The following is a 57,671-nucleotide window of genomic DNA, read 5'->3' as shown; positions in this document are numbered from 1 at the left end:
TAGCGTGTCCGAAGGACTTATGCTTCCGAAATTACATTCTGAAAAGTCTCGGTAGTTTGTTATACTCAAGACTAGCCTCTCAAGGTTGGGAAAAATTTTAGCTAAAAACTCCTTTTTAACCTCTTGACTTTACGCTTCACCTAAGTTCTAAGCAGTGGCTTTCTTAGATTCAGAACTTTTTAAGACAGAGAAGGCAGAGAGAATAGTCACCTCTATTACAAAAAAGGAAAATGGAAAATAATATCTTTACAAAATTAGCTACTATAAGCGCTGGAGCCGCTTTGAGCTTGGCGTTGATTGGAGTTAAATCTGCTCAAGCAGTACCTTTGTATTCTATTACTGATTTAGGTTCTTTTGGTGGCTATCCTGGCTTATCCCCAAACAGAATTAATGATGTTGGTCAAGTGATTCTTAATAATGAGAAAAGTTTTTTATGGTCAAATGGTAATCTTACTGATTTAACAGCGTTCAATAGCATAAATGGTATTGTTCTTGATATTAATAATAGTGGTCAAATAGTAGGTACTTCTTCAGACTTAAATGGAGATCATCCTCTTTTAGGTAATCAAAATATTGTTACTGATCTAGGCTCTTTTAACGGCATTACTAATTTCAACAGGGCAGAAGCAATTAACGATTTAGGTCACGTAGTTGGTAGTGTATTGTTCACCAACTCAAAAGGTCAAGATCAATTTTTAGGCTGGTTGTGGAAAAACGGTATTAAAACAGGTTTAACTTCTTCTAATAATCCATCTTGCATTCCTACAGAAATTAATAATTTAGGTCAAATTGCTGGTATCTCTGTGCCTCTCAGAAAACCGCCTGTTTTTGGCTCTAGTGCTGTTGTATTAACTCAAGGTCAAGTAGTTGAATTACCTGCACTGGATGGGTCTTCGGAGAATAGTGCTTCCGATATTAATAACGTAGGACAGGTGGTTGGATCGTCAAATGGTGAAGCTGTATTGTGGTCTAATGGTGATGTATTTGGCTTAGGTATTCTTGGTTCTAATGAAAATACTTATAGTGTAGCTACAGGCATTAATGACTTGGGTCAGGTAATTGGGTACTCAAGTATTTCTGAAATTTCTCCTCTAACTGGACAACGCCATCCTTTCTTGTGGGATGGTCAACTACAGGATCTTAATAATTTAATTGTTGATAATTTGAATTGGGAACTAGAGGATGCAAGGGATATTAACAATAAAGGGCAAATTGTAGGTAGAGGTTTCTTAAATGGTCAATCTCATGCTTATCTTCTAACACCCCTAGTGGTTTCTGAATCAGTTCCAGAACCTAAATCAACCTTGGGTCTACTAAGCTTAGCTGCCATAAGTATTGGTTTAGGATTCAAGCGCAAAAGACAATAGAAAATAATTCCTTTTCCTTCATACGAAATTATTGCTAAAAATATAAACTTCAGAGCGTACAAATATACACCCCTAAAGGCAATTGATTTATTGCAAATATTTATGAAAATTATATTATAACTAGAGCTAAAATAATAAAAATTTATAAATAGTAGAGACGTTGCACTGCAACGTCTCTACTTCTGGATTTATTGCAATCATTAATTGAATCGGTCTAATTAGGCTGATTTAAAAAATCGGATAATTTCGCGGACATGATCGAGAAATTGTCCATCGGTGGAAAGTTCTGCGATCGCATTTCTTGCTTCCCGCGTCAGTCGTTCATGTTCAGTTTGGTTTGTCGCTCGTAATTGTTCTAAATTGGCAGCAATCTGAGCTAATTCTCTACGAGTTGTTTCGGCAAAGCGTTGTTGAGTGGCTGGCAATGAGTCAGGTTGTTCTGAATTAAGTTGGTCTTCTATTTGCCGAACTTTCTCTTCTAAAAAATTAAAGCGATCACGAAGTTCGACAATATCTTCACGGGGATACTTCCATTCTTGGCGAATCATCGCTAATCGTGCATATAAATATTCGTAAGCCCGAATTGCTGGACGCAAAATAGTTAGTAACAAAGCTGCACCAGAACTGACATATCCCACGGTACTAATACCAGTAGCAGCCAGAGTATAAAGACCAACAGTTGAGAACAAGTGTAAGGCGATCGCCACCCAAAGCGATCGCTTTGCCAACAAGTTAACGTACTTGACTTGTTTCTGATCAACTGGAATTCCTTTCTCCTGCGACTGTGCTGCTTCTGCTAAAACTTCTTTGGCTTGAAAATGCACATTCCACGGTACGGTAACAATTACTAACAGCCACCAAAAACTTGCACCACCAATCACCCAATCGAGAAAATTACCAGCAGGTATGTGCAACCATTGCAGTAAGCCAAAAGCTACCAGCACCGTAACCACAATTCCAACAATTGAACTAATGAAAAAATTAATATACATTTTGCCCTGTCTCCGATGAAACCATCACCTCGATCATGGCTATGAGTTCTCAGTTATACAAATATATTTGTGATGGTTCTTCTAGCTGCACATACATATATAAATAAAATGAACCACTACTTAGAAATAAATAAGAGAGAAATAATGGAATACTGCTTTGTAGAGTTTCAAGTAGATGATTTAAAAAGATTTAATACTCTTTGTCAAGTTTTCAACGAAATTAAGAAAGATAAAGACAACAATTCTTGGCGTAATGAAGAAGATTGGCTAATTTTTTTTGATCACAAAGCACTATCACATTTTTGGTGGCCAAGTGGAGAGGAAGAGACTGAATATTACCGCCGCTGGTTTGCAACACCTGTAGAACAGAGGTGGACAGATCTTAGTCTTGAAACTCCTTGGGACTTTGAGTCTATGTTTGATGCTTTTCAAAATTGTGAATATCAATTAATTGCTTGTAGTATGGTTTCTGCCGATAAAGCTAGACTTGAGTTTGAACCCTTTAGCTATCCCTATGGCGGAACTGGTGCAATACAGGCGTTAGTTGAATCCTTTGATTTTGTAATTCTTGCAGAAGATGACGGTACAGGATACACAGAATTTCACTAGGCTTCTCTATGCCTCTACGTGAAACAAAAAAATATTTATCCAATAAGTTTCTTATTACCCTTTTCTCAAAGTAACAACAGAAACACTTGTGATAGTTTTGATAGTTGCACATACTTGCTATTGAATTAAATAGCTACGCCAAATGCGTTGACTATCTTTGCTAGTCTTTTCTGGAAGTAGCAACCGCCAAGTTTTGCCTTCTTGCTGAATTTGTAAGTAAACTTCAAACGGTTTTTTGGGTTGCGTTAACTCTCTTTTTGGTAGCTTGGCAATCAAGTCATAAGTTCCTAGAACACGGAAAGCTGGTAAATTTTCAATTGTTATGGGTTGTTCTTGCTTAATAGATAAACGCTTGATTTCAAAGCTTCGGAAATCTAAATCTAGCTTTTGGTTGAGTTGCTGTTGAGTTTGCTTTAACTCAAGTGCGATCGCTTTCTGTACTAACTCGCTAGTCGGTAGCAGCCCAATACTGCCACAAGCTGTCAATAGCACCAGCAATATTGCTGTCAAAACTAACCGCACCATCTTACTTCAGATATACTACTCAGGGTTAGTATAGCTGTAGTTGCATAAATTCTCTCATTTACTATGTCAACACAAAGTATTGGTCTTGATAACCAACTTTACGACTACCTTTTAGCTACTTCTGTGCGAGAACCTGAAATTCTTTGGAAGTTGCGTCAAGAAACTGCCAGACATCCCAGAAGCGGAATGCAGATTTCACCAGAACAAGGTCAGTTCATGAGGCTTTTGGTGCAGTTGATTGGAGCGAAAAAAACCCTGGAAGTAGGCGTATTTACTGGTTACAGTTCACTTTCTGTCGCTTTGGCGCTACCTGCTGATGGTAAGATTATTGCTTGTGATGTCAGTGAGGAATTTACAGCGATCGCTCGGCGATATTGGCAGCAGGCAGGAGTTGCTGACAAAGTTGACTTGCGTTTGGCTCCAGCCTTGAAAACTTTAGATGCACTCTTAGCAGATGGGCAAGCCGAGACGTTTGATTTTGCTTTTATTGACGCGGATAAAGAAAATTATGATGGATATTACGAGCGATCGCTGCAATTAGTGCGTCCGGGTGGATTAATTGCTATTGATAATGTTTTGTGGTCTGGACAAGTTGCCGATCCCCAAATTCAAGATGAAAGTACCCAAGCTATCCGCGCCTTGAATGAGAAGTTACACGATGATGAACGGATAACATTGTCTCTTGTGCCAATTGGAGATGGACTTACCCTAGCACTCAAGCGGCATTCTAATTCGTAATGAAGAGAAACTCAATTTAAATAAAGTAGGGTAGCGTAACTCTGCTACCCTACCGTGTGTTACTTTTAGTGCAACTCAGCTATGGTTAGAAGTTGAAGCCAACTCCCAGTTGCAGCCCAAGATCAGTTTCATCCAGAAAAGCTGCACTTGCAGCACCGTTGAGTGTAAATCGAGAGCCTAAAGGAATATCTACACCACCAGTTAACAACAATCCCACCTGAGCGTCATCATTGGTTTTAATAGCTACGCCAGCACCTGCATAAGGAGATACGGGGAAAACTTGTCCAGTTGGGTTAACAGGCCGTGGAGCAAAATCCAAAGTTAGGGGAACCAAAACCACTGTACTGTCACCAAACACCGCCGATGGTCGCACCGAGATAATGCGTGTCAGACCAATTTTACTGATCACCGCAATGTTACCTTCGCTCAGAGATGAATCACCACCGGTCAAACCAATGTTACCAGCAACGCCGATATAGCTAGAGCCTCCACGAGTGCCTCTACCCGCATCAACAGTAGTATCAGGATTTGGTTGCGATGGCTGACTTAACTGACTGAGTTTAACGTCAGGTGGTACGAGAACTTGGTTAATCGCATGGATGACACCATTACTAGCTGGAACATCCGCTTGAATAACTCTCGCATTGTTCACTGCAACTTGATTGCTAGCGCGATCAACTTGAATATTTACAGGTTTGTCTTCAAATGTTTTCAGTTCTCCACTCGTGAGTTGACTAGCAGTTACTGAACCAGGAACCACATGGTATCTCAAAATCTTAACCAATGCTTCTCTGTTTTCAGGTTGCTGTAACTGCTGTAGAGTGGCAGCGGGTAAAGCAGCAAATGCTTCATCAGTGGGAGCGAAAACTGTATAAGGGCCGGGTTGTTGTAGAGTTTCAGCTAGACCAGCTGTTTTTATTAAAGAAGTCAGGGTTGTAAAGGAAGTACTAGATGCCGCCAGGGAAACAATGTCGTTACCAGCTTGAGTACCGCCTGTTCCACCAACAACATAACTAGCAGCTGGAAGATTGCTAGCAATGGGTTGTACACGTCCCTGCTTAGCTAAAGCTTGGTACAAAATAGCCGCAGCTTCGGCACGAGTTAGTGCCTGTTGCGGATTGAGTTGTCTAACATCTGGATAATTGACAACAATATTGCTTTGTGTTGCTGCTGCTACACTATTAACAGCGTAGTTTGGAATAGCTGAGGCGTCGGTGTAGTTGGTACTGAGAATTTCTGAGGCATTACCGCTGCTAGTAAAACCCAAACCATTTGCTATGGAAACGAGCGCCTGTACCTTGGGGATTTCTTGATTTGGTCTAAACACGTTACCTGGATAGCCTGCCAAAAATCCAGTTTCGTAGGCTCTCTGGATTGCAGCAGCGGCCCAATAGCCAGAAGGAACATCGCTAAATCCACCTGAGCTTTGCCGAACTGTGTTTTGGGTAGGAAAAGCTTTTTGCAGCAAGGCTGCAAATTCAGCACGAGTCACAGGTTGATTCGGTCTAAATGTGCCATCAGGAAACCCGGCGATTACGTTATTTGCAGCTAAAACTTGAATGAATGGACTTGCCCAATAATCCGAGGCAACATCAGACAAGTTAACTGTGGAAGTTGGCGCTGGTGCCGCACCTGGAGTATTAGACGGGGCAGCTGGTGTCGCGCCTGGAGTATCAGACGGAGTACCTGGTGTTGCACCTGGAGTATCAGAGGGAGTAGTGGGGACAGTCTCTTGAGATGAAGCTGGGGCAGAAATCACTATGGGACTTAATATAGCCGCCGTCATTCCCAGAGCTAATAAAGAAGTGCTTGCTGATGACCAACGAAATAAACTAGACATGAAAATATCCTCCAAAAAAATAAAACCCTTTCACAAATTCATTGATTGACAATGGGAAAACATTTAGATGCAAGGTTCAGTTGTGCAGATATTCGGAGGATTATTCGGTTTGTTTCATCATCGAAACTCCGAATGCAAACCCTTAACTCTGGAACATCAAAACATTTCTATTTACCATCACCTGCTGTCACATCTAAATAACATCTATCCGAATGTTTGCCACATCTCCCAGTCCTAATTCAGTTGTAAGCGTTTAGTGTTTAAATAACCATCGAATAACACTAAGGGTAAAAAGGTGAGCTGAATATATTGCAAAAATAAAGAGGCTTAGTACAAATCGGCTGCTTTATCCTTTCTAGAATCGCGGTTAAACAGCAGAATAATTGGCATTTATATAGCTGTCTTTCTCCTCTTTATAATCCCCTAGCAAGGCTAACACCGTCAAGCTTGATTCATCATGAACATTTACTAATATTTTAAGAGAGAAAAATTTCAACTCACTCTACAGCTAATATTTTTCATCTGTCACCTAAATTATACAACTAACTAATGGCTATACTTTAAAAGAAAAAATTTCAGTCTTTGGATAGTTGACTACGAGCGGAAATGGCGATTAATAGTCCATAAATCAGCGATCGCATGTCAAAAGTTAGAGTACCATTAATCCAAGTTTTTTACCAGTAGATTGACTTTGTTGGCAAAGTTATCTTAATATTTAAAATCAGCTTTTCTCACCAATCGCATTAGAAAAGTAGCTAGTTTTCACAAGTTACAACATTAAAAGCAGAACCAAAAAGTTTTATAAATGAAATAGGATTACTACATAACCATTTTCTACTGCAATGATATAGAGTCCTTTTGCCAGTGCTAAACAATGTTCGCCACTGCGTATTACCCAAATTAATTATTTGGTGATTAGGGCGGAGGGCGGAGTAGATTAAACATTCTATGAAAATTGGGTATTGGACATTGGGTATTGCAAGAGAGATTTTCGTCATTCGTTGTGAGCGCAGCTCATGGAGTCTCTTGCAAAAGTCATTGATTTTGTAGTTAGGAGACACAGAGAAGTCGGAGGAGCCTTGCCTCTTGACTCTTTACTTTTGACTCAGGACTCCTAATGCTCAATGCCTCAGTTCCCAGTACCTAGTCCCCAATACCCAATTCTTGCCAACTATGTCTGAATCATACAAACCTCAATCTTTACCGCCACTAGATCCCAACCTGGACGTTACTCAAAATCACTACTGGAGTTACCACAACATTGAGGCACTAGTCAGCTGCAAAAAGCCTTTAACTGCTTCTCAGGACGAAGATTTATTTATTACTGTGCATCAAACCTGCGAAATTGCTTTCCATCAAATGATTATTGATATGGAACGAGTTTTAGATGCTTTAGCTGAAGCGCTGCAAAATTCAACAGATTCGATTATTGGTAATACAGGGGAGGCGTGTTATTTCTTCCGGCGTATCCTACGCTTTTACGAAGTTGTAAATACAACCATGCCTATTCTCATGACAATGCGGGCGTTTGCTGAGTTCAGAACAAGTATCGGCCCCACTAGCGGTTTTCAGTCTTTTCAGTTTCGTCATCTGGAAATTATGAGTGGTGTTCGCAAATATTGGGATGGTGGCACTAAGAATGCACAGGGTGAATTACACATTGCGGAAGTTGAGTTTAATCGCCGTTATGGAGAAGACGTGGCGCAATGGTTTGAATTATACCATCAGCATAATCTTGTTCACTACTATGAACTTCTCATCAGCCGAGTTACTGGTAACCCTCAAGAAGAACGCATCGTCAATTTGCAAAATCATCCCCAAGCTAGTGCAATTTTGAAGTATTTACGTGCTTATGAAGAGTTGCAAAGACGGTTTCATCAATTGCATTTAGGGCTGGCAATTGGGCAGCTGAAAATAGTTGGTGCTGATATCGGTACTGGCGGTACAACCTTCCAGAATTATCTCGCTAAGTACGATCAAGAAGAAGCACCACTGTTTCCTGGCTTGAGTTAGCTTTACTTCAGGTAAAACAATAATCTCATTTGTGCTTTGTGCGATCGCTTTTTAATTTGCTTCTTCACCCTAATGAAGAAAATTAGAAACATCGGCAAGGTAGCAAGCATTTATAGAACTTCCACGCTTCAAGATAGTAAACAGAAGTAGAGCGATGTCCGACTAGAAGCCGCAAGCGTTTATCCATTTAATCAAATTTAGTCGCAGTAGCGGAACCCATTACCCCAAATGTCCATATATACTACAACCTACAAACAGGCAGTAGTTTAAGCCGCCACTTTGCCTTTCCCAACGATCTGCCAGATATTTAAAAAATTATTAAAAATAATGTTATGGCTTAATTAATAGTTGAAACTCTTTAATAACACATCAAAACAATTGAATAAATATTAGCACTCACCACTGGTAAGTGCTAATTATTGACTAAAGTTGAATACCTTAGACATAGACGAAAGTTCTACTTTTTCTAGATAAAATTTATAAAATTTTAAGACATTATTTTTATTGTAAAACTAGAACTTTTGTGCAAATAATGAATAAGGGGAGGATTGAAATGAAATATATTTTCGATATTGTAGGAGTATCTCCTGTATTGCAGTTCTTTAACCACCAACAGCAAGGTTTGCAGGAACCACTGCAAGAAGGAATAGAATACCTGGGAACACAGAGATGTACCTTAGATGCGTTCTTAGAATCTGTGGAATCAGTCCCGACAAAGCAAGATTGGAATCTGGATCAAGTAGTAGACACAGTAATTCAGTTTTGGTTGAATAATTCAGAGAGGGTAGGATATTGGAAAGCACGTTTAAGCGATGCTGGCACAGATAATTTACTAGTGGCAAGAGTTGCAGATATCAAGGCTTTACAAGCTCAATTTGAATTGCTATTAGGTAAAAATTGGTGATTTAAAATTAGTATGACATCTATTTTCTAGCTAAGACTAGAAAATCAAATGAGTTTGCATATAGCGTAAAACTGTAGCGATCGCCCAAAAAGAGCGCTGCACTTTGGGCGATAAGTATTATTGATGTACATCAATATAATTCATAGATTTTTGACTGGCATATGCTAGATATTTTGAATTGCCCGTAATCTAAGCAACATGGGAGATAAAAACTATGTTGCGAATTTTGTCTAGTTCGCCTAGAGTGAACACGATATCGACGCGCTAGATTTGATAACGGCATTCACACAAAGGCGATCGCTTTTAGCAGACAGCTCTATTTGCCAAATGGAGGCTAAAATCCTTATTTTTACAGGTATGTCATATCCTAATGACACTTTTATAGCGTTTTACTAAGATTTATTCCTACTGATTAACTGGCTGTATGAAACACCTACTTAATATTTTGCTTGGTACGCTTTTTGCATTGTAAGTACCCAAGTTTTTCATAATATTTTTGACAAGAAAGCCCTCAAAGATTATGATACTCTAGGCGACTGAGGGGTCATACCCCCTAATCGAGCCAATTACCAGGAAATTGCCTGCAAATCCTATACAAACACCTTAAATGAACAAAAATTTCAGATTTGGCTACGTGTGCCATAATCTCACGAGCTAAGATAAATTCCATACTTACAATGTATGAAAAAATCAGCGCTGCTAAAATATCTCAGAGATAGAAATTCGATAGCCTATCCTGGGGAACACTGTCAACAATCCTGAAATGTTTGGCGTATTTTTGCAATATGCAGATAAGGGTTACTTTTGAGCAAGCTAACTGGTTGTTGTACGCGCATCGCAGGTCTCAATATTCTTTTGAGGCAATTTGCTCTGGAACCCTTTGAGGAGAAGGATTATGTACTCCCACCAACTATTAAAGCCGGATGGCCGTCAACTAACTTTATACAGCCGATTTCCGATCACAGAAACGATCATCCCAACTAGCTCCAGCAATCCATCAATACAGGCAAATTACCATCTGCGCTGGCACGTATTGCGTGGAGAATGGGTAGCTTACGCGAGTTATCAGCAAGAGCAAACTTTTAGGCCACCCTTAGAGTATGAGCCGTTCGCACCACCCAACGACAAGCAATTTTCTAGCGAACTTCCCCCAGGGAAGTATGACGTAGCGGTGTTCGATAATCGGTTCCCCTTGATGACACCATCTGCATCCAAGCCGCCTAAGTCCATTGTTGAAACATTGCCAGGTAATGGCGTGTGTGAAACTGTTGTTTTTACTCAAAAACCGCGAGCTTCTCTGAGTTCCTTGGAACTAGATCACTTAGATTTACTCCTACAAGTATGGGGCGATCGCACCTGTGTACTTGGGGCAAATCAGGAAATTCAATATGTGCTGCCATTTGAAAATAGGCAGGCAGATATAGGTATTAATTTGCACCAATCCTATGGTCAAATATATGCATATCCTTTTATTCCACCTATTCCCGCACGGATGTTAGAAATGCAGCGGCGATTTTACCAAGAGCATCAACGGGGTTTATTGGCGGATTTAATTGAAAAAGAAATAGCGGAAAACAAGCGAATTATTTATGAAGATGAGTATGCGATCGCCTTTGTTCCAGTATGTGCGCGTTACCCTTATGAGGTTTGGATTGCGCCAAAAGAGCCAGTCGGTACTTTGTTTGAGCTTACCGCACAGCAGCGTCGGGGACTTGCTAAAGCCTTAAAAACTGTTACCCTCAAGTATGACGGTTTGTGGAATCGCCCATTTCCTTACATAATGGCTTGGTTTCAAGCGCCAACTGACGGTAAAGCACATCCAGAAGCGCATTTACACGTCGAGTTTTATCCAGCTGATCAGATAAACGAAAACCTGAAGTATTTGGCAGGAACTGAACTAGGAGCAGGGATGTTTGCCAATTACACCTTACCCGAGGAAAAGGCGAAGGAGTTACAGGCTATGGTTGTGAATATTGAACAAGCCACAGATCAACTCAAATTTAGTCTCAAGTTGGAAAAATAAAATTCAGAAGTCAGAATTCAGCATTAATTCTGTACGACTGGTGTTAGCGTAGCGGGGCGCTCTTAGCGCACAGCGATAGCAATTCATCTCCCGAAGCGAGACACCTGCCGTAGGATGCCCAAAGGGCTGTAGGCGAAAGAGCGTCAGCAGCGCTGCCTTCTCCCGGAGGGCAGATGAATAGAAGGGTTTAAGACCCCCACTGATTGCATTCTGACCGGAGGCGGAGCGTCTCCGGCTCCGCTCCTGAATTCTCTGTTGTTAAAATTGCCAATTTATTTGTAGCCCAACGACATCGACGCTGCCTTCAAATTTACCTGTTAGCGTACCATCTGTAGAATTTGACTGATTAATAAAATTATCAGCTACAAACACATGGGTATAGCCAAAATCTATATTGAGTGACTTTGAAGGTCGATAGCTAGCACCAAACCCGATTAAAGTCCGGTCTCCACCCGGTAATCTGGCGGTAGAAAATTCATTACTGAACGGGCTAGGATCGTAGGTAACACCAGTCCGCAGTGTTAAGCTATCGTTTAGTGCGTAGTTTAGCCCAACTCCAAAGCGGTAGGTATCATCCCAGTTTTCTGGCTGCACTTTATCTGCTTGAACTGGGTTGTCAAACTCAACTCGCAGTTCTTGGAAGCGGCTCCAGTTTGTCCAGGTAACATCACCGACAATTGCCAAGCGGGGGTTAAGTTGTTGGTACACAGCAAGTGATAATGTATCAGGCAAGTTCAAAACAGCCTTGGCTCCTGTGTCTGTAAATTGTCCCCTTGCAGTGAGTACTCTGGCACTTCCTGGTACAGTGAAGTCAGCATTTCCCCGGATGTCTTGGGTAATTGGAGAACGGTAGCTAAGACCAATGCGGGTAGTTTTAGTTGGTTCGTACATCACCCCCAGGTTATAGCCGACACTCCAATCGGAACCAGTGACTTTGACAAAACCATCTGCTTGCTGAGGTTGAGTAGGTAAACCAGCACTCCGCCCAATTAAACCAAAGTCGATCGCGTTCGAGAGTGTTGCCTCAGCATATTGTATATTCAGCCCCGCACCTACAGAAAAATTGTCAGTCAATTTAGCTGCAACGGTGGGATTAATATTAATCGTAGAGAGTTTAGACTCAACTGCTTGATAGCGCCCAACCCAGTCGCTGTTGTATTTAGTAGCTAGCCCAAAAGGGACGTTAATTCCAATACCCAGTTTTATGCGATCGGAAACGCTCCAAGCAGCGTAGAGGTTTGGCACTACAATATCAACACCTGCCTCTCCACCATTACCGCCTGATAATGGCGCACCTGTGACTATTCTAGAACCTTGGTTTTTAAAACTGACTGTAGGGAAAATGGCATAGGAAGCCCCAACTATAGAATTGTCTGTAAACCGGGTCAATCCTGCCGGATTATAGAAAATTGTGCTGGCATCATCAGCAGTAGCTGCACTTCCTGCGAAGGCATTTCCCATACTTTTGACACTCTGTTCATTGAGGGCAAATCCACCAGCAAATGTGATTTTTGCTGTACTAGTTACTGTTAGCGCTACTAGTATTGGCACTAGCGACCAGTTCACCCGTAATTGCTTCATCTTATGCCTTTAAATTGTATATGCTTGTTTGGGTTTTAAGTGGTTTTGAATTGTTTATTTATTGTTTGCCGCAGCAGGCGTAGACACGTGTGCTTTGCTCTCAGTGTCCTTGATAGGAGAAGAGAAGACACCGCATTAATTCCAGCTACATCTCGCAGCTAAAATAAGAGATTAATAGTATTTTTATGACTCATAATGTCCAGTTCAAAAATCTTGTTATCTGATTATTAGGCAATGGGGTAACGTTGCGGCTATTTTTTAACAACTTTTTGTGTATAAAATTTTCATTGACATGGTAGATAATATATGCATTTATTTCAATTTTGATGCAGTACAGACTAAGGGCGCACAGCTATACGCTCCTAATATAAAAGTCCCCTGCTTTATGTGTGAAAGCGGGGGGAAGGGTAAAAATATTAACTATTATTTTTACAACAATCACTTGTATTCTAAGCAAACATTTTGCGAAAATAAGAGTTAAAAAAATTATTAGAAAAATTAAAAAAATCCCAGATGATTGACCAGTAAATTATGATTATTCTGAGTAAATTATGTTTAATTACTCAGACAAATCCTGTGATTATTAAAATTTTTCATTAGTTAAATTGCCAATTTTTCCCGTACTAATCCCTCTTTATCTTTGAAGCCGACAAGCACCGCTGTTTCATCCTTAACAAAAAGCGGACGCTTGAGAAGCATTGCATTATTAGCGAATGCTTCAATCCACTGCTCATCTGTCCAAGTTTTCTTATCATCACTTAAGGCACGGTAAGCTTGACCAGAGGTATTTCGCATGGGTAAATAACCCAAAGATTTTACCCACTTTTCGATTTCTTCACGAATTGGGGGATTTTCTTTGGTATTAATAAACTCATATTCAACACCATTGTCTTGCAGCCACTTCAAAGCCTTTTTACAGGTTCCACAGTTCGGTATTCCGTAAACTTTAATGCTCACCGTCATTAGTCATTTGTCCTTTGTCCTTTATAAATAAAAATGACTAATGACAAAGGACAAATTTCACAAGTCAAGGTGCAAATTTATTTGCATAACAGCTTATAACATCAAGCCACAGAAGCAACCTCAGCTTTTATGGTCGAGTACGCCCAATCCAACCAGGGAAGTAGGGCTTCAATATCTGCGGTATCTACTGTTGCTCCTCCCCAAATCCGCAGCCCTGGTGGTGCAGCGCGATAGGATGCAATATCGTAAGCGACTTGTTGCTTTTCCAAAATTTTTGCCAGTTTTTTGGCAAATTTTGCCTGTTCTTCTAGAGTTAGGCTAGTAAACCAAGAATCGACAATCTGCAAGCAAATTGAGGTACAAGAGCGAGTCTCTGGCTGCTGTGCTAAGAAACCTGCCCAATTACTTTGCTCAACCCATTTAGCGATCGCACTTAAATTAGCTTCACTGCGACCAATTAAACCAGGAAGTCCGCCAATACTTTCTGCCCATATTAGCCCATCGAGGGCATCTTCCACGCACAACATTGATGGTGTGTTGATTGTATCTCCCTTAAAAATACCTTCAATCAACTTACCTTTTTGTACTAGTCGGAATAATTTAGGTAGAGGCCAAGCTGGTTGATAACTTTCGAGCCGTTCTACAGCGCGGGGTGAGAGTACAATGACGCCATGCTGTGCTTCTCCGCCTAATACTTTTTGCCAAGAGTAAGTCACCACATCTAACTTATCCCAGGCTACATCCATCGCAAAAACAGCAGATGTAGCATCGCAGATAGTTAATCCTTGGCGATCGTCTTTGATCCAATCTCCATTTGGAACTCTCACACCTGAAGTTGTGCCATTCCACAAAAACACCACATCATGACTAAAATCAACCTGATCTAAATCCGGTAAACTGCCATAGGGCGCTTTCATCAAGCGAACATCAGGTAACTTCAACTCATCTAAAACATCTTTTACCCATTCTTGCCCAAAACTTTCCCATGCCAAGATATCAACAGGGCGTTGTCCTAGCAGTGACCACAACGCCATCTCGACTGCACCAGTATCAGAAGCTGGAACAATGCCCAAACGATAATCAGCAGGAACGCCCAAGATTTTCTTAGAACGCTCAATCACTTCTGCCAATTTAGCTCTACCATCATCTGAACGGTGAGAACGACCTACAAAAGCTTGATGAAGATTAGAAACAGACCATCCTGGGCGTTTTGCACAAGGCCCAGAAGAGAAATAAGGATTGCGAGGCTTGGTTGTTGGAGGAGTAATATGCTCTGTCATTGATGTAGGAGGCGGCATTGAGTAGGTACTGATGGTATACATAGTACCGGAGATGCAGCACGTATTACTTTGCCTAATCTTTTGAAATATAGGGACTATCTTACCATTCTTAAATCAAGTAACCTACTTTAATCAGAATTCGTTTTGCGTCGACGAGTTCTCCTTGGAAGTACAATAACTGCTACCCTGTTGCTTTGGCTAAGTAAGTGGAGGTAACAAAACTGAAGATACTTTATGGCTCGTAGTTTGCGGTATCTTAAAAGTCAGCGTAAATTATAAACTTTAATTTATTCCTGTCTACCTACTTACCAAGAAATTACACGTTGAGATTGAGATAGAAATACGGGCAAGAGTTAAGCAGTCTTTACCAAAATTGCAGTTTATAGGTAAATGTTGCATGAGGCTTTGGAATATGTGTCTTGATTGTTATCCTGGAAAATGACTATGTTACATTCTCAGCTTCTTGATTTATCAGGAAAAATACATAGTAAATAAACAGGTTGACGCTTATATAATCATCTTTATTATTTTGACTGGTTTATCCGGATAAACTAGGAGACCAGAGAAAAACTTTCTAACTAAATTTAACTCTACTTCAAAAGAACACGATGAAATTACGTTGGTTATTACTTTCCCTTATCAGTATGTTAGCCTTGTCATCGTCAGCTAAGGCAGCAAGAGTAGAATTACAAAAATTTAATCCTACTTACAATCAGGCAGATTCAACATCGAATTTTAAGCTGCGACTGGCTCAATTAGACAATCAAGGAGCAGCACAAGAAATTTATGTTCCCAAGCTTAAACGACCAGATATTTTTATTAACACAAACGATAGTTCTCTATTTGCTGGTGTTGTGCCGTTAGGGAAAGAAATACCGGAATTACAATCTCAAGTTAAAGCATTAATGGCTCGTTATAGTTTTCTCAAACCTGGGATGTTTTTCTTAGATTTGGAAACAGGTAACTATTTAGATATTAATGGCGAAAAGGTATTTCCCGCAGCAAGTACTATTAAATATCCGATTCTAGTTGCCTTATTTGAAGAAGTAGACGCTGGCAGAATCAAGCTAGATGAAAAACTGGTGATGCGGCGCGGCTTAATTGCCAGCGGTTCCGGAGATTTACAGTATAAATCACCAGGAATCAAATTGAGCGTGCTAGCCACTATCAACAAGATGATTACTATTAGTGATAATACTGCTACAAATATGATTATCGACCGTTTAGGCGGTAAGGCAAAGCTCAATCAGCGATTCCACAGTTGGGGATTGCAAAGCACAGTAATTCGTAATATGTTAGGAGATTTTAAAGGTACTAATACTACTAGTGCCGCAGATTTAGTACGATTATCAGCATTAGTTGATCAACATAAGTTAATTTCAGATAGGAGTCAATCGCAAGTTTTAGATATCTTGCGTCATTGCCGTAATAAAAAATTACTAGCGGCTGGTGTTGGCAAAGGTGGGACTATTGCTCACAAAACTGGGGATATTGGGTTTCTTGTAGGTGATGCAGGCATTATTGAAATGCCTAACGGAAAGCATTACTTAGCAGGAATTTTTGTTAGAAGACCTCATGATGATGAGCGAGGAAGAGAATTTGTCCGTCAAGTTTCCCGGCTAGTCTATAACTACATGAACCAACCGAGAATATCTCAAAAGTATTGATTAGAAATATTGGGCATGGGGCAGAGGAGAATTACTAACTCTTGGCTCTTGTACAGACGCGTAGACGCAGGGAGTGCGGCTTTTCGTAAGAGTATAATCGCATCTCTACTTTTGGCTCTGTAACTCGTCAATTACTGCAAAACGAATATCCCGCTTTTCAGCAATCAGTTTAATCCCTGGTTGCTGAAGATTTAAAAAATTTAATCCTTGTTCTTTGCCAGTGATTAAAAAGTCATTAATAGCCACTTTGTAAGTTCGTTTTGGTTCAAGTACTTGACCGTTAATCAACCAATTCCCTGAACTTGCTTGTTGACTAACTTTAGCTGTTTGCAAATAGCCACCACTACCCTTATTAGCTTGTCCTTTATCTAATACCCTTTTTAACAATTCGCCATTCATCTCTATGGCGACAACTTTACCCCCAAAAGGCAGTACCCGAATCATATCGTACTGGGTAACCGGGCCAGGCGGAATCACATCATCAATCCGAATTGAACCACTATTAAATATGACTAAATCCGCGTCTTGCACTTCCTTTAACATTGCCTGAGCAATCAACTCTGTCAGCTTTGTGGATGTGTTGCGGACACTAGATTCTAAACCATCTAGAGCATCTGGCACGATCGCAACTTGCTGTTCTGGCTTAAATCCATTGGCACGAAATGCTTGATAACCGCGTTCTAACCATTCTTTGACTACCTTTGCAGTTTTCGGCTCGTCGGCAATTTTGTCAGTAATTGGCACTAGGCGGGAGTTAATCTGGAGACTGCGCTTTGTAGTATCGTAACTTAATTGATGGACGTAGACTGTACGCGCATTGGCATCAGCTTTAAAAATTGGTGTAAAGTCCCGACCGCGCCACTGCTGAATGTTTTCATGCTCGTGACCACCCAGTATTATGTCAATTTCCGGTACAGTTTCGGCTAATTTGCGATCGCTTTCAATTGGCAGATGGGTAACAGCAACCACAATATCAACTTTACCCTTTAATGCCTGAACTTGCTGTTTGGCTGTTTCAATCGGGTCGGTGTAACTGACGTACTGAGGCTGATTACTATTAAGAGTGACACCAATTAATCCTACCCTGACGACAGCACCGCGATCGCCTTTAACATTAAACACTATTGAGCGTGGGACACCTTTGAAAGGTTGCCCCTTACTATCCGAGACATTACCAGAAAACCAGCGAAACTGTGATTCTTTCAATCGCTGATAAAATAGGTTTTCCGGCAGGTCAAATTCATGATTACCAAAAGTCGCATAGTCAAACCCTAAAGCATTCATCACAGCTATCATTTGCTGACCTGCTAAGGGTATACCGTTAATTTTCGCAGTTCCTAAAGCTGAAGGACTAAAACCATCTCCAGCTAAGAAAGTGTAGGTGCGAGGGTTTGCCTTGTAAAGTTGTTGTCGTAGCGTCGCAACTCGCGCCAAACCGCCGCGAGTTCCCCCCTCGACAGGTGTAATTTCGTAGATATCATTAAGTTGCAACAGGTTAATATTAACGATTTCTGCAAGTGCTGGGGTAGCTAAAGTTACTATTGCTAACACCTGTAAAGCTATACCGTACCCATTCCAGATAAGTTTCATATTTAGCTTTAAAAACTCCGAATTTACGGAATTTATTTTAAAACTTTCAAGGTCAATAAATCCAGCAAAAGATAGTTATTTGCTTGATATTTGCTTTTTTAAAACTGCGATAGCGTCTCAGTCGGTAAATTAGGAGACTGCGTTAGCGACTTTAGGAGCATCACCCGAAGGATTGACAAAGAAGTACTTTAGCTCCTTGCTTTTTGTGGGCAACTAAACTTCAGAGGGTTCCCTGGTTGAGTCAAGTTTTAGTAGTGAAAAACACAACTATATAACAGTTTGAGAAAGTTTTTGTGTTCCTATTTTCAGTAATATTACATATTATGAAAAGTAATTTACTTTTCTAATAGATATCAAGCGATCGCTCCACAGCAAATCAAGTGGTCAACTTATGATTTGAGTAACATAAGTTCCCATTCAAAAACTAAGACTACCGTTTAGTCTGCTATGCTCAATCGGATTAATATATAATGTCCTATTAGTTTAATTCTTTGGAATATAGGTTTCCCCTTTCCCCCTTTTGAGAGAAGTCTCTTGCCAGCCTTACTGCAAAAATATTTTACTCATAAATACTCTTTAGATATGATTGCAGCATTAGAGCAACTGGTTAGCAACGTAGACAGGTAAATTAAGAAAAACTAGCGAACCATCGTAGCAGGATATTGAGTAGCCCCAGCAGAAAAGGAGATGCCAGACTAAGTGCAAGAGGATTTAGAAATACGGATTGAGGAACGCACAGCTGAGCTTTCCCATGCCAACGCGCTTTTGCAACAAGAGATATACGATCGCCAACAGGCACAGACAGCACTACAACAGGAAATCGAGCGGCAGAAATTGGTGATGGCAATTGCTCAGCGCATCCGCCAGAGTTTGAACCTCAAAGATGTTTTGAACACTGCTGTGGCTGAAGTACGGCGGTTACTCGAAGTTGATCGAGTATTTATTTATCAGTTTCAACCAGATTATGGTGGGGTTGTGGTAGTGGAATCCGTTGGTGAAGGTTGGATTTCCATTTTAAATGCCCAATCTCAAGACACTTTTTTTCCAGAAACTTGTACTAGGGAATGTAGACAAAAGTTTTTGACCTCTATACCAGATATTCATACAACAGATGAGGCTGAATGCCAAAGCGATTTACTCGCTCAGTTTCAAGTCAAGGCAAACTTAGCAGTCCCCATTTTACAAAAAGACAAGTTGTGGGGATTGCTAATTACAAACCAGTGTGCAGCACCCCGGCAGTGGGAAGCGTGGGAAGTCGATTTACTTAAACAACTAGCAGCACAAGTAGCGATCGCAATTCAGCAATCTGAACTGTATCAACAGGTACAAACCGAACTCGCGGAGCGCAAACGGGTAGAATCCCGTTTAAAAGCACATATACGTCAACAAGCAGCTGTGGCCCAACTAGGCCAATTGGCTCTGACTGATGCAGACTTGTACACATTAATGAATAAAGCCGTTGTCCTGGTTGCTCAAAGCCTGGAAGTAGAATATAGCAAGGTTTTAGAACTATTTCCAGATGGGAACAGCTTGCTGTTGCGAGCAGGAGTTGGTTGGCAACCGGGGCTGGTAGGAGTTGGGTCAGTAGGTGCAGGCAGCGACTCCCAAGCAGGCTATACACTACTTTCTAGTGAGCCAGTAATTGTTTGGGATCTCCGTCAAGAAACGCGCTTCAGTGGGCCGCCGTTGCTACATGACCACAAAGTAGTCAGCGGCATTAGTGTGATTATTCAGGGTGAGAAACAACCTTTTGGTATTTTAGGCGCACACACAACTAAACTCCGAGAATTCACCCAAGATGATATTAACTTTTTACAGGCGATCGCGAATGTGTTAGCGACAACAATAGAACACAGGCGGGCAGAACAGAAAATTCGCGAACAAGCAGCTCTACTTGATATCACAACAGACGCAATTATTGTCTGTAATCTAGAGCAACAAATCTTATTCTGGAATCAAGGTGCAGAGCGCTTATACGGCTTTTCAGCAGCAGAAGCGATCGCTAACAATGCTAATAAGCTTTTTGGCCAAGAAATTTCACTACAACTAAAAGAAGCACAAGAATTCGTTGTCAAGCGTGGGTTGTGGCAGGGTGAATTGGCTAAACTGACAAAATCAGGTAAACAAGTTACTGTTGCTAGTCGCTTGACACTTATGAGTGATGAAGCAGAGCAACCCAAAGCTATCCTCATCGTTGATACCGATATTACAGAAAAAAAACAATTAGAAGCCCAATTTCTCCGTACCCAGCGATTAGAGAGCCTCGGAACGTTAGCTAGTGGCATTGCTCACGACCTCAACAACATTCTGACGCCTATTATGGCTTCATCTCAAATGTTGGCGCTGAAACTTCCCAATCTTGATGAGCGATATCAGCAACTCTTAAACGTTCTTGAAGATAACTCTTTACGTGCAGCTGATTTAGTCAAGCAAATTTTGACCTTTGCCCGTGGCTCTGAAGGTAGGGGCGTTTATTTGCAAATAGAACATATATTGTGGGAAATCGACCAAATTACTAAAAGTACATTTCCCAAATCTATCAAAATTATTAATAATTTACCCAGGCAAAATCTTTGGGCTATTTTGGCAGATCCCACTCAGATACATCAAGTGTTAATGAACTTGTGTGTTAACGCTCGTGATGCTATGCCCAAGGGTGGTACTTTGTCTATTTGCGCGGAAAATTTATTTATTGATGAAAACTTTGCCAGGATGAATCTTGATGCTCAGGTAGGCCCGTATGTAGTCATCACTATTGCTGATACTGGATTTGGCATCCCTCCACATATTTTGGAGCGGATTTTTGAACCATTTTTTACAACTAAAGAATCAGGCAAAGGCACAGGATTAGGTTTGTCAACTGTGATTGGCATTGTCAAAAATCATAGTGGTTTTATTAACGTGGAGAGCGAGATAGGCAAAGGCACTCAATTTCAGGTGTACTTACCAGCTGTCCAAGAAAGGGCAAGGCAGCAAGCAGAGAACTTGGAATTACCCTACGGCAACGGAGAATTGATTTTAGTTGTAGATGATGAAACTGCCATCTTAGAAATTACTAAAACTTCACTAGAAGATTCCAACTACAAAATCTTGACGGCTAGTGATGGCATTGAAGCAATTTCATTGTATGCTCAGCACAAAGATACAATCAGCTTGGTGTTGATGGATATGATTATGCCATCGATGGATGGGTTAACCGCCAGCCGCATCCTGCAACAAATGAACCCACAAGTCAAGATTATTGGCATTAGCGGTACAGGAGCGAAGAACCAAGTTGTCGAAGCTGTTAATGCTGGCGTCAATACATTTTTGAGAAAGCCCTACACTCTCTATGAATTATTACATACGATTAATAAAGTCTTGAGCGAGGTTATGAAATAGACTTGTCCAAAATATAAATTCGTGAGAAAAAAGGTGGTAGGTAGGTAAGTCTTATTAAGAGTACGATTAATCTAAATCCACTCAGATATATTCTAAATTACTTATATAGGTCAAAATAGATACTTAGTATCAGTTATCGACAGTTAAAAAGCTGCTAGAAAGTATGCTCGCGATCAAAGACTTAAGTTTAAAAAAATTAATAAAAATATTTCAATAATCAATACACAAAGTAATAGCTGACTGTTTTTCCGTAATCACAATATCTAATTAGGAAATCAACTATGTAAAAACACAAAATTATACTACGCTAACTTGTAATCTCAAGTAGATAGAGTAAAATGATAAAAATAGAAAAAAGTATCCTGGCTACAGCAATTATTAGCTTATGTTTGCTACCAGCTAATGTTGCTTTTGGTAGAAGTGTGAGCCTTGGCTTATCAAAAGTCCAAGATTTCTCTCTGTTGGGAGTATCTGAGAACAAAAATGCAGTTGCTAACTTCGAGCAAGGAATAAATCTCTACAAACAAGGAGATTTAAAAGGAGCAGAGGTAGCTTTTCGCAAAGCGCTGGAAATAGAACCCAGCTTTTCACAAGCTTATATTGCTTTGGGGAATACTCTTGACGATCAAGGCAAGCCACAAGAAGCGATCGCCATTTACAAAAAAGCTATTAGCCTAGATCCTAAAGATCCTGGAGGATACTTTAATTTAGGTTTGACTTTGGCTAGGCTCAATCAGTTAGAACCAGCGATCGCCCAGTATAAAAAAGCGATTAATCTCGATAATAAGTATATAAAAGCTCACTATAATTTAGGTAACGCCCTGTACGCTCAAGGCAAGCTCACAGAAGCAGTTGCCGAATATACAGAAGTTACACGGCTCGAACCCAATTACGCACCGACTTACACCCGTTTGGGAAATGTACTCTACGATCAAGGCAAGCCACAAGAAGCGATCGCCCTGTACAAAAAATCTATTAGTCTTGATCCTAACTATGGCAGCGCTCATTATTATTTAGGTAACGCTCTGTATAGTCTAGGTAAATCAGTAGAAGCAGTCGCCGAGTATAAAGAAGCCCTTCGCCTTGAACCAAAAAATCCCATAGGTTATAACGCTATAGGAAATGTCCTGTATGCTGAAGGCAAAATAGCAGATGCAGTTGTGCAGTATCAAAAAGCCATTAGCTTCGATCCTAAATATGCAGACGCTCACTATAATTTAGCAAGTGCGTTCTACGCTCAAGGTAAGCTAACAGAAACAGTAGCTGAGTATAAAGAAGCCATTCGCCTTGAACCAAAGCACGCAGAAGCCTATACAGGTTTGGGAAATGCACTTGACGATCAAGGCAAACCACAAGAAGCGATCGCACATTACAAAAAAGCCATTAGTCTGTCACCTGAGTATGCATTCGCTTACTATAATTTGGGAATTACACTTGGCAGAGAAAAACAAACAGAAGAAGCGATCGCCAATCTCAAAAAAGCCAGACAATTATTCCAAACTCAAGGAAACAAAGAGATGGTTGAGCGAGTTGATGGGCTATTCCAAAAAATTAGTAATCAAACAAATTAAACAGGGAATGGGGATTGGGGAACTCGGGGCTCCCTTTGGGGATAAGGGGTAATGGGGACTGGGTTCTATATGAGAATCGTTTTATATTTTCGGCTACAAATCTAAACCATGACTCAAACAAGGGGCAAAGTTTACCTCGTAGGCGCAGGGCTTGGAGATGTGGCCTATTTAACAGTAAAAGCTAGTAATCTCTTAGCTATTGCTGAGGTGTTGGTTTACGATGCCTTAGTAGATACCCAATTATTACATTGCGTACCGCTAGATTGCCTCAAGTTAGATGTCGGTAAACGTGGAGGTAAACCCAGCACGCCCCAAGCTGAGATTAACAGCTTACTAGTAAAGTACTGCCAGCAAGGAAAACAAGTTGTACGGCTTAAATCAGGTGATCCATTTATTTTTGGGCGCTGTACTTCCGAGATTGAGGCTTTGAAAGCATCTGGTTGTGATTTTGAAGTAGTTCCAGGAATTTCTTCAGCCCTTGCAGCACCTTTACTTGCAGGAATTCCTCTGACAGATCCAGTTTTAAGTCGCACTTTTGCAGTGTTTACAGCCCACGAACCAGATGCTTTAGACTGGGAAGCACTTTCACGCTTAGAAACACTAGTAATTTTGATGGGAGGGCGACATTTACCAGAGATAATACATCAATTATTGCGGTATAGGCGATCGCCTTTAACACCCATTGCTATCATTCGCTGGGCTGGAACTCTTTATCAACAAATTTGGACAGCCCAACTGGGTAATATTTTAGAACAAACCGCTGGAGTATCTCTTTCCCCAATCGTAATTGTGATTGGCGAAGTTGTCGGGCTACGCAAGTACTTGCAACCTGAGAGAATAAACTCTGAGGATTCAACTACAGGTAAAACTCCTAGCCCCCAACTTATGTCAACTAATCTCCCCCACTCCCCCACTTTCCCACTCCCCCACTCCCCCACTCCCCCACTCCCCCACTCTTCCCCTCTTCCTCTCGCTGGCAAAACCATCCTGGTAACACGTTCGGTTGGACAATCAAGTCAATTTTGCGATCGCCTGACTGCATCAGGTGCTAATGTCATTGAAATGCCAGCCTTAGAAATCGGCCCGCCTTCTAATTGGGAAGCTTTGGATAATGCGATCGGGCATTTATCTGACTTCAACTGGCTAATTCTCACTTCAACTAATGGCATAGAATACTTTTTTGATAGACTCAATGCCCAAGGTAAAGATGCACGTGCTTTAACAGGCGTTAAAATTGCGGTTGTTGGGGAGAAAACAGCCCAAAGCCTCAAACAACGCTGCATCCAACCAGATTTTATTCCCCCCAACTTTGTCGCTGATTCATTAGTGGAACACTTTCCCGAACAACTACTAGGTAAAAAGGTATTATTTCCTAGAGTGGAAAGTGGCGGACGAGAAGTTTTAGTTAAGGAATTAACCGCCAAAGGTGCAGAGGTAATTGAAGTTGCCGCATATCAATCCTGCTGTCCAAGTAGTATCCCACCTGCCGCAGAGTTAGCGCTGCAAAATCGTGCAGTGGATGTAATCACCTTTGCCAGTTCTAAAACTGTGCAATTTTTCTGTCAACTCACAGCAAATATATTCTCGAATAACCCTGATGCACATCAGTTATTACAAGGAGTTTGCATAGCCTCTATCGGCCCCCAAACCTCCAAAACTTGTCATTCCTTATTAGGACGCGTGGATATAGAAGCTGAAGAATATACTTTAGATGGATTAACCCAAGCACTGATAAAATGGGCAACAAATTCTTAGTAGCAAATAACTACTTGAAGAAGGCAAGATGAAATGAAGAAAGGCTGAATAACCAATGCCCGATGACAAATGACAAATGACAAATGACAAAACGCATCATCGGCTTAACTGGAGGTATTGCCACAGGCAAAACCACTGTCACTAATTATTTGGCTAATGCTTATAATTTACCGATTTTAGATGCTGATATTTATGCTAGAGATGCAGTATCTGTAGGTTCGCCTATTCTGGATGCGATCGCCCAACGTTACGGCGAAGAGATATTACTGCCAGATCGCAGTCTCAACCGCCAAAAGCTAGGCGAAATTATCTTTAATCACCAAGGCGAACGCGACTGGATAGAGGGATTGATTCATCCTTATGTAGGCGAACAATTCCTTAAAGCAATTGCCCAATCCCCTGCACAAATACTGGTATTAGTAGTACCTCTGCTATTTGAAGCTGGAATGACTGATTTGGTTACAGAAATCTGGGTAGTGCGTTGTTCACTAGAGCAACAGCTACAAAGATTAATGCAAAGAAACCATTTGACCAAAGAACAGGCGCAAGCTCGCATCAATAGCCAACTCTCTTTAGAAGAAAAAGCAGCTCTTGCAGATGTCGTTTTAGATAACTCGTCTACTCTGGAAGCACTCCTCAAACAAGTAGATGTAGCTGTAGCATCCTTACGAAGCTCATCCTGATGCATAGATTGTCAACTTATCAATAAGTTTAATATTAAACCAGTTTTCTGTGTGTATTTATCTTATAAAATTTATATTAGCAATACTCCAAAGTCTCACAGAAAAGATAATATATTTATACAGCTATCCTATTGAGATTGGGAACATAATCTTGTTTAGCTAACAGTAGAAGACGTAATAAAAAGTCTTTGATCAGATTTTTTATAGAACGCTCTATCTAGTTTTTTTTTTGCGCTGGCTATTGATTTTCATAAGATAAAAAATACAGATAATTTATGACAAAAGACAAAATCATCTTGCTCACAAACAATACGGGATTACTGTAGATTAGTAAATATTTTTAATAGATGCGAGTGTTAAAAGAAAGGGTAAGTTTACGGAATTTACTGCCGTTTAATACTATTAATAACGGTATTTACGCATGAGTTTATACTATTAAATAATGCATTTGAGAGCGCATTTAACTTGGCTGAAGAGTGAATAATAAAATTTATATAATTAATAATAAAGAAAATGTATTAGAACTTGACTACCCAAAGTATAAATGGCATCATTAGTGACATGGAGTATTCTCAACAGCACATGAAACTGGGTATAAATTAAAAATTAGAAGTTAGGGATTAAGTCTTAAGAAGATTTAATTTTTTATTTTAAGTACTAATTCTAAAATTATTTAGAGGCTGTTCCCCAAGAACTGCTAGAAGACCCTGTTTTGTTATTTATGGGTGTAGATACTTATTTGAGATTGGGTGATGCTTCAGGTTATTGCCTAGAAGTACAATTGATTCCTGACTATATTCTCCAACTGTTCAGCTTTGAGTTGGTAATTGACAGGGATTGAGATTCACCTACAAGACAGAATTCATTATAAATATTTTCTTTGGGAGAACTCACTTATGTCTTTGCTCAGAACAGGTATGAATATAAGTTTTGGTTTATTAAGTAAGTTTGCCCAAGTTAGCTATCCAGCAAATGAATTAAAACAAAAGAATAAAATACACGATTACAGCCAGTTTGTTTTGGGAAGCGACTTTGTATTCGAGCCGTTACATGAAGAAATGAAAGGGTACATGACTGGGATGGGGAAAGGTATTAAACCCAGTGATTACATTATTTTGCAACTAGACGGTATACTTTGTAAGTATCAAGTTGAAAAAATTGATTACTACTCCGATCCATCAGATATGTGGATAGCTTTACTAAAGCAAGTAGCAGTTAAATAAGAAAAGTTAGTTGTCTGGATTATCAGCCTTTTATGTGCAGCGCCAAGGATAGGCTGAATCAAGAATTTTCTCAAAAGCGATCGCTTCATGATTTGGAATCTTGAATTAAACTCTGATGATGGTAAAATTCTTCATGTAGTTTGCGTTTACGTTTAAAAGCGTAGACACACCCATCGATAGTGGTGATCGCTTTACTTATGGCTAGGTAAGCGATCGCCTTCTCGTTTCTGGGTGTTAACAGCCAGGTGCATTTTCCCTTTCTTCTGTTTTAAAAATAGGAACTAGGGACTGGGTATAGTTCTCTCCCTGCTCCCCTGCCCCTCGGTCACTGAGCGGCTTGCCTTGAGCGTATCGCTAAAGCGAAGGCTTCGCTAACGCCTTAGTCTCGCAGAGAAGCCGAAAGGAGCCGTAAAGCCTGCGGCATAGCTGCGCTTAGGGCGCAGCCTCTCGTAGAGAAGTGCTGCCCCCCTGCCCCTCTACCCTTGATTAACTCTTCGCTGTCTTACTAAAAATTCGATAGTATAGCCACGTACTAGCTTCCTTCAAAGGAAAAAGCATATAAGTGAGAGGATTGATCGTCACAATAATATTTCGGAAATCTCGCTTAGCTAAAAACAGGATCGCACGAGCAACTTGCTCTGCCGACATCACTCCATAAGGATTGAGTTGGCTCTTAAACGGGCCGAGAATTAACTTGCGAATTACACAATCCCCATCTAATCGCTTTAGGGTAACAACATCTCCTAGCGCTCGTTTGCTCAGTTCATAAAGTGGACTCAGTGCTGGAGACACCTCAGCCTCAGAAGTATTAACCCAGATTTCTTTAGTTGCTTTTGCTTGTGGCCCTGTCACAGTTGTCAAAAATATATCCATCAACCGCAATGCTGAAAAAGTATTCACTTCATAAGAAGAGTTGATTGCCTCTGGTGTGCGGCTAGCGTAGACATTGATTCCGTGGTTGATAATCAAAATATCAATTTTCTCTAAACTATTCCTCAAATCAGCTTCATTACCCAACTGCCAAGGAACCACCTTTACCCCAGCTTGCTCTGGTAACTTTTCTGGATTAGTAGTTAATGCCACGACTTTAGCATTATGCTTTAGCAGTTCAGCAGCCAATGCTTGCCCCAGAGTGCCTGATGCCCCCGTTAAAGCCACAGTTTTACCCTTAACAGACAGTCCTGTGCCGAGTATTTTGTCCACTAGGGAAAAAACTCCACTGTAGTAAGCGTTGACATCATCAAAATGATGCCGCCAATGGTAAGACCGATTCACCCACCAAATGGATGGAATTGTCGTTAAAGGGCCGGGTAGGTGATTGTAGTCTGTATCAATTTTCCCCTGGAAATATCGCAGAGACGCACCAAATAAGAAAGTGCAAGCATAAGCTACTCCCAGCCATAATCCTATTTGGTGAACAACTAAGGCAATTACTGTCAATATCACCAGTAGTAGACTCGACTCTAAAATATCGTGATAAAGCTGGGAATCTTGGTAAGCTTTTAGAGAAACTATCGATAAATCTCGGCGATAAGCCATATGGTGCTTGTTGTGCCATTTAGCAAGCCAAGTGACTTGGTGACACAAAGCATGGTAGCTGTCTCTTAAAATCTCAGCGAGTAAAAGTGAGAAGACTCCCCAACTAACAAACTCTAAGCAGGCATTTACCAGAACCCAATTAATTTGTAATCTGGACTCAATCCCAAGTAAGTTTTCAGCTAGCATCTTCATCATATTTTTCTATACCCATTTTCTTAATCATTCTTCATAATCCGATAAAGAGGGGTACAGGTCGAGTTTTAGAGCAAATAAAAATTAGAGTGGGGGAGCAGAGGGCGGGGAGCAGGGAGCAGGGGGCAGGGGAGCAGGGGAGAAATAACTAATACCTAGTCCCCCAGTCTCCAATCCCCAGTCCCTTTTACAGTGCAGGAGAATTTTGCTTTGGCTTTTTGCGCCAGTCGCGTTTTTGGAGCTTTGTTTGCCAAGACTCCATGTAGGTGTAGAAAACGGGTGTTAAATAAAGTGTGAGAAACTGCGAGAATAGTAGTCCCCCAACTACTGCTAGACCAAGAGGACGGCGTGTATCTGCTCCAGCACCCAAACCGAGGGCGATGGGCAATGTCCCCATCAATGCGGCCATTGTGGTCATCATAATTGGACGAAATCTCACTATGCAGGCTTCATAAATAGCATCATAGGGAGTTTTACCGTTTTGACGAGCTTCAATAGCAAAGTCAACCATCATGATGCCATTTTTCTTCACAATCCCAACCAGCAGGATAATACCGACGAAGGCGTAAATATTTAAGTCAACTTTAAATAGCAATAGGGTCAGTAATGCCCCAAATCCAGCAGAAGGTAAGCTAGAGAGGATGGTGAGGGGGTGAATGAAGTTCTCGTAGAGAATCCCCAACACAATATAAATCACAAAGATGGCAACTAGCAGCAGCATTCCCAGCCCTTGAATCGATGACTGAAATGCTTGGGCTGAACCCTGGAAAGCTGTACTAATTGTAGGTGGTAACGTTTCGCGTGCTAATTTCTCAATTTTACCAGTGACACTATTTAGTGAGATTCCCGGTTTTAAGTTAAAAGAGAATGTTACAGAGGCGAGCTGCCCTTTGTGATTAATAGTCAGCGGCCCCACATTTTTAGTCAAACTTGCTACAGCGTTGAGTGGTACTAGTTGTCCACTAGGATTGCGAATTGAGAGTAAATCCAGGGCATTGGAATTTTGCTGATATTTTGGTTCTACTCCCATAATCACTTGGTACTGATTATCAGGGGCGTAGATTGTGGAAACTTGGCGAGTACCATAGGCGTTACTCAGGGCAGTTTCAATCTGATTGGCAGTCAAACCCAGAGATGAAGCTTGGTCGCGGTTAATATTTACTTGTACTTGTGGATTCCTAACTTGCAGATCAGTGTTTACATCTTGCAAATCTGAGAGCGATCGCAACTTGTTTTCTAGAAGTGGCGCATACTGATAAAGTTCTTGGATATTAGGACTTTGGAGTGTGTATTGATACTGCGCCTTTGTTTGTTGACCACCGATATTAATAGCAGGGGGATTTTGCAAGAAGACCTTGATTCCAGGTACACGCGACAGCTTGGGTCGGAGTTCTTGGACAATTTCATCAGCACCCAACTTACGTTCATGGCGAGGCTTGAGTTCAATTAAAATTCGTCCAGCATTGGCGGAAGCATTTGGCCCACCAGCCCCAACACTGGAGTTAATCGAATCCACATTAGGATCACGATAGGCGATCGCAGCCACAGCTTGCTGATGTTTTACCATCTCATCAAAGGAAATATCCTCTGAGGCTTGGGTAGTTGCAGTAATTTGTCCAACATCTGCATTCGGTACAAACCCTTTAGGGACAATTATAAATAGATACGCTGTTGCTACAAGAATCGCTCCAGAAATCACCATTGTTGTGCGGTGATACTTGAGTGAGCGCTTTAAGCTCCACTCGTACCCATGCAACAGCGTATTAAAGAAGTTTTCCGAGATATTATATAGACGAGTTTTAAAATTGGTGACTGGTGACTGGGGACTGGTGACTGGGGGCTGGGTATGAGTTATTTCTCCCTCTGCTCCCCTGCTCCTCTGCCCCCCTGCCCCTGCCTCCCTCTCATGATGAGGTGGACGTAAAAATCTCGAACAAAGCATTGGTGTCAAGCTCAGAGAAATCACGCCGGACACTAGTATAGCAACGCTGATGGTAACGGCGAACTCACGAAATAGCCGTCCCAAAATACCTTCCATGAACAGCACGGGGATAAATACTGCTACCAAGGAAATAGTCATGGACAAGATTGTGAAACCAATCTCTCTAGAACCATTTAGGGCTGCTTCCATGCGGCTTTCACCCATCTCCATGTGGCGAACAATATTCTCTAACATGACTACGGCATCATCTACCACGAATCCTACTGAAAGGGTTAACGCCATCAGTGATAGGTTATCGAGTGAGTAGCCCAGTAGCAGCATAATTCCAAACGTTGCCACAATCGAAAGCGGCACTGCCAAACTGGGAATGACTGTAGCAGAGATATTGCGGAGAAAGAGAAATATCACTAATACCACTAAGGCAATAGTGAGCAACAGCGTGAATTGGACATCATCCACCGACTCCCGAATTGATTGAGAGCGATCATAGAGAATATTCATGTTCACAGCTGCCGGAATCTGATTGCGGAAGGTGGGTAGCAGTTTCTTGATTGCATCCACCACTTCAACTGTATTGGTTCCCGGCTGACGCTGAATTGCCAGAACGATCGCCCGCACTCCAGAATTTTGTTTGGGTTGGGATTTCTCCTCTGCCCTTCTGCTCTTCTGCTCCCTTGCTCTCTTGCTTCCCTGCCCCTCTTTGCTAGGAAAATACCAGCTGGCAATCTTATCATTTTCTACACTGTCCAGCACTTGACCGATTTCCCCTAGCTGTACTGGTGCGCCGTTTTGATAAGCGACAGTTAAAGAACGATAGCTGGCAGCATCGTTAAGTTGACCGTTTGCCTGGATTGTATAATTCTGCTCTTTCCCGTAAAGCGTACCTGTAGGTAGATTGACATTTCCGTTAGCAACTGATGTTGCTACTTCATCAATTCCTATCCCTTTGGCACTTAACGATTCGGGGTCTACTTGAATTCGTACTGCATACTTTTGAGAGCCGTACACCTGCACTTGCGCCACTCCATCTACCATCGATAGGCGTTGTGCCAGCAGGGTTTCAGCATACTTGTCTACAGTCGCCAGCGGCAAGATAGCAGAATTGAGAGATATATATAAGATGGGCTGATCCGCCGGATTTACCTTTCGGTAAGACGGAGGACTCGGCATATTAGTAGGTAACTGCTTGGTTGCTTTAGAAATAGCTGCTTGCACATCCTGTGCTGCCCCATCTATCTCTCGATTTAAGTCAAATTGCAACGTTACTTGTGTAGTACCCAAAGAACTGGTAGAGTTCATCGAGCTCAACCCAGCAATGCTAGAAAACTGCTGCTCTAGAGGCGTTGCGACTGAGGCAGCCATTGTTTCTGGACTAGCTCCGGGCAGATTAGCTGTAACTTGCAGTGTAGGATAATCTACATTCGGCAAATCGCTAACGGGCAACTGTCTGTAACTAATCAACCCAAATATCAAAATGCCAACCATAACTAAAGTTGTCATGATTGGACGCCGGATAAATATCTCGGAAATATTCATCGATTTACTCCCTGGCTCCTACTTCCTACTTCCGGTTTCACCTGTACTGTGGCTCCAGGTACTAGGTTGAATTGTCCATCAGTGACTACTTGCTCACCCGGTTTCAAGCCTTGTCGGATGACAGTTTCACTCTCAACAGTGTCACCGACTGTAACTGGACGCATTTCTGCTGTTTTGTCGGCTTTAATCACATAGACAAACTGCCCCTGCTGTCCACTTTGGACTGCTTGGGAAGGCACTGTAATGGCATTCGGTTCTTCGGTTAGCTTGAGTACTACATTGACAAACTGTCCTGGAACAAGTCGCTCGTCAGTGTTGGCAAATGTACCTTTGAGTTGAATTGTGCCTGTTTGGGTATTCAATCCGCTATCAACGAAGGTGAGTTCACCCCGCACCGGACGCCCTGCATCTTTAGGAGGGAGAGCATTAACTTCCAGCTTGCCTCTAGTACTGTATTTTTTCAGGTCTGGGAGTTGCCGTTGGGGAATCGAAAAGGTGACGTAAATCGGACGGATTTGGCTAATCGTAACGAGTGAATCGTCAGCATTCGCTGCGTTTGCTTTTACTAAGTTGCCTCGCGTTAGCTGCACGCTACCTGTACGCCCAGCAATTGGTGCGTAGATGGAACTGTAGGAAAGCTGAACTTTAGCATTCTCAATTGCTGCTTCATCAGCTGCTACTGCTGCCTGAGCGTTCTGCACGTCTGCTTGAGCCGCCACTACCGCTGCTTGAGCATTTGCGACTCCACCTTGATCTGCTTTTACAGTTGCCCGTTGAGCATCAGCAGTCGTTTGGAACTGATCGGCTTGTTCTTTACTGATTGCCCCCTGCTTGAGTAAAGTAGAATAGCGTTGAGCTTGCACATCTGCATTTGTTGCCTGAGCGACATCTTTGACTACATTCGCTTTCGCTTGGTTCACTTGGGCGATCGCTTTGACCACATTTGCCTGTGCCTGTTTCACCTGTGCTACATCTTTGGCTTTGGCAGCATTAGCTTGCATTAATGCTGCTTCTAAAGACCGGGAATCGATTTTAAATAGCAAGTCTCCTTTCTTCACGTTCTGTCCCTGCTGGAAATAAACCCCAGTAAGTTGTCCACCTACCTGAGACTTGACAGATACAGTAGAATATGCTTCTACTGTTCCCGTCGCTCGTAGCAGGATGGGAATCATTTTTTGAGTTGCAGTAGTAACTACCACTGGCACAGGTCTATTTTTTCCGGCTGCCCCTTTAGTTGATTGGGCTTCGGAAGCATTACAGGCAGCACACAACCAAGTCAGTCCCAGCAGAAGTAGCCATAAACGTCCTGTTTGAATTACGCCATGAAAGCGAGGGACAGTTTGAGCAATCAGGGATGAAGGCTTTTTCGTTTGAACAGAGGCTAAACAGCGCATATCAAAAATCTAGGGTAAAGGGAAAACTGTAAACACGTAGTGGTGAAGCAGTGCTTTTAATGGGATTTACCCAATCAGGCGACTACTTACCTACAAGGCTTCTTGCAGAAAACCCGTAAAACACTTCGGTCATAGCTGCCCTTACCGCGCAGCGTCTTTGACAGGAAAAGCGCTTGTCTTGAGAATTCACATATTTCGCAAAGAAAGATTTTGCGAAATATTCTAATTAGACAAACGTAATGTTAGTTTATCTAAAAATTAGTATACAAATAATTGTTAATTTAGCCTACCCTTTGCAGAAAGAAATTGTTGTTAATTTGTTATGACTTTGATATTAAGTTTTGAGGCTATATTGCAAAATTTTTGAGCATTAAAAGAGTCAGGAGTATTGTAGCCTAATATCTTTTAGCTTCTACTATTGAATATTTATTGACAAAGAAAATCAATAAGACTAATCAGCAAAAAAATGATAGCGATCGCTATTCTATCTAACTTCAAATATAGCGATCGCCCCAAGCAAAATTCAAGCAGCACAAAAAATCGGGGCAGGTTCTAAACCCACCCCGACTGCTTCTGATATATTTCGCCCCACAGCTGCGGCTACAGGCTTTAAACTAGCAACTAGATGCACCATATCTTCTAAAGAAAGGGCTTGACGTGCATCAGATACAGATTTCTCTGGTTCTGGATGACACTCAATAATTAACCCGTCTGCGCCACAAGCCACCGCAGCCTTAGCCACAGGTGCCACTAATTCCCGTTTACCTACAGCATGGGAAGGATCTACAATCACAGGCAGGTGAGTTATTTGCTTGAGTGCTGCCACTGCCCCCAAATCTAAGACGTTGCGCGTGTAATCATCAAAGCTGCGAATACCTCTTTCACACAACACTACTTCAGGATTGCCGTGACTAAGAATATATTCAGCTGCCATCACGAATTCTTCAATAGTTGCTGCTAAACCGCGTTTGAGCAGTATCGGTTTACCAGCTTGTCCCAAAGCTTTGAGCAAATCAAAGTTTTGCATATTGCGACTACCAACTTGAAGCATATCAGCGTGGGCAGCAACTACCTCAATTTGGGAGATTGACATCACCTCAGTGACGACTGGCATATTGTAACGCGATCGCACCTTTGCCAAAATTTCTAATCCTTCCTCTCCCATCCCCTGAAAAGCATAAGGGGATGTGCGGGGTTTGTAGACGCCGCCACGCAAAGCTTGTACAGATGCAGTAGATAACTTTTGGGCGACTGTCTCCATTTGTCCCAAGTTTTCTACGGTGCAGGGGCCACCGATAATTACCAACTCTTTACCCCCGAAAGCGACTGTTTGTGAGAGTTTAACGATTGTTTGATGGTTAGTATGGGATTGTGAGGCAAGTTTAGCGTTAATCATGGTTTGATTCTCCTTTAAATTAAAAAAAAAGCCCGGAACTTTCAAAGGTTCCGGGCGTGTGATTCATCAGCATGAAACTCTACCCGGATGCTCTGGGCCAAAAGTAAAAGCTGTAAAACCAGTTACCGAAATAGGTCATCATGATGAAATTCTGCTCCTTAAAAAACAAAAACCGCAGAGTTAGCTCTGCGGTTCACCGGGCGGTTTCCATTAGGAAACTCGATTCACTCCCGGTGAACCACCCTAAACCAAAAATAAAAGTAGTAATTTCTGCTGGACATTTGTGCGGCGTTTAATTGGAAATTTTTACTTATACCTATATTAAGGAACCTAACAGAAACAGTCAGCCGTGTCAATACCCCACAACACCCAAAAAAAGCGATAGACTCAGTACAACTGTGGAAATCAAGATTAGTTGTTCGCTAAAACATCTTTGATGGATAGGGAAAGATGAAAAAGAAAAGACTTATGAACTTTACCCTTTCCCTAAGCAAAATCTGGGGATTTTGGGCTGGTGAAATGCTAACTTACTTTTTTGTGTAAATGAAAACAGTAACTTGTTATTAAATTACGCCAGAGTCATATAAATTTACAAATATTGTTAGGTCATAGCTAATAGGTAATTGAATATCAAAAAAGAATGTTGAAAATACATCAGCCATCATTCTTATCCAAGCTCTGATTGACCCGATCAAGATTTTTAGGATCACCTGTTTGATTATGCCCAGTTCCAAAATCTTAGCCACATCTTTCGACTATCATGGAGTTTACCCCTGCCCAGTCTGTCGGATAGGTAAGATTTCTCATATGCCATTGATGGAAGCGATGGCTTGTGACTTTTGCCAAGAGATTTTTACCGCTAATCTAGAACTACAGCAAATCAAAATGCCTTCTAGACAACCTCCCTTAACTTGGCGGTGGAATGGTTTTAACTGGACAGAAGCCCGGTTGGAAGGTGTGGAATTAGGGTGGGGTTATGGACTAGCCTCTGTAGCTTTTGTACTCCTTCCTACTACTCTCATTGGCATAGTAGCTTATTATTTTCCTCCTACCCCAAAAGAGCCAGTTACCTGGATGCCATATATTTGGACTATATTAACTTTCTTCTCGCATTTATCAATTATTGTTTGGATTTTTATTGAGGTCTATCAGGTTCCAGTGGGAGCATATTTAAGAGGTATGATGCGATGGAGAAATGGCGTTATGGGGAGATGAGTGGGAGAGTTGGAGAGTTGCGAGTGGGAGAGTGCGGGACAGTAAAGAATAAATAATGCCCAATGACAAATGAAAAATGACAAATGACTATTAGCAAAAGATGCAGCCATCTATCGGCTGCATCACTCATAATTAAGTTGATTGTCCACCAAAACGTCTTATGAGTGAGTTGGAGCGGTACTATAGAGTCTTGGAATTAGAGCCTGGGGCAACGCTTGAGGAAGTGAACCAGGCTTACAAAGATTTAGTCTTTGTTTGGCATCCCGATCGCATTCCAAAAGAAAATCTCCGCTTACAGCAAAAAGCACAAGACAAGCTCAAAGCAATTAATGAGGCTCGTGACAAATTGCGCTCTTCAAAAGCTAAACATCAGACTACCCCTTACTCACAACCTTACTCACAACCTTATTCACCGCCACATCAACAGAAAAAATCATCGCCAACAACCGATTCAAGCCATCATCCACCAAAGCAAAACTCGGACTTGAGTGGCAAAGACTATAGTCGGGCGAATTTGAGTAATAAAGATTTATCTGGTAGAAACCTGAGTTATGCGAACTTGAGTGGTGCTGATCTCAGTGATACTTTTATGCACAAAGTGAATCTCAGAGGAGCAGATTTATCTGAAGCAAATTTATTTCGGGCAAACCTACTTTTAGCTGATCTCAGGGAAGCGAATTTGCGGGCTGCTAATTTAATCGGAGCGGATCTCAGCGGAGCAGATTTGCGGGGAGCTGACTTGACAGGAGCGCGGATTCGCTCTGGCGAACGCTTGCTCGTGAAACTGATTGGTGCTAACTTGGCTGGAGCAATCATGCCTGATGGCGCAATTCATCAGTAAATAGGGAGTAGGGAGTAGGGAATAAGAGTATTAGTTATTCTCTGTCTACTTGCTGATCTTCCTTGTCCCTATTCCCCAGTTCCCAGTCTCCAGTTCCCAGCCCTCAATTCAATGCTAAAAAACCTGTTTTTCCCAAGTCAACCGGATTTGTAGTACCTGCAATATGGGAAACTTGGCAATATTCCCTATAGATTCAGATTTAAAATGGGTAGCACAATTTCTGATATTGCAGTCAAAACTATTAATGGCAAGGATAAGCAGCTAAGTGAGTATACCGGGAAGGTACTGTTAATTGTGAATGTAGCTTCATATTGCGGTTATACCTCCCAATATGACGGACTAGAAAAGTTGAACCAAGAGTTTGGGGACGCTGGGTTAAGTATTTTGGGTTTTCCCTGCAACGATTTTGGAGCGCAGGAACCAGGAAGCAACGAAGAAATCGTACAATTCTGTACAAGCAAGTATGGTGTGAGCTTTGATCTGTTCGATAAAGTTCATGCTAAAGGCTCCCAGCAACACCCACTTTATGAGCGACTTACTAAGGCCGTTGAGCCAACGGGGCCTGTTGCTTGGAACTTTGAAAAATTTTTAGTCAATAAGCAAGGTGAAGTAGTAGCTCGATTTAGTAGTAGTGTTCAACCTTATTCACCAGAATTAATTGCCACAATTAAGAGAGAATTAGCAAAATAGTTATTAGTCATTAGTTATTAGTCATTAGTCATTAGTTAAAAACTCTTGACTCTTGGCTCTTGATTATTGGGCGTAAATTTATTTACGCCAAGTTCCTTAATTGAGAATATTGACTCCAGCAAGCAGTTTAATTTATTGGTGTCTAAATTGCCATGAATGTTGCAATCATTGGTTGTGGTTATGTTGGTTATGCAGTTGCTCAATATTGGCAGCAAAAGCTGAATTTTTTTGTGAGCGCCACCACAACATCCCCTGAGCGGGTTCCAGCGCTACAATCAGTCGCCCAAAGAGTTACAGTTATCCAAGGCAATGACCTAGAAAATCTAAAATCAGTTTTGCAAAATCAAGATGCTGTACTTTTGAGTGTTGGTGCAAAAGGTGCAGATGTCTATGAAGAAACTTATTTGCAAACTGCCAAAAGTTTAGTTTCAGTCTTGGGGCAGATTCCTAGCGTGAAACAATTAATATATACAGGAAGTTATGCAGTATATGGTGATAGAAATGGTGTATGGGTAGATGAAGAAACACCGCTTGCACCTGCCAATTTAAATGCACAAATTCTCCGCAAAACGGAGGATGTGTTGCTATCAGCATCTAACGAAAATCTGCGAGTTTGTATCTTGCGCTTGGGAGGAATTTATGGCCCTGGTAGAGAACTGATGAAAATATTTAACCGATATTCTGGTACAACCCGTCCTGGTAATGGCGAGGATATAACTAATTGGATTCACCTTGATGATATTGTTGGTGCTGTAGAATTTGCCCGTAACCAGCGCTTAGAAGGTATTTACAATTTGGTGGATGATGCTCATTTGACTAGTCGAGAAATGCTAGATAGCCTATTTGAAAAATATAATTTACCTAAAGTTATATGGGATACTTCTGTCAAGAGTATTCGCCCATATAATGCTTGGGTATCGAATGAAAAAATTAAAGAAGCTGGATACCAGTTGATTCATTCACAGATGCTTTTTTAACAAGTATTAAAAGCTTGGAATTATGCAACCATCTGCTATAGCTAATATAACCAGTCTAACACCATCTTCTACTCAGTTTTACACTTGGCAAAATTACCGCTGCGCCTACGAGTTACATCAACCAACTAATACAACACCTGAAGGTATTCCTTTACTGTTAATTCATCCTATTGGTGTTGGCTTATCGCGGCAATTTTGGCAGAGATTTTGCCGTGAATGGTATAATACAAGCCACCTCAATCCAATCTATAACCCTGATTTACTCGGATGTGGTGAAAGTGATATGCCTCATGTGGCTTACACTCCTGGTGATTGGGCAGAACAGTTGCAATACTTTTTACAAACAGTAGTGCAGAAACCTGTAATTGTGGTAGTGCAAGGCGCTTTATTGCCAGTTGCAATAGAATTAGTTCAAAAGGAATCAAATTTAATTGCCGGACTTATACTAGCCGGGCCGCCAGCTTGGGCTGTAATTACAAAAAAATCACCTGAGTGGCGACAAAAAGTTATTTGGAATTTATTAGATTCGCCTTTTGGTAGTGCTTTTTATCGGTATGCACGCACTCCCAAATTTTTGCGTTCTTTCTCCACTCGCCAATTATTTGCTGATGATCATGCTGTTGATGCAGAATGGTTAAATACATTGGTTGCAGGTGCAGCAAATCTTGCCAATCGCCATGCAGTATTTTCTTTTTTAGCGGGGTTTTGGCGACAAGATTATAGTAGTGCGATCGCCTCAATTCAGCAACCCACACTTGTAGTCGTCGGCGAAACAGCATCAAGTATCAGCGAAGAAGGCAAAAAAGAAACACCCTCTGAACGCTTAGCTGATTATCTCGCCAGTTTACCTCAAGGTCGGGGAATAAAAATGAATGGGCGAAATGTTTTACCCTATGAATCAACGGCTGAATTTGTAGCTGCGATCGCTCCATTTATAGATGAATTTTCTTAAAGCTTTTGTTGCCAACATATATAACATTTAGACGCAAAAGTCTACAAACTTAAGGCAGATCATAATCTGCCTTAAGTTTGTTTTTGCATGGATACCAAAGCCTTTATAAATTTTGTGTGACATAGAGGCTAAAGCCTTTGTAGACTTATCGGGGGGTGACATGAAAATCATGCAGCACCAGCAAAAGATTGATAACTAACGGAGGTTTAATTATGTTCGCCGATCGCAAAGGACAAAGAGTTCCCAACGTCACGTTCCGTACTCGTAAGGACAACCAGTGGGTGAATGTGACAACCGATGAGCTGTTTGCTGGTAAGACAGTTGTTGTTTTCTCTTTACCAGGTGCTTATACTCCGACTTGCTCATCAACTCATCTTCCTGGTTACAATGAGTTGGCTAAGGTTTTTAAGCAAAACGGTGTCGATGACATTATCTGTATTTCTGTCAATGATGCTTTTGTGATGAACGAATGGGCAAAGGATCAAGAGGCAAGTAATATCACAGTAATTCCTGACGGAAATGGTGAATTTACTGAAGGCATGGGAATGCTAGTAGATAAATCAGACTTGGGCTTTGGTAAGCGATCGTGGCGCTATTCTATGCTGGTGAAAGATGGTGTAATCGAAAATATGTTCATTGAGCCAGATGAGCCTGGAGATCCCTTTAAGGTATCCGATGCTGAGACAATGCTTAGATATATCAACCCCCAAGCAGCGAAGCCAGAAGTAGTTTCCCTGTTTGCGAAAGTGGGTTGTCCTTTCTGCGCCCGCGCTAAAACAATGCTCAAAGAACATGGTCTAGACTACGAAGAAATAGTCTTAGGGAAAGATATTACCACGCGCTCTTTACGGGCGGTTACAGGTGCGACAACAGTTCCCCAAGTATTTATCGATGGTAAATTAATTGGGGGTTCTGAGGCATTAGAAGCCTATTTAGCAGCAAAGTAGGTTTAAAACCTAATTTCGGTGGGTATTTATTGCCCATCTGAATTTCGCTAAGGTTGCAAAATCTAATAAAAACCTATTTGTAGAGACGTTGCAATACAACGTCTCTACATACGTATAAAGCGCAGGTTAAATAATTACCTGGGATGAATATGGCGTCGAGGTGCTAAACCTGGATTGACAATGGCTGCTAAATCTTCTTCAGACAATTTACTAATCTCAGTGTGCAGTTCTTCGACAGTAAACTCATAACCACGGTCTTTAGCAATCTTGACAAAGGCTTCTGGGTCAGATGTTGCTTTTAGCCTTTGCTTTAATGCTTGGTTTTGTTTTACTGCTTTAAAAAGTTGGGCAGCATTGTGCTGTGTCATGACAGTCCATCCCCTGTTTGAAACATCAGATTTGAATGTCGTAACTTGCTCCTGTGATTTCACCAAATCTATGTATATAAAGGAGCTTATAACTAAGGTTATACACTTCAAGCTGAAAAAAAAGAAAAAAATGTATTTAATTTAACAAAAAAATATAAATTTAAGCTGCGTGGTTCGTAGTTGCGCTTTAGCGCTAAAACGCAACCACTAACTTTAATTTATTTATATCTAGCTACTTAGTAAAAGTTGGGGTAAAACTTCCCAGAAACTTCAGTATGGCTGAAGCTACAGCATCTGGCGACTCTACCAAAAAGCCATGACCGCCACGTTCGAGGACTAGAAGTTTAGCGTTGGAAATAGCTTGAGCAAGTTGCTCAGAAAATTTGATTGGGGTGAGAACGTCTTGTTTACCAACCAGAACTAGAGTAGGGCAATGAATGTGTTTGAGGCGGTCTGTTGTGTCAAAGTCAAGGATAGCTCGGCTGTGATGATAGAGTGTATGAGTAGCAGGCGGGAAGGGATATTTGATTGCAAATTCAATTAAGCCTTCTATCATCCCAGGAATTGAGTAAAACTCATCGGTAAATATCCAGGGCAGTACCACCTTTTCATAAAGCTTTAGGTTTACATTGTTAAGCAAATCACCCCAAGTCTCGATAATACTGTTAAATCGTTCATCACCCTTTGCCAAAGATGAGAGTAGTATCAGACTTTGTACCTTTTCGGGGTGTGCTAATACCAGCTCTTGAGCAATCTGACCACCCATGGAGTGGCCTGCTAAATGTACCTTATCAATACCGATATGATCAAGCAATGCTGCAATATCACCAGCCATCTGCTTGAGACTATAAGGACTGTCAGGAGCAGAACTACGCCCCATACCTCGATTGTCTACGCGAATCACCTGATAACGTGAAATCAATGAGGGCATTAGTAATGACCAATAGGCATGATCGCACAAGAAGCCAGCCACTAATAGCAGAGGCTCACCCGCTCCCTTAATGTCGTAGAACAACTCAATCCCGTTAATTTGAACTTTCACTCTAGCAATAAGTCTAGTAATCAGTAGTTATTTTAACTACTAACAACAAAATTCAGTAGCGGCCCAAGTCTGTGGGTTTGATAATATTTCTCGTCCCACTGGCGGCGTTGCGGCTAAAGTGGGATTTATGTAAATGTTGTGTGGTGCTGTGGCTAGCGAATTTGTTGCCTTTCTCTAGGATGGACACACAGCGATCGCTATGTCTGATATGATGCGGTTGTTTGCGATCGCCTCATTCAATATACTTTGTAGCTTTTAGTTTGCGCTGTCTTCGAAGACACAGCCCAAACTAAAAATTCTAATTTATTTGTGGTTCTGTACTTAAGGAATTAGCTCTGTTGATTAAACTTTTTGCTAAGGCTAAACTAGCACTGGTTTAATTTTTGACGTTTTGAAGAATATGAGGAATGAGTAAGATTTCTCCTCTTCACTCCTCATCAGCTACTCCTTACACTTGACTTAAGTAGAACAGTTTAATAATTTATTAACCTCTAACTAAAGATGCACATTCTTGTTAAACAAGAAAGTATATATCTAAATAAATATTACAGAGTATAAAAAATACACAGTTTACATATACTTGATTATTGCTGCTCAGTTATACATAATTAAATACATTCAAAAATCGCTGATTGTAAAAAATTTAGCAAGGAGAAAAAATAAATTCTATCTCCTTGCTTCTTTTACTTATTCCTTACTCCTAATTTTGCAAGCAGTCTGTTTACAACCGATACGCTTGGGATAAGAGAATGATAACCTCGTTTTGAGAGGTTGCAATGCAACATTTTGAAGGGCATAAAATGAGTACAAACAATCTTTAACTCAACCGTATTGTACGTAGCACAATTATTATTGTACGTAGCACAATTATTGCAGAAAAAACCAGGATTTCTCTTACCTGTACTAGTCCAATTTCAAACAAACCAATTTACTTACTATCAGCATTAGCAAATATACTTTGGAGGTCTGGTGGCTGTATTACTCCTGAGACAGTTGGACTATTAACTATAAAGAAAGGTGTGCCAGGAATCCCCAATTTTTGAGCAAGCTGAACATCTTTGCCAATTGCGGGAGTCGCAAGACTGCGATCGCGTTTAAATTTATCTAAATCCAAATTCAGATTTTTAGCAATATCCAAATACAACGCTTCACCCAGTTGCTTTTGATTGGTAAATAAAGCATCATAATATTCCCAGAATTTACCTTGCCGATTTGCTGCCCAAGCCGCTGTTGCAGATGGTAACGCTTCAGCATGAATTGAAGCCAGCGGTAAGTTTTTATAAACTAATCTGACTTCACCTTCATGCTTTGCTAACAATTGTTTTAAGTTTTTATGCGCTTCAGCACAGTAGGGACATTGAAAGTCTGAGAATTCTACAAGCAAAATTTTTGATTGAGTTGGCCCCGTCGTGGGAGATTCACCAATCACTGCTTCAGGATTGGTTTTTAAATCCTGTAAAAATCCTTGCCGTGCTTGCTTGAGTTTCTGCTGCTGTTCCTGTTGGAATGCCTGAACAGATTCGAGAATTGCTTGTGGGTGTTCACGGATGATTTGTAATACTTGTTTTTCCAGTTGCGGATTGATATCGCTAGCGGCTTGTGCAGGAAGTGACCAGCTTAAAATTAGACACAGTAGTCCTATTCCTGACCAAGTACGTAGATACTGAAGTAGTTGCCCTAACAAAGAAAAAAATGTACGCATACCACAACTATTGAAAAATAAACATTCTCCTAGTATTCCCTGAGAGTGGTAAAGGCGATCGCTCTGTTGAGATATTTTTTGTATGATTGGGACACAATTACTATTGTGTCCCTAGAATTAATCTGTATTTCTGTCAATGGTTTAGCTGTTTAATCTTCGTCAAGCGCTGGGAAAGCTTCTTCAAGCTGCCACAACCTATCTTTATTTTCCACGAACCAAATCCGAGTTTCTGGAGTTAATTTACTCCAAATAACTTCGACAGGAATGTGAGGAGATGCATATTGATACTGCTCTCCAAGCAATTTTAGATTGTCAGCTACATCACGGGGAATGCCAAATTCTGCCCAGTCAACTGTTATATTTCTTCCTGAGACTCCCGCTGTGGGGTCAAAAACCAATTGTGCAGCTCTAACTAAGTCTGCAAAGTGTTTCGGCTTAAGTTCAGTTATGTCCTGAACTTGGAGTGATTTATTATGTTCTTGAGACATTTTCGCTGGAGTGGTGAAGGTTAGTAGTGTATTGAACTTACTGCCAGAGATTTTTATCCCAATGTTTCTAGTCTAGCGCAAAGCTAACAAATTCATCCTGATTATTCAGCAAATTGGATTGACGCACTGATATCAGTTTGCATTATTTAATGATGGGTGTAAGAAGGCTTAAACTCAGTTCTTCTCCTTCGCCTTCATAATTAATGGCGAGTGTAAGAATGCTCAAAGTGAGTTTTGAGTTTCTGAGATATGGCTGCTAAAGCAACCGCTGTCACAGCAGCCGAAATTATTGCTATTTTGGTTCCGGAAGTATCTGCAAGTATCGCAATAAAAGCTAGAGCGATCGCAACGACTATACAGCTTTGTTGTAATCGTTTTGTTACCTGATAAGCTCGATTACAGGAACTACATATTAGTGTGTGTCGCGAGAATCTGTTTAGCAACATTGGTTGTTGATTAAACTCGCCATTACCAGTATTTTTCCTAGTAGAATAACCATGATAAAAAGGCAAAGATGCACCAAATTTATCTAGCCACTTGCGGTATTCAACTACCAACGTGTCAGATGTCTTCAACGGCAAATATAATTCTTTAAGACTGGCCTCCAATCGCTCAATTTCTGCTTGTTGCCCTACAATGAGGGGCAAATCTTGCTCTAATATTTTGTTAGTATTCAAGTGATCAAGCCAACGAGGTCTGAGCTTGACTCCCAAATTCATAAAATTACGATAACCTCTGGCTAGAAGACGACATCGCCCTTTACCTAGAGGGATTGAATACAAAGCTAGCCCAAATGTCCAACCTCGTTCTTCAATATAAGCAGTGTTCAAAACTAAAGTTGGAGCAACAAAATCAATATATTTCCAGGTTTCATTTGATTTGTTCGTTCCTCGCCATCTGCCTCGAATACCCTTAACTGAACTCTCTAACACTTCTATCTCTAGTGGTTGAGCATTTTTGCGATTACCACCGCCCCTGGTAGCGTGATGACTGATAGCGACATGAGCAGGATCTGTGACATTCTCTATCAGGTATGTTTGGTCATAAGGTAGATCCAACATAAAGTCTGTATATATAAATCCCGGTTTATCTACATCTGCTAGGGTTGGGATGAGTTCATCCACAGCAGTTTCGCTTTCTCCTGCCCACACCCAAATGATATCTTGACGTTCTACAACTTTAAAAGATGGCACGCAGGCATTAACCGGAATCTTTGCATCTGTTGCTAACTGGGGGATATGCAGACATTCACCATTATCGCCAAACTGCCAACCGTGGTATAAGCATTCAATTTTGCCGTCAATTATCTGACCTTCAGAGAGTTTAGCTGCACGGTGAGGACAACGATCTGTTAAACAAACAAGTTGTCCATCTTTGTTTCTAAACAAAACGAAAGGTTCATCGTATAAAGAAAAGCTGTAAGGACGGTTAGTTGGTAGGTCTTGTAGAAAACAGACAGGATACCAACATTGCCGCCAGTTAAATTCTTGCTTCTCCTCTAGTGTCTCAGAGATAGAAGTTGGTGGTTCTGTCTCTAATATCTTTGTATTTAATGCCATAGTTTTCTCCAGGTTTCTATCATCTATATCTTCCTCTGCAAATGATCAGTCCGAGAGATTGAAGATTTATATGGTGAAACTTTTAAAATCAGAATTTGTTACAATTTTCTAACTGCGGTTATACATCTTCATTATCTGATTTAAATACTTCTGAGATTAACAGTACGAATACACCAAAACTATTATATTTAGCAGTGAGGCGTTTATAGCGATTTTCTGCAACTAACTTAGCAGCTACTATGTCAAATTCTTGTCCTATACTCAGTTTTTTAGGAATATTCAAAACTACGCCATCAGGTAAGTAAAAACTTTCATTCTTGCCTCCAGTTGGGTCTAAAACTAAATTGTGAATTTCTTCGGCTTCGGAAATTTTTAAATCAGAAGTGATGGATTGCTTTGTACCTATCCAATTTCCTAATAAATGAGTTATTTCCTTGCCTGTTGCTATGTCAGGAAAGCTGTTTAAATGTTCACGCAAATATAAAATTTTCTCTAAATCACCATTCTCTGCATAGATACTACCTATGCTAGTATTCCAATCTTCATGTTTCAAAAACAACTCAGCCGAAAAATTGTGTCCTGATTCCAGTTTTTGAGTCACCCAAGCACTACTACCATCATCAATAAGAGCTAACGCCCTTTTAGATGGGTTAGCTGGATGTAATAATCCATCTGGTAGATTACAAGTTTCTTTTGGCATTTGCCATTGTTTTTCGAGCATACTCCCATCTGGCGATGGAAACTGATTTGTGTGAGTAATTACTGTTTTATCTGCATTTGCCCGCAAATTCCTAATACCTTGAGAAGACTTGATGATTTCTTTTTCTGGAGAATAAACAGTCCATGTACCATACATAGGCTTGTCTTCTGTATCCAGAAATCCAAATAATTTTTCCCAATGTTGTTCTTGTAGATGCGTCATTTTATTAATTAAATTTTGCAGTGATTGCCTTAGCTAATCATTTTCGATGAGAACGGTGACAGCGGCGATCGCTATCAACATTTCGTCATTTTTATCGTTCAGAGCAGGAATTGCTTTTCCTTGAACCACCATCCCCCCAGATTGTACAGTAAGGGTTTTGCGACCAAAAGGTAGTACAGCTAGTACCTCCTCTTCCCTGACTTGTTCTGGATAGGGTACTGCTACTTCAACTTCGACAATCATTTGATTAGGGTCATTTAAGCCAGCAACTTCCCAAACACCGGGTAAAGCATTGTGAGCGATCGCATTACGTACTGCTCTAGCTGCTGCTACCGTCGGTTCTTGTCCATGCTGGTCTATTCCCATTCCCATCTCGATAATCAAGCGTTTACGCGCCATTGCTACCTCCTGTTAATCTTGCACTTTTACTCTATCGCTCTATGGAGTAGCAATGTCATTTTGATTCATAAGTTTAGTTTTACTTTTGAAAGAGCCAGATTTCTCCCCCTTCCCTCGTAGGGAAGGGGGCTGGGGGGTTAGGTCTCTTCAGAACAAGCTTTATAAATACACATCAAAACCTTATTAATTTCCTGTATTACTTCTTCATTTTTAATCCGCAATAAACGCAGTCCCTTCGCTAACAAAACTTTATCTCGTTCTAGATCATATTCGACTTGTTGCTCATGAATTTTTCCGTCTACTTCTACCACTAATCCAGCTTTGTGACAGTAGAAATCTGCAATAAAACCATCAATAATTTGCTGACGACGAAAGTGTAAACCATGCAAGCGATTAGCACGAAGATGTTGCCAAAGTATTTTTTCTTCTGGTGTCATTTGCTGGCGAAGTTCTTTGGCACGTTGCACTTTAACTGAGTTTACTTTTTGTCCGATGATAATATTGCGATTTTCCTCATCTTTCCGTGGCAAGGGTTGCTTTGGTATTGGATTATTCATGTATAAAGTATAAAAATTTGTGTTTATTCATACATGATATGACCTCTCCCCCAGCCCCTCTCCGACGCGGAGAGGGGAGCCGGATTTCTCGCCCTTAGCTTGTAGGGAAAGGATTTGGGTGGTTAGGTTTGAATGCTAAATGGGAGGGTGCGATAACCTATTTCTTTACAACACAATTGTTCCAAGTATAACCGGGGTTTTTAAATTTTTAAAGTATAATTTATTCTTAAAGTTACTTTAAATAATAATTTATGAGTACTGCACCTCGTCCAATGACCGTTAATGAGGCTTATCGGCTCTATCGCTCAGGTAATTTGTTAGTAAATCGTAAGTATCAACGAAAGCTTGTTTGGACAGTATCAGAAAAAGAAAAATTAATTGGAAGTATTTTACTCAAATATCCAATACCTCTTATTTTGCTAGCAGAACGCCCCCAAATACATGGTAGTGGGAAGTATGAAATTATAGATGGAATGCAAAGATTAAATGCAATTTTTAGTTTTATTGAAAATACATTCGCCTTTGAAAATGAATATTTTGATATTGATGAATTTTCCTATGCTAGACAATTAGCAGAAGATGGTACTTTTGAAAAAATACAAGACAATAGTGCTAAAATTCTTGCCAAAAATAAATGTGCTGATATTGTGGATTATCTATTAGCAGTAACAGTTTATACTGCAATGGAGGAAGAAGATATTACAGAAATTTTTGGTCGAATTAATTCAAGTGGTAAACATTTAAGTCGTCAAGAGAGAAGACAAGCAGGAGTAACTACCCTATTTGCAGAAGTGGTAAGAACAATTGCGATGAAGCTACGTGGAGATGATTCTGAGAAAATATTACGTCTTCCTGAAATGCCAGAAATTAGTATTGATTCCAAACAATCTAATCAAGGTTATAAAATTCAAGCTGATGACACAATATGGTGTAAACAAGGTGCTCTTAATGTAATACAGTTACGAGAAAGTGAAGATGAGCAGATGATTGCTGATATTGTTGCATCTATTTTGTTAAATGAGCCACTATCACGCAGTACTGAACGTTTCGATGATCTTTATGATCCAAATAGTTCCTATGCTCAAAAACTTGAAAATGCTTTAATAACTTATCTGCCTAAAAGGCTTGAAGAAGAAATAATAAAAACATTTTCTATATTGAGGGAAAGTATAGAATCTTATAGTTCAGAATCCAAGTGTTTGTTGAAAATAGTAAATCCTAAAAGTAATAATCCAATACCAACTGCATTTTATACTATTTTCATGGCTTTTTTTGATTTAATAATTCACCAAGAGTTTTCTCCAACAGATCCATCAGGTATCATGAATGCTTTAAAGAATCTTCAACAAAGACTAGATTTAAGCCATCGCTACACAAAAACAGAAGACAGAAAAAATAATATTAACCAAACAAAGGGATTGATTCAAGATTTTTTTGCTAGAAGAGAACCACCAGTACTCGGACACGGAGTTGAGTTAGCACTAGATTTTGAAAACTCTTTACGTCGTTCTCGTATAGAAACAACAAGGTATGAATGTAAGCAAGGCTTACTTGATTTGTCTCCTAGCAGAAAGTTAAATCATGATTTAGTAGAAAAAATTATTGAAACAATTTGTGGAATTGCAAATTTAGGATCAGCTACAGATGGATATATTCATATTGGAGTAACTGACTCGAAAAAGGATGCTGATAAAATTGAAGAAATAGACAAAATTCAACCTATTGAAATTAATGGTAGATATGTCGTCGGGATTGACAGAGAAGCAAATTTACACAACAAAGCTAAAGATACAGAGCAATATGTAAGGATATTAAGTAATGCTATTCAAAACTCTACTCTTACCGTACCACTGAAAACGCAAGTATTAGCAAAGTTTGACACTATATTATATAAAGGATTATCAGTAATTAGAATTACAATTCCTCCGCAAATAACAGTATCATTTGTTGGTAAAACAGCTTTTACAAGAAAAGACTCTTCTACAGTACCTGTAGAAGGGCCTGAGTTACTAGCTATTTTTCAGCTTTTTCAAAAATGATAATTAGGTGGGCAATACCCACCCTACTTTATTTACTAATGCAAACTACTAGCTGGCATACCCAAAATATCCTCAATTCTCGGCATATCTTCCAACTTAATCACGCGCCCTTCATCCTCAAAACCGACAATTTGATCAAAGTTCAAATACCGATACAAATCATCAGCAAAAGGATTAATCTTCTTCGCCACAGTATCTAAATATTCTTGCACTGTGGGAATACGTCCTAACAGCGCACAAACTGCTGCTAATTCCGCTGAACCAAGATACACTCGTGCATCTTTACCCATGCGATTATTAAAGTTACGCGTTGAGGTTGAAAACACTGTTGTTCCATCAGCAACTCGTGCTTGATTACCCATACACAAACTGCATCCAGGCATTTCTATCCGCGCACCCGCAGCACCAAACACACTATACACACCTTCTTCTTTGAGTTGGTGTTCATCCATGCGCGTTGGTGGTGCTATCCACAAACGAGTTTTTACTTCACCTGCGCCTTCTAAAACTTTGGCGGATGCCCGATAATGACCGATATTCGTCATACAAGAACCAACGAATACTTCTTGTACTGGGTCATTAGCAACTTCCGATAATAACTTAACATTATCGGGGTCATTGGGAGCTGCTACAATTGGTTCTTTGATTTCGTTCAAATCAATTTCAATAATTTCAGCATACTCTGCATCTGCATCAGCTTCGAGTAACACAGGATTTGCTAACCACTCTTCCATCTTGGCAACACGGCGCAGGATAGTACGGCCATCTTGATAGCCTCTTGCTATCATGTTTTTCAACAGCGCTACGTTAGAACGCAGATATTCAGCAACTGTCTCTACACTCAGCTTAATTGTAGAACCTGCACAAGAACGTTCAGCAGTGGCATCAGCAAGTTCAAAGGCTTGTTCAACTTTTAAATCTGGTAAGCCTTCAATTTCCATAATTCGCCCGGAGAAGACGTTTTTCTTGTTCTTCTTCTCTGCTGTCAGCAAACCTTTTTGAATTGCGACGTAGGGAATGGCATTCACTACATCTCGCAGGGTGACACCCGGTTGCAATTCACCTTTGAATCTGACTAATACCGACTCTGGCATATCTAAAGGCATGACACCCAAAGCCGCTGCAAATGCTACTAAGCCAGAACCTGCGGGGAAGGAAATACCCAAGGGGAAGCGCGTGTGAGAGTCGCCGCCAGTTCCCACTGTGTCGGGTAGCAGCATCCGGTTTAGCCAAGAGTGAATGATACCATCACCAGGACGTAAGGCAACACCACCTCGCTGCGAGAAAAAGTCTGGTAGTTCGTGGTGAGTTTTGATGTCAACTGGTTTAGGATATGCTGCGGTGTGACAGAAACTCTGCATTACTAAGTCTGCACTGAAACCGAGACAGGCGAGTTCTTTCAATTCGTCGCGGGTCATGGGGCCTGTGGTATCCTGGGAACCAACGGTAGTCATAATTGGGTCGCAAGATGTACCAGGACGTACACCACTTAATCCGCAAGCTTTGCCGACGATTTTCTGTGCGAGTGTAAAGCCTTTACCTGTGTCGTTGGGTTGGTAGGGACGAGTGAAAACAGTGCTGGGTTCTAAACCGAGTGCGTGCCTTGTTTTGTCGGTGAGGGTACGTCCAATCAGTAGAGGGATGCGTCCACCTGCACGAACTTCATCAAGGATGGTATCAGGTTTGAGGGTGAAGGTAGAAATGACTTCGCCTGTTTCGTTGGTGATTTCGCCTTTGTAAGGATGGATGGTAATCACCATGCCTGTTTCTAGCTTGGTGACATCGCATTGAATGGGCAAAGCACCGGCATCTTCAGCAGTGTTAAAGAAGATAGGCGCGATCGCACTACCTAAAACATAACCCCCAGAGCGTTTATTTGGGACAAAGGGAATGTCATTTCCCATATGCCACAATACGGAGTTAATCGCAGATTTCCGTGAGGAACCTGTACCAACAACATCTCCCACGTAAGCGACAGGATGCCCTTTTTTCTTCAACTCGGCAATAGTTTCCAAGCTTCCCGGTTGCCGTGTCTCTAGCATTGCTAAGGCGTGTAAAGGAATATCTGGGCGAGTGCTAGCTTGGGTGGCGGGGGATAAGTCGTCGGTGTTGGTTTCGCCAGGAACTTTAAAAACGGTAACTGTGATAGCTTCTGGTACAGTTGGGCGAGTAGTGAACCACTCAGCTTCTGCCCAAGAGTCAATCACTCGCTTGGCGAAAGGATTTGTTTTCGATAACTCGAAGATATCGTGGAAGGCGTCATACACCAGCATGATTTTGCTTAAAGCGGTGGCGGCGTATGCAGCGATAGGTTCCTTTCCTTGTCCCCCCATTACCAGTGGGGTTTCTGAAGAGTCTGATACAGAAACGGTGGGCAATTGCAGCAAATCGATTAAAGCTTGCACATTGTAACCGCCTACCATTGTCCCCAGCAATTGCACTGCTTCTATGGGTGTAATTAAAGGGCTGGTGATTGACTCTTTAGCAATGGCAGAAAGAAAGCCAGCTTTAACATAGGCAGCTGCATCCACACCAGGAGGAATGCGATCGCGCAATAAATGCAATAATGTTTCTGCTTCTTCTGCTTCTGGCGGATTTTTTAGTAATTCACATAGTTCAGATGTTTGTTTTGCATCTAAAGGTAAGGGGGGAATTCCTAGTGTTGCTCTTTCGGCAACGTGTTTACGATATAATTCCAGCATTCTACAACTCCAAAATATTCAGTCAAGCAATGTTTATAGTGTTTACACCCACTTCCCTAGTTTCAACAGCATTTACCTCACAAGTCTTTACAGGTGCAACTAACAGGAAGTGAGAAGGCTCACTTTAAGTTTTTTGTCCAGCAAGGACTTATCATTATCACTTTATAGCTATTTTTGCCAATAAAGCTGTTTGCAAATAATTCTCTTTTCTCCACTTAGTTGTGTGTTTGTTCATCAGATAACATATTTCATTTGTCCACTGAACCTCTGAGCTAAGATTCAGAGTTATTGTTACATCACGTTCATGATTGTATATGCCTAAAACTTACACCGTAAAAATTCAACATCAAGGTAAAACTCATACTTTGCAAGTTCCCGAAAATGAAACTATATTATCAGTTGCCGATGCCGCTGGTTTAGATTTACCAAGTTCTTGTCATGCTGGCGTTTGCACGACTTGTGCCGGTCAAATAAGTGAAGGAACTGTGGATCAAACTGAGGGTATGGGCGTTAGTCCAGATTTGCAAAAACAAGGTTATGTATTGCTTTGTATTGCCAAACCACTTTCTGATTTGACAGTTGAGACAGAAAAAGAGGAAATAGTTTACCAGTTGCAATTTGGTAAAAACTAATCTGCTAATGTTAATAAGGGGTAATTTGTCAGATGTCAGTAATTGTTCTTAAATAAACTGCGATTACTATGACAAATTACCTATTACTAAGATTGAGAAGTGACATAAGTATTTCATAACACATGAAATCGGTTATTCTATAAACTAGAAAACAACAGGATTAACCGCAATGACCACTCATTTTATCACCGCCGAAATTGACCTGCAAGAAACTCCTACAGAGTTGCAAAAAGCAATTGAAGCAGAGTTAAAGAAACAGGGAGAACCCCTACGTTGGGCTGTTACGTCTGTTGATGTATCACAGCAGAAGGCTGCTGTTGAAGCCGTTGTCACTACAGTTAGTGCTGAGTCCTGAGTCCTGTTAGCGGTAGCGGGGCGTTTAGCCCGTGCTGAGTTGTATTTTTGAGTTATGAGTAAAACTTCTCATCACTTTTCACTCTTTAGTTCCCACTCAGCACTCAATATGCAACTTCCATACACCGCTATTTTAATTATACCAACTGGCGTTGGGGCTGCCATTGGCGGTTATGCTGGGGATGCCCTACCTGTTGCCAAGGTGATGGCACAAGTGTGCGATCGCCTAATTACTCATCCTAACGTCCTTAACGGCGCAAGTTTGTACTGGAACCTCCCTAATACTTTTTATGTAGAAGGATACGGGCTTGACAAATTTGCTGCTGGATGTTGGGGATTACGTCTCGTACATAATAACAAAATCGGTTTACTTTTAGATCACGGCATAGAGCCAGAGTTGCGGCTGCGACATCTACAGGCAGCTGATGCAGCCAGGGCGACACTAGGATTGACATTAACAGATTACGTAATCACTGATGCCCCCTTAAATGTCGAATTGCGAACTGCACCATCAGGGGCGAGTTGGGGGACAATTGGCAACCCAGATAGCTTGTTAAGGGCAGCCGAAATATTAATTAACAAAGCAGGAGCAGAAGCGATCGCAGTTGTCGCCCGTTTCCCTGATGATATGGATGAAGAGGCAGTACAAAACTACCGTCACGGTAAAGGCGTCGATCCTTTAGCGGGTGCTGAAGCTGTAATTAGCCATTTAATAGTGCGAACCTTTCAAATTCCTTGCGCCCATTCACCTGCTTTAGCTAGCGCCCCTCCATATCCTGATTTATCTCCTCGTTCCGCCGCCGAAGAATTGGGTTACACGTTTTTACCAAGTGTGCTTGTTGGGCTGAGTCGCGCCCCGCAATTTATCATAGATAAAGGAACTACATCTCTACAAACAGATATTTGGGCAGATCAAGTGGATGCTGTGATTGTACCTGCAACTGCTTGTGGCAGTAGTGCCTTATTGAGTTTAAATCAGCAGACGCGATGTCAAATAATTACAGTCAAAGAAAATAAAACTCTAATAAAAGTTCCTCCCCAACCGTTGGGGATCAAATCGATACAGGTAAACTCATATTTAGAGGCAGTAGGTGTATTGGTAGCACACAAAGCAGGCATCAATCCATCCGCTCTCAGTCCTCAATTATTGTCTTTACAGTCAGTAGTGAGGAGTTAAAAGTAGAGACGCGATTATACTCTTACGAGAAGCCGCTCTAAGAGCGTCTACACGTCTGTACAGGATTTATTATTCTTCCTTGTCCCCCTGCTCCCCTGCCGCCTGCCCCCTGCCCCCTGCTCCCCATTCCCTTAAAAACCCGTGGTTGAACAACAAAAACAAGAGCCAGAAATTCCATACTTAACGCGTTTCCAAGTACTTGGGGCGATGGGAGCGACTGCAATCATTTTGTTGATAGTCGCCAAGCTGTCGTTACAATTTGGCAACTTTTCTCTATTTTCCTGGAATTGGAACCCAAGGAGTTTGCTGCTGGGTGTGACTTTGGGAATTGTCATTACCGCGTTGAGTGGCTTAGCTTATCGCTTATGCCTTCCCTACCGTAAAAGTGCAGATTATTATTTAGAAATGGTGCTCAAGCCCTTAGCTTTACCAGACTTAATTTGGCTGGGGCTGCTACCAGGGTTAAGTGAGGAATTATTATTTAGAGGTGTGATGCTGCCAGCTTTGGGCTTAGATCATACGGCTGTGATTGTATCTAGTCTTTGCTTTGGCATATTGCACCTTAGCGGTTCGGAACAATGGCCTTATGTGATTTGGGCAACGATAATCGGGATAATACTGGGATATAGCGCCCTCTTAACTGGCAACTTGTTAGTGCCAATCGCCGCTCATATTATTACCAACTGGATTTCTAGTTATTTCTGGAAAATTTGGCAATTGTCGGGAATGAAAAATTAAAACAAGCATCAGACATTGTTCAAGAATTAAAACGAATTTTTGCATCTGCTTGCGGAATACTGGGAAATTTTAGAAACCAATCTGTTATGAAGGTGTAAAAAAACTCTTCTTTTACACCCTGTATACGCTTACACACCTACACAGTTTCAACCCTCTCAGCTGATTTTTTCTCTGCAACAGCTTTAAATTTTCTTATATAGAGATGAATGTTTGTAACAATAGCTTTAATTTCTCCGCCGACCTACTTATGACGCAGCAAAAAGTAGTAAAAAAGTTACAAAGAAGTAGTTGCGATCGCTCATCAATAAATTTTGTTATTCTATAAAAAGCAAAATACTATACCTTTGTTAAAAAGTTAAAGTTTGAAGTTTGTGCTTTAGCGCTAAAGTAGAAATTACAAAGTATCTTCAGTAGATTTATGTCTACTTATTAAAATCTCAATTTAAATGCAGTAAAAACCTTAGTAATTAGGTGAAAAAGAACTAAATCTGTAACAAGCAATTAGCAGATAAAAGCTATTTTTATCTAGAAAACTAGTTAAGTAATTAGTTCTTCATTGAAAATATTTGTTCATTAGTATCTAAAGTTTAATATGTCCGAATTATGGAAAAGCCTATTTGCTTTTGGACAATTTATGCCTCATGGATACTGCTACCTCTGGAAGCCAGAGTTAGTAGGACTGCATATTGTCTCTGATTTGTTAATTGCATTGGCTTACTATTCAATTCCTGTGGCGCTGATTTATTTTGTTCGTCAGCGGCAAGATTTGCCTTTTAATTGGATATTTCTGCTATTTGGTGCTTTTATTGTTGCTTGTGGTAGTACCCATTTAATGGAAATTTGGACACTTTGGTATCCAACTTATTGGTTATCAGGGTTACTCAAAGCGATAACAGCATTTGTCTCAGTATACACAGCATTAGCTTTAGTACCGTTAGTACCGAAAGCGATCGCACTACCCAGTCCGGCACAACTAGAAGCAGCGAACCGAGAACTACAATATCAAATTACACAGCGAGAGCAAGCAGAGAATGCGCTACACTTAGCTAATGAAGAGTTAGAAACAAAAGTCAAGAAACGGACTTTAGAACTAGCACAAATCAATGAAGAATTAAAAAACGAAATTGCAGAACGCAAGCGAGCAGAAGAAATCCAGCTAAAAACGCAAGAGAGACTACAAACACTTTCGGGTAAGTTGATTGAAGCTCAAGAAACTGAACGGCGGAGTCTTGCTCGTGAATTACATGATGAAATTGGCCAAGCATTAACAGCAGTCAAAATCAATTTGCAAACAATACAATATTCATCTGCTGCGACTCAGACAGCATCACCATTACAAGAAAGTATTAGCATTGTTGAGGTTGCACTTCAACAGGTACGTAGCCTTTCCTTGGATTTACGACCATCATTACTGGATGACTTGGGATTGGTAGTAGCACTGCGTTGGTATGTAGACCGCCAAACCCAGCGAGCAGGAATCATTGGGGAATTTATAGCTTTGCCTTTAGAGACTAAACTTTTACCAAACTTGGAGACAACTTGCTTTCGCATTGTCCAAGAAGCCTTAACTAATATAGTGCGGCACGCCAAAGCGCAACGAGTAACAATTGAATTATGGCAACAAGAAACTCATTTGCATCTAGATATCCGGGATGATGGTATTGGGTTTGATGTGGAAGCAGCACGAGAGAAAGCTACAAGGGGTGGAAGCTTGGGTTTGTTAGGGATGGAAGAGCGTGTTTCACTTGTCGGTGGCCAGATAGAAATTAAATCTGTGCATCAGCAAGGTACTGAAATTCACGCTTATTTCCCGCTTTCTACTTATCAATCTTAATTTACTGATATTCCCAATCCAAAATTCAAAACCCAAAATGGTATGACCGCAGCCCCAGAATTAATACGAGTTTTACTAGTAGATAATCATACCCTCGTCCGTGCTGGGTTACGTGCTTTGATACAAAATATTCAGGGCATACAAGTAGTTGCAGAAGCAGGCGATGGGCGGGAGGCTTTGCGATCGCTAGGAGAACATCAACCTGATGTAGTATTAATGGATATCGCCATGCCAGAGATGAATGGCTTAGAAGCGGCTGCTCATGTTGTGAAAGAATTTCCTCTGGTACGGGTAGTAATCCTTTCTATGCACGCTAATGAAGAGTACGTGTTGCAGGCATTACGTTTAGGTGCAATGGGTTATTTGCTTAAAGATGCAGGAATTAGTGAGTTAGAATTGGCATTAAGAGCAGTTTGTCAAGGAGAAACTTATTTAAGTCCAGCAGTTTCCAAGCACGTTGTGTCTAATTATTTACAACGAGTAGGGAATAAATTTAGTTCTTCTACACAATTAACCTCGCGTCAGCGCGAAATTTTGCAGTTGATTGCAGAAGGGCGAACAACAAAAGAAATTGCTGAGTTGTTATACATCAGTGTGAAAACAGTAGAAACCCACCGAATGCAACTGATGAAACGGTTGGATATCTTTGATGTAGCAGGCTTAGTACGCTACGCCATTCGCACGGGGTTAGTGATTTCAGATAATTAAACTGAGCAAATACAGTTTGGGTAGCGTGCGTTATGCCAAAAGCTAACGTGCCGATGATTTAACTTTTATAGAACTTAAGCACACTCTACGAATTCTTAGCTTATTCTCTTCTCCTTCTCCCAAA

The 57,671-nt window shown here is 40.9% G+C and carries 45 protein-coding genes; 25 read left to right on the top strand and 20 right to left on the bottom strand.

The genetic code is table 11. The features are described 5' to 3' along the window. Positions 1–230: 230 nt before the first annotated feature. Positions 231–1,367, top strand: coding sequence for a PEP-CTERM sorting domain-containing protein (locus tag WKK05_RS17480; protein ID WP_341530852.1), 1,137 nt, complete (start codon positions 231–233; stop codon positions 1,365–1,367). A gap of 218 nt (positions 1,368–1,585) precedes the next feature. Here the strand turns inward: WKK05_RS17480 and WKK05_RS17475 are convergent, their stop codons facing one another. Continuing rightward, on the bottom strand, positions 1,586–2,359 hold the full coding sequence (locus tag WKK05_RS17475) for a hypothetical protein (protein WP_341530851.1): 774 nt from the start codon (positions 2,357–2,359) through the stop codon (positions 1,586–1,588). Between the two features lie 72 nt (positions 2,360–2,431). Here WKK05_RS17475 and WKK05_RS17470 point away from each other — a divergent pair, with 72 nt between their 5' ends. Further along, entirely contained in the window at positions 2,432–2,968 is a 537-nt protein-coding gene (locus WKK05_RS17470; RefSeq protein WP_341530850.1) for a hypothetical protein, read from the top strand. Between the two features lie 117 nt (positions 2,969–3,085). Here WKK05_RS17470 and WKK05_RS17465 read toward each other — a convergent pair whose 3' ends face one another. Further along, the gene (locus tag WKK05_RS17465) at positions 3,086–3,493 is read right to left on the bottom strand and encodes a hypothetical protein (protein WP_341530849.1); all 408 of its coding nucleotides are present in this window, start codon (positions 3,491–3,493) and stop codon (positions 3,086–3,088) included. A 63-nt stretch (positions 3,494–3,556) separates the two neighbouring features. Between WKK05_RS17465 and WKK05_RS17460 the strand changes: the two genes are divergently transcribed. Continuing rightward, positions 3,557–4,231 carry a class I SAM-dependent methyltransferase gene (locus tag WKK05_RS17460; protein WP_341530848.1) on the top strand — a complete coding sequence of 225 codons (675 nt, stop codon included), beginning with the start codon at positions 3,557–3,559 and terminating at the stop codon, positions 4,229–4,231. An 85-nt stretch (positions 4,232–4,316) separates the two neighbouring features. Here the strand turns inward: WKK05_RS17460 and WKK05_RS17455 are convergent, their stop codons facing one another. Continuing rightward, a complete protein-coding gene (locus WKK05_RS17455; RefSeq protein WP_341530847.1) occupies positions 4,317–6,071 on the bottom strand; it encodes a fasciclin domain-containing protein in 1,755 nt (584 codons plus the stop codon). 1,173 nt (positions 6,072–7,244) lie between these two features. On the opposite strand from WKK05_RS17455, the gene WKK05_RS17450 reads away from it, so the two are divergent. From WKK05_RS17450 to galT, 3 genes are all read left to right on the top strand, one after another. After that, the gene (locus WKK05_RS17450; RefSeq protein WP_341530846.1) at positions 7,245–8,084 is read left to right on the top strand and encodes a tryptophan 2,3-dioxygenase family protein; all 840 of its coding nucleotides are present in this window, start codon (positions 7,245–7,247) and stop codon (positions 8,082–8,084) included. Between the two features lie 553 nt (positions 8,085–8,637). Next, complete coding sequence (locus tag WKK05_RS17445; RefSeq protein WP_341530845.1) at positions 8,638–8,988, top strand: hypothetical protein; 351 nt, start codon at positions 8,638–8,640, stop codon at positions 8,986–8,988. A gap of 895 nt (positions 8,989–9,883) precedes the next feature. Continuing rightward, positions 9,884–11,011, top strand: coding sequence for a galactose-1-phosphate uridylyltransferase (gene galT / locus WKK05_RS17440; RefSeq protein WP_341530844.1), 1,128 nt, complete (start codon positions 9,884–9,886; stop codon positions 11,009–11,011). 258 nt (positions 11,012–11,269) lie between these two features. On the opposite strand, the gene WKK05_RS17435 is transcribed toward galT, so the two are convergent. From WKK05_RS17435 to WKK05_RS17425, 3 genes are all read right to left on the bottom strand, one after another. Continuing rightward, positions 11,270–12,592, bottom strand: coding sequence for an outer membrane protein transport protein (locus WKK05_RS17435; protein ID WP_341530843.1), 1,323 nt, complete (start codon positions 12,590–12,592; stop codon positions 11,270–11,272). A 600-nt stretch (positions 12,593–13,192) separates the two neighbouring features. Further along, on the bottom strand, positions 13,193–13,549 hold the full coding sequence (locus tag WKK05_RS17430; protein WP_341531111.1) for a Spx/MgsR family RNA polymerase-binding regulatory protein: 357 nt from the start codon (positions 13,547–13,549) through the stop codon (positions 13,193–13,195). 107 nt (positions 13,550–13,656) lie between these two features. Then, positions 13,657–14,835 carry a phosphoserine transaminase gene (locus WKK05_RS17425; RefSeq protein WP_341531110.1) on the bottom strand — a complete coding sequence of 393 codons (1,179 nt, stop codon included), beginning with the start codon at positions 14,833–14,835 and terminating at the stop codon, positions 13,657–13,659. Positions 14,836–15,443: 608 nt separating this feature from the next. On the opposite strand from WKK05_RS17425, the gene WKK05_RS17420 reads away from it, so the two are divergent. Beyond that, positions 15,444–16,502, top strand: a complete 1,059-nt coding sequence (locus WKK05_RS17420; protein ID WP_341530842.1) for a serine hydrolase — start codon at positions 15,444–15,446, stop codon at positions 16,500–16,502. Positions 16,503–16,607: 105 nt separating this feature from the next. Here WKK05_RS17420 and WKK05_RS17415 read toward each other — a convergent pair whose 3' ends face one another. Next, positions 16,608–18,092: a bifunctional metallophosphatase/5'-nucleotidase gene (locus tag WKK05_RS17415; protein ID WP_341530841.1), complete on the bottom strand. Its 1,485-nt coding sequence runs from the start codon at positions 18,090–18,092 to the stop codon at positions 16,608–16,610. Between the two features lie 699 nt (positions 18,093–18,791). Here WKK05_RS17415 and WKK05_RS17410 point away from each other — a divergent pair. From WKK05_RS17410 to WKK05_RS17390, 5 genes are all read left to right on the top strand, one after another. Further along, entirely contained in the window at positions 18,792–21,473 is a 2,682-nt protein-coding gene (locus WKK05_RS17410; RefSeq protein ID WP_341530840.1) for a GAF domain-containing protein, read from the top strand. A 338-nt stretch (positions 21,474–21,811) separates the two neighbouring features. Further along, entirely contained in the window at positions 21,812–23,044 is a 1,233-nt protein-coding gene (locus WKK05_RS17405) for a tetratricopeptide repeat protein (protein ID WP_341530839.1), read from the top strand. A gap of 108 nt (positions 23,045–23,152) precedes the next feature. Beyond that, positions 23,153–24,799 carry a uroporphyrinogen-III C-methyltransferase gene (gene cobA / locus WKK05_RS17400; protein WP_341530838.1) on the top strand — a complete coding sequence of 549 codons (1,647 nt, stop codon included), beginning with the start codon at positions 23,153–23,155 and terminating at the stop codon, positions 24,797–24,799. Positions 24,800–24,882: 83 nt separating this feature from the next. Further along, positions 24,883–25,482, top strand: a complete 600-nt coding sequence (gene coaE, locus WKK05_RS17395) for a dephospho-CoA kinase (protein WP_341530837.1) — start codon at positions 24,883–24,885, stop codon at positions 25,480–25,482. An 896-nt stretch (positions 25,483–26,378) separates the two neighbouring features. Next, positions 26,379–26,705: a hypothetical protein gene (locus WKK05_RS17390; RefSeq protein WP_341530836.1), complete on the top strand. Its 327-nt coding sequence runs from the start codon at positions 26,379–26,381 to the stop codon at positions 26,703–26,705. Positions 26,706–27,191: 486 nt separating this feature from the next. Here the strand turns inward: WKK05_RS17390 and WKK05_RS17385 are convergent, their stop codons facing one another. The 4 genes from WKK05_RS17385 to aroF form a co-directional block, all read right to left on the bottom strand. Then, the gene (locus WKK05_RS17385) at positions 27,192–28,439 is read right to left on the bottom strand and encodes a bifunctional sterol desaturase/short chain dehydrogenase (RefSeq protein ID WP_341530835.1); all 1,248 of its coding nucleotides are present in this window, start codon (positions 28,437–28,439) and stop codon (positions 27,192–27,194) included. Between the two features lie 184 nt (positions 28,440–28,623). Then, on the bottom strand, positions 28,624–31,914 hold the full coding sequence (locus WKK05_RS17380; protein ID WP_341530834.1) for an efflux RND transporter permease subunit: 3,291 nt from the start codon (positions 31,912–31,914) through the stop codon (positions 28,624–28,626). Next, the gene (locus tag WKK05_RS17375; RefSeq protein ID WP_341530833.1) at positions 31,911–33,308 is read right to left on the bottom strand and encodes an efflux RND transporter periplasmic adaptor subunit; all 1,398 of its coding nucleotides are present in this window, start codon (positions 33,306–33,308) and stop codon (positions 31,911–31,913) included. Before WKK05_RS17375 ends, WKK05_RS17380 begins: the two co-directional genes overlap by 4 nt. Positions 33,309–33,831: 523 nt before the next feature. Continuing rightward, positions 33,832–34,704 (bottom strand): 3-deoxy-7-phosphoheptulonate synthase, encoded by an 873-nt coding sequence (aroF, locus tag WKK05_RS17370; protein ID WP_341530832.1) that lies wholly within the window; start codon positions 34,702–34,704, stop codon positions 33,832–33,834. Between the two features lie 720 nt (positions 34,705–35,424). On the opposite strand from aroF, the gene WKK05_RS17365 reads away from it, so the two are divergent. The 6 genes from WKK05_RS17365 (at position 35,425) to WKK05_RS17340 (ending at position 40,326) form a co-directional block, all read left to right on the top strand. Further along, complete coding sequence (locus WKK05_RS17365; protein WP_341530831.1) at positions 35,425–35,919, top strand: hypothetical protein; 495 nt, start codon at positions 35,425–35,427, stop codon at positions 35,917–35,919. A 160-nt stretch (positions 35,920–36,079) separates the two neighbouring features. Continuing rightward, entirely contained in the window at positions 36,080–36,760 is a 681-nt protein-coding gene (locus WKK05_RS17360; protein ID WP_341530830.1) for a pentapeptide repeat-containing protein, read from the top strand. Between the two features lie 204 nt (positions 36,761–36,964). After that, positions 36,965–37,450, top strand: a complete 486-nt coding sequence (locus WKK05_RS17355) for a glutathione peroxidase (protein ID WP_341530829.1) — start codon at positions 36,965–36,967, stop codon at positions 37,448–37,450. 152 nt (positions 37,451–37,602) lie between these two features. Further along, the gene (locus tag WKK05_RS17350) at positions 37,603–38,427 is read left to right on the top strand and encodes an SDR family oxidoreductase (protein ID WP_341530828.1); all 825 of its coding nucleotides are present in this window, start codon (positions 37,603–37,605) and stop codon (positions 38,425–38,427) included. 22 nt (positions 38,428–38,449) lie between these two features. Beyond that, the gene (locus WKK05_RS17345; protein WP_341530827.1) at positions 38,450–39,379 is read left to right on the top strand and encodes an alpha/beta hydrolase; all 930 of its coding nucleotides are present in this window, start codon (positions 38,450–38,452) and stop codon (positions 39,377–39,379) included. 212 nt (positions 39,380–39,591) lie between these two features. Then, positions 39,592–40,326, top strand: a complete 735-nt coding sequence (locus WKK05_RS17340) for a redoxin family protein (protein ID WP_341530826.1) — start codon at positions 39,592–39,594, stop codon at positions 40,324–40,326. Positions 40,327–40,460: 134 nt separating this feature from the next. Here WKK05_RS17340 and WKK05_RS17335 read toward each other — a convergent pair whose 3' ends face one another. From WKK05_RS17335 to WKK05_RS17300, 8 genes are all read right to left on the bottom strand, one after another. After that, complete coding sequence (locus WKK05_RS17335) at positions 40,461–40,694, bottom strand: Nif11-like leader peptide family natural product precursor (RefSeq protein WP_341530825.1); 234 nt, start codon at positions 40,692–40,694, stop codon at positions 40,461–40,463. A 232-nt stretch (positions 40,695–40,926) separates the two neighbouring features. Continuing rightward, entirely contained in the window at positions 40,927–41,736 is an 810-nt protein-coding gene (locus tag WKK05_RS17330) for an alpha/beta hydrolase (RefSeq protein ID WP_341530824.1), read from the bottom strand. Positions 41,737–42,664: 928 nt separating this feature from the next. Beyond that, the gene (locus WKK05_RS17325) at positions 42,665–43,438 is read right to left on the bottom strand and encodes a thioredoxin domain-containing protein (RefSeq protein WP_341530823.1); all 774 of its coding nucleotides are present in this window, start codon (positions 43,436–43,438) and stop codon (positions 42,665–42,667) included. A 149-nt stretch (positions 43,439–43,587) separates the two neighbouring features. Continuing rightward, positions 43,588–43,926 carry a hypothetical protein gene (locus WKK05_RS17320; protein ID WP_341530822.1) on the bottom strand — a complete coding sequence of 113 codons (339 nt, stop codon included), beginning with the start codon at positions 43,924–43,926 and terminating at the stop codon, positions 43,588–43,590. 200 nt (positions 43,927–44,126) lie between these two features. Then, positions 44,127–45,485, bottom strand: a complete 1,359-nt coding sequence (locus WKK05_RS17315; RefSeq protein WP_341530821.1) for a Rieske 2Fe-2S domain-containing protein — start codon at positions 45,483–45,485, stop codon at positions 44,127–44,129. A gap of 118 nt (positions 45,486–45,603) precedes the next feature. Further along, the gene (locus WKK05_RS17310; RefSeq protein WP_341530820.1) at positions 45,604–46,407 is read right to left on the bottom strand and encodes a DUF3598 family protein; all 804 of its coding nucleotides are present in this window, start codon (positions 46,405–46,407) and stop codon (positions 45,604–45,606) included. A gap of 33 nt (positions 46,408–46,440) precedes the next feature. After that, positions 46,441–46,806 carry a Lin0512 family protein gene (locus WKK05_RS17305; protein ID WP_341530819.1) on the bottom strand — a complete coding sequence of 122 codons (366 nt, stop codon included), beginning with the start codon at positions 46,804–46,806 and terminating at the stop codon, positions 46,441–46,443. 137 nt (positions 46,807–46,943) lie between these two features. Further along, positions 46,944–47,363 carry an endonuclease domain-containing protein gene (locus WKK05_RS17300; protein ID WP_341530818.1) on the bottom strand — a complete coding sequence of 140 codons (420 nt, stop codon included), beginning with the start codon at positions 47,361–47,363 and terminating at the stop codon, positions 46,944–46,946. Between the two features lie 251 nt (positions 47,364–47,614). Here WKK05_RS17300 and WKK05_RS17295 point away from each other — a divergent pair, with 251 nt between their 5' ends. Then, positions 47,615–49,402 (top strand): DUF262 domain-containing protein, encoded by a 1,788-nt coding sequence (locus WKK05_RS17295; protein WP_341530817.1) that lies wholly within the window; start codon positions 47,615–47,617, stop codon positions 49,400–49,402. Between the two features lie 35 nt (positions 49,403–49,437). Here the strand turns inward: WKK05_RS17295 and acnB are convergent, their stop codons facing one another. Then, positions 49,438–52,104 carry a bifunctional aconitate hydratase 2/2-methylisocitrate dehydratase gene (gene acnB, locus WKK05_RS17290; RefSeq protein WP_341530816.1) on the bottom strand — a complete coding sequence of 889 codons (2,667 nt, stop codon included), beginning with the start codon at positions 52,102–52,104 and terminating at the stop codon, positions 49,438–49,440. Positions 52,105–52,418: 314 nt separating this feature from the next. On the opposite strand from acnB, the gene WKK05_RS17285 reads away from it, so the two are divergent. The 6 genes from WKK05_RS17285 to WKK05_RS17260 all read left to right on the top strand — a co-directional run bounded on the left by WKK05_RS17285 (position 52,419) and on the right by WKK05_RS17260 (position 57,547). Beyond that, a complete protein-coding gene (locus WKK05_RS17285) occupies positions 52,419–52,736 on the top strand; it encodes a 2Fe-2S iron-sulfur cluster-binding protein (RefSeq protein ID WP_341530815.1) in 318 nt (105 codons plus the stop codon). 169 nt (positions 52,737–52,905) lie between these two features. After that, on the top strand, positions 52,906–53,091 hold the full coding sequence (locus WKK05_RS17280; protein WP_341530814.1) for a hypothetical protein: 186 nt from the start codon (positions 52,906–52,908) through the stop codon (positions 53,089–53,091). A gap of 108 nt (positions 53,092–53,199) precedes the next feature. Beyond that, a complete protein-coding gene (locus WKK05_RS17275; protein WP_341531109.1) occupies positions 53,200–54,267 on the top strand; it encodes a DUF3326 domain-containing protein in 1,068 nt (355 codons plus the stop codon). A gap of 141 nt (positions 54,268–54,408) precedes the next feature. Further along, positions 54,409–55,005 carry a CPBP family intramembrane glutamic endopeptidase gene (locus WKK05_RS17270; protein ID WP_341530813.1) on the top strand — a complete coding sequence of 199 codons (597 nt, stop codon included), beginning with the start codon at positions 54,409–54,411 and terminating at the stop codon, positions 55,003–55,005. Positions 55,006–55,597: 592 nt separating this feature from the next. Beyond that, on the top strand, positions 55,598–56,839 hold the full coding sequence (locus tag WKK05_RS17265) for a sensor histidine kinase (RefSeq protein ID WP_341530812.1): 1,242 nt from the start codon (positions 55,598–55,600) through the stop codon (positions 56,837–56,839). Positions 56,840–56,881: 42 nt separating this feature from the next. Beyond that, positions 56,882–57,547, top strand: a complete 666-nt coding sequence (locus WKK05_RS17260; protein ID WP_341530811.1) for a response regulator transcription factor — start codon at positions 56,882–56,884, stop codon at positions 57,545–57,547. Positions 57,548–57,671 lie beyond the last annotated feature (124 nt).

The sequence above is a fragment of the Nostoc sp. UHCC 0302 genome (assembly GCF_038096175.1).
Taxonomy (GTDB): domain Bacteria; phylum Cyanobacteriota; class Cyanobacteriia; order Cyanobacteriales; family Nostocaceae; genus UHCC-0302.
This window is presented reverse-complemented; position numbering and strand designations above follow the sequence as displayed.

What these genes read in the sequence shown, in the direction of transcription:
- WKK05_RS17480 (WP_341530852.1), top strand. Translation starts at nt 231, where the DNA reads ATGGAAAATAATATCTTTACAAAATTAGCTACTATAAGCGCTGGAGCC.
- WKK05_RS17475 (WP_341530851.1), bottom strand. Translation starts at nt 2,359, where the DNA reads ATGTATATTAATTTTTTCATTAGTTCAATTGTTGGAATTGTGGTTACG.
- WKK05_RS17470 (WP_341530850.1), top strand. Translation starts at nt 2,432, where the DNA reads ATGGTTCTTCTAGCTGCACATACATATATAAATAAAATGAACCACTAC.
- WKK05_RS17465 (WP_341530849.1), bottom strand. Translation starts at nt 3,493, where the DNA reads ATGGTGCGGTTAGTTTTGACAGCAATATTGCTGGTGCTATTGACAGCT.
- WKK05_RS17460 (WP_341530848.1), top strand. Translation starts at nt 3,557, where the DNA reads ATGTCAACACAAAGTATTGGTCTTGATAACCAACTTTACGACTACCTT.
- WKK05_RS17455 (WP_341530847.1), bottom strand. Translation starts at nt 6,071, where the DNA reads ATGTCTAGTTTATTTCGTTGGTCATCAGCAAGCACTTCTTTATTAGCT.
- WKK05_RS17450 (WP_341530846.1), top strand. Translation starts at nt 7,245, where the DNA reads ATGTCTGAATCATACAAACCTCAATCTTTACCGCCACTAGATCCCAAC.
- WKK05_RS17445 (WP_341530845.1), top strand. Translation starts at nt 8,638, where the DNA reads ATGAAATATATTTTCGATATTGTAGGAGTATCTCCTGTATTGCAGTTC.
- galT (WP_341530844.1), top strand. Translation starts at nt 9,884, where the DNA reads ATGTACTCCCACCAACTATTAAAGCCGGATGGCCGTCAACTAACTTTA.
- WKK05_RS17435 (WP_341530843.1), bottom strand. Translation starts at nt 12,592, where the DNA reads ATGAAGCAATTACGGGTGAACTGGTCGCTAGTGCCAATACTAGTAGCG.
- WKK05_RS17425 (WP_341531110.1), bottom strand. Translation starts at nt 14,835, where the DNA reads ATGACAGAGCATATTACTCCTCCAACAACCAAGCCTCGCAATCCTTAT.
- WKK05_RS17420 (WP_341530842.1), top strand. Translation starts at nt 15,444, where the DNA reads ATGAAATTACGTTGGTTATTACTTTCCCTTATCAGTATGTTAGCCTTG.
- WKK05_RS17415 (WP_341530841.1), bottom strand. Translation starts at nt 18,092, where the DNA reads ATGAAACTTATCTGGAATGGGTACGGTATAGCTTTACAGGTGTTAGCA.
- WKK05_RS17405 (WP_341530839.1), top strand. Translation starts at nt 21,812, where the DNA reads ATGATAAAAATAGAAAAAAGTATCCTGGCTACAGCAATTATTAGCTTA.
- cobA (WP_341530838.1), top strand. Translation starts at nt 23,153, where the DNA reads ATGACTCAAACAAGGGGCAAAGTTTACCTCGTAGGCGCAGGGCTTGGA.
- coaE (WP_341530837.1), top strand. Translation starts at nt 24,883, where the DNA reads ATGACAAAACGCATCATCGGCTTAACTGGAGGTATTGCCACAGGCAAA.
- WKK05_RS17390 (WP_341530836.1), top strand. Translation starts at nt 26,379, where the DNA reads ATGTCTTTGCTCAGAACAGGTATGAATATAAGTTTTGGTTTATTAAGT.
- WKK05_RS17385 (WP_341530835.1), bottom strand. Translation starts at nt 28,439, where the DNA reads ATGATGAAGATGCTAGCTGAAAACTTACTTGGGATTGAGTCCAGATTA.
- WKK05_RS17380 (WP_341530834.1), bottom strand. Translation starts at nt 31,914, where the DNA reads ATGAATATTTCCGAGATATTTATCCGGCGTCCAATCATGACAACTTTA.
- WKK05_RS17375 (WP_341530833.1), bottom strand. Translation starts at nt 33,308, where the DNA reads ATGCGCTGTTTAGCCTCTGTTCAAACGAAAAAGCCTTCATCCCTGATT.
- aroF (WP_341530832.1), bottom strand. Translation starts at nt 34,704, where the DNA reads ATGATTAACGCTAAACTTGCCTCACAATCCCATACTAACCATCAAACA.
- WKK05_RS17365 (WP_341530831.1), top strand. Translation starts at nt 35,425, where the DNA reads ATGCCCAGTTCCAAAATCTTAGCCACATCTTTCGACTATCATGGAGTT.
- WKK05_RS17360 (WP_341530830.1), top strand. Translation starts at nt 36,080, where the DNA reads ATGAGTGAGTTGGAGCGGTACTATAGAGTCTTGGAATTAGAGCCTGGG.
- WKK05_RS17355 (WP_341530829.1), top strand. Translation starts at nt 36,965, where the DNA reads ATGGGTAGCACAATTTCTGATATTGCAGTCAAAACTATTAATGGCAAG.
- WKK05_RS17350 (WP_341530828.1), top strand. Translation starts at nt 37,603, where the DNA reads ATGAATGTTGCAATCATTGGTTGTGGTTATGTTGGTTATGCAGTTGCT.
- WKK05_RS17345 (WP_341530827.1), top strand. Translation starts at nt 38,450, where the DNA reads ATGCAACCATCTGCTATAGCTAATATAACCAGTCTAACACCATCTTCT.
- WKK05_RS17340 (WP_341530826.1), top strand. Translation starts at nt 39,592, where the DNA reads ATGTTCGCCGATCGCAAAGGACAAAGAGTTCCCAACGTCACGTTCCGT.
- WKK05_RS17335 (WP_341530825.1), bottom strand. Translation starts at nt 40,694, where the DNA reads ATGACACAGCACAATGCTGCCCAACTTTTTAAAGCAGTAAAACAAAAC.
- WKK05_RS17325 (WP_341530823.1), bottom strand. Translation starts at nt 43,438, where the DNA reads ATGCGTACATTTTTTTCTTTGTTAGGGCAACTACTTCAGTATCTACGT.
- WKK05_RS17320 (WP_341530822.1), bottom strand. Translation starts at nt 43,926, where the DNA reads ATGTCTCAAGAACATAATAAATCACTCCAAGTTCAGGACATAACTGAA.
- WKK05_RS17315 (WP_341530821.1), bottom strand. Translation starts at nt 45,485, where the DNA reads ATGGCATTAAATACAAAGATATTAGAGACAGAACCACCAACTTCTATC.
- WKK05_RS17310 (WP_341530820.1), bottom strand. Translation starts at nt 46,407, where the DNA reads ATGACGCATCTACAAGAACAACATTGGGAAAAATTATTTGGATTTCTG.
- WKK05_RS17305 (WP_341530819.1), bottom strand. Translation starts at nt 46,806, where the DNA reads ATGGCGCGTAAACGCTTGATTATCGAGATGGGAATGGGAATAGACCAG.
- WKK05_RS17300 (WP_341530818.1), bottom strand. Translation starts at nt 47,363, where the DNA reads ATGAATAATCCAATACCAAAGCAACCCTTGCCACGGAAAGATGAGGAA.
- WKK05_RS17295 (WP_341530817.1), top strand. Translation starts at nt 47,615, where the DNA reads ATGAGTACTGCACCTCGTCCAATGACCGTTAATGAGGCTTATCGGCTC.
- acnB (WP_341530816.1), bottom strand. Translation starts at nt 52,104, where the DNA reads ATGCTGGAATTATATCGTAAACACGTTGCCGAAAGAGCAACACTAGGA.
- WKK05_RS17285 (WP_341530815.1), top strand. Translation starts at nt 52,419, where the DNA reads ATGCCTAAAACTTACACCGTAAAAATTCAACATCAAGGTAAAACTCAT.
- WKK05_RS17280 (WP_341530814.1), top strand. Translation starts at nt 52,906, where the DNA reads ATGACCACTCATTTTATCACCGCCGAAATTGACCTGCAAGAAACTCCT.
- WKK05_RS17275 (WP_341531109.1), top strand. Translation starts at nt 53,200, where the DNA reads ATGCAACTTCCATACACCGCTATTTTAATTATACCAACTGGCGTTGGG.
- WKK05_RS17265 (WP_341530812.1), top strand. Translation starts at nt 55,598, where the DNA reads ATGTCCGAATTATGGAAAAGCCTATTTGCTTTTGGACAATTTATGCCT.
- WKK05_RS17260 (WP_341530811.1), top strand. Translation starts at nt 56,882, where the DNA reads ATGACCGCAGCCCCAGAATTAATACGAGTTTTACTAGTAGATAATCAT.